Raw genomic sequence first — 57,671 nt, 5'->3', positions numbered from 1 at the left:
CATCTCGTCACGCACCGACCAGCCCAGGTGGGGGCTGAGGGCGTCGTCGACCCGGGTGAGGGCATCCCGGAACACCGGTTCGTCGCGCAGCAGATCCGCGCCCATGCCGGCCCACTGAGAGCCGTTGCCGGCGAACGCGAACACCACCCGGCCATCCGTCACCGCCTGTCCGGTGGCGGTGGCGGCGGGCAGCGGGAGCGCGCCCCCCGCAACGGCCTCCAGCGCGCCGGCTGCGGCACGGGCCTCGTGGGCGAGGACAACGGCCCGGTGCGGGTGCAGGGTGCGACGGCGTGCGGCGGTCCACGCGGCGTCGTAGAAACCCTCCGGGTCCTCCTCCCGCAACCGCTCGGCCATGTCGGCGGCCGCGGCCTCCAACGCCTCGGGGGTACGCGCGGAGACCACCACCGGCAGGGTGCCACGGTGTCGCTCGGGCGGGCCGGGGACAGGAGTCGCCGGTGCGGCGGCGAGGACGACGTGCGCGTTGGAGCCGCCGAAGCCGAAGGAGTTGACGCCGACCACCGGCCGCTCCAGGTCCAGGGGCCTGGCCTCGGTGCAGGGGTCGAGTCCCCAGCCGTCGAAGTCGATGTGGGGGCTCAGCGGTTGGGCGTGCAACGTGGGCGGGATGTGACGGTGGCGCAGGACGAGCAGGGCCTTGAGCAGCCCGGCCATGCCGGAGGCGGCCTCCAGGTGACCGGTGCTGCTCTTGACCGATCCGATCGGCAGCGGACCGGTGGTGCGGCGGCTGCCCAGGGCGCGCCCGATGGCGTCACACTCGATCGGGTCGCCCACCGGGGTCCCGGTGCCGTGGGCCTCCAGGTAGGCCAGGTCGTCGGCCGTCACACCGGCCTGGGTGTAGACCTGCTCCAGCAGTGCCGCCTGCGCGTCGGCGCTGGGCAGTGCCAGTCCGGTGGTGCTGCCGTCACTGTTGACCCCGCTGGCGAGGATCACCCCGTGGATGCGGTCACCGTCCGCCAGCGCGTCGGCCAGGACCTTGAGGGCCACCACGCCGCCTCCCTCCGCGCGCACGTATCCGTCGGCCTCGGCCGAGAAGACCCGGCAGCGCCCGGTCGGCGACAGCATGGAGGCGGCGGAGAAGCCGGCGAAGCCGAAGGGACTGAGCAGCACGCTCACTCCGCCTGCCAGCGCCATGCGGGATCGGCCGGCCCGGAGGGCCTCGCACGCCTGGTGCAGGGCGGTCAGCGCCGAGGAACAGGCGGTGTCCACCGTCATGCTCGGCCCGTGCCAGTCGAGGAGATGGGAGACGCGGTTGGCGGCGTTGGTGGCCGCGAGACCGGCCATCGTGTAGGCGTTGGGAGCGTCCGCGCCGGATGCCTGCAGGTCGGCGTAGTCGTGGCTCGACATGCCGACGAACACCGCCGTGTCGGAACCGGCGGTCGCGGCCTGGTCGATACCGGCGTCGTCCAGAGCCTCGACCGCCATCTCCAGCAGCAATCTGTGCTGCGGGTCCATGCGGGCCGCCTCACGGGGCGAGATCCGCTGGAAGTAGCCGGTGTCGAAACCGGTCACGTCCGTCAGGAATCCGCCTGCGGCCGTGTAGCTCTTGTTTCCTTTGCGCCGCTTCGTGTCGACGAACCGTTCCGGGTCGAAACGGTCGGGCGGCACCGCGCTCACCAGGTCGCGCCCGTCCCGCAGCGCCTCCCACAGGGCGTCCGATCCCGAGATGCCGCCCGGCAGGCGGCACGAGAGGCCGACGATCGCCACGGCGCGCATGTCTGGATCGGCGGGGGCCATGGTCACGGAGTTCTCCCGGTGAACGAGGTGGTGGGGGCAGCAGCACTGCGTGCGATGGCCGCTCGGCGGTGTGTTTCCGTCGCCGAAGCCTCCGCGATCCTAGGGAGTGGGGACACGACCCTTGCGCCCGTTACTGCTTTAGGGGGAACGCGATGGCCGGGTTCGACACGTAACGAGGGGCGCTGCAGGCGGATCACGCCGATGCCGACCCCCGTTTCCTCACCCTCGCGGGTGAATCTGAGGAGCCCCGTCACCGGTCGCCACCTGCCGAGAAGCCACATCGAGAGGCGAGGCGCCGTCAATACGCCACGCACCAATCCCCGGAAGGGTCACGGAGCCCCGTCCGTCCGCCGCTCGCCCGGTAAGGTCGCCGTCGTCCCGATGCTGTTCCGCAGAGCCCGTCACCCGCCCGTTCCGAGGCATCGCATCCGTTTCGCGGTGGCGCTCACGAGTGGCCGGCCGCGGCCGGCTCGATGACGGGCCATCCCGGGACGACCTCGACAACGCTCCCTGAAGGTAGGCCATGAGCAGTTCACCGGTTGCCGCCCCCGTCCGCAGCGATGTGACCGCGTGTAGCTGGTGGCGCCCGTGCTCGGTGCAGCTCGTCGGGGAGGTACCGGCCGGACAGCAGGCATTGCGGGCGTTCCTGGACCGCCTGATCGCTTCGTTCGAGGATCAGGGCCACACCGTCCTGGACCGCTCCCACGGCGACGTCGACCTGATGCTCATGTGCGGGCACGTCCCGGAGGGGCCTCAGCCCCTGCGGGAGAGGATCCCGGAGGACTACCCGCCGTTGAGCGCGATGCTGCGCCAGCGTCACGGCCTTCGCCGCAACCCGCGGCACGTCGTGGCCGTGGTCGAGGTGCCCGAGCGTCTCAGCACCCTGCCCCATGCCGAGGTCGTCGCGGCCGCTCGCACGGCCATGGGGCGGCTGGGGGCGGCCAAGGTCCTGTTCGTGTCGCGCGGTGAGGCTCCCGGTCAGGTCAGGGAGGTGACCTTGTGCACGATGGAGGGCGGCCACCCCACCGAGGTGGACGGCATCGCCGACCGCGTCCGCGACCGGCTGGTCACCGCGGCATGCGCCCAGCAGGTCGCCGAGGACTACGACACCATCCGCGACGCCATCACCGCCGAGGCCTGGCAGGCCAGCACCACACCCGAGCGACTGGCCAGTGCAGGCCGCCGGATGGGCGAGTTGGGGCTGCTGTCCCCGCCGCTGAAGGTGTCCGACTTCGTGTCCGAGCAGCTGGCCGACATGTACGAGATCTACATGGGGGTGCGGGGCTTCAGCGAGGGCATGCTGTTCGCCTTCGACCCCGACCTCGACTGCCTGGTGGTCAGTGCCTCGGGTTCCTGGGACGTCGACAAGCGGGCCCTGACACGCGAGCAGGTCGTGGCCGTCGAACCGAGGCTGGCCGACGGTCGGCGCCTGCGCGTCCTGGCGCCCGGCGGCGTGCTGCCGTTGCAGCCCTCGGTGGAGACGTGGGAGGTCTGCGCCCTGATCGAGGCCTGTCCCACCGTCCGCGTCAGCAAGGACCAATCGGGTACGTGGGTGCTCGACCCGGACGGGGAGCGCGAGGTTCCCCTCATCAGGGCGGGCATCCACGCCCACGTCGGCGTCACCTCCAGCGACGACACGGTGATCGAGACCGTGGAGGCGGACCGCGAGGAGTTCCCTTACGGGTTCGGGTGCGGCACCGACCTGACCGTCGAGATCGCCCGCAACACCGTCCGCCGCTCCCACGCCATCAACGATCCGGACGACCCGCGCGCGTACGTCCGCTGGCCCCTGCTGTACCACGGGGAGATGGCCGTCGAACTGTGGAAGCCCGGCCTGACCTCCCAACCCTTCCAGGGCTTGCTCGACCTGTACGGGACGGCGGTGCGGTTCACTCCCGACGACGTCCCCCAGCCGGTATGACCGGACACCGGCGCTCCCTCCGGCACGGGAGTCCTCCATGCCCACAGCGGTGATCACCGGCGCCACGTCGGGCCTCGGACTCGCCTTCGCCACACACCTGGCCGGCACCGGCCACGATCTGACGCTGGTCGCCCGTACCGAAGAGGACCTGGAGGACACCGCTGCCAGGTTGCGGCGCTCCGACCGCCGGGTCACCACCCTCGCCGCCGATCTGGCCACCGCCGCCGGCTGTCGCCGCCTCACCGACAGCCTGGCCGAAAACGTCCCGGACCTGCTGGTCAACAACGCCGGAATCGCTCTCTCCGCGCCCTTCCCCATCGGCGACCCCGGTGCGGAGGAGACCCTGCTGCAACTGAACATCGGCTGCGTGCTGCGCACGACCCGGACCGTCCTGCCCGCCATGATGCGCCGCGGCTCCGGAGCCGTCGTCAACGTCGCGTCCGTCGCCGCCTACGGACCGACCTGGCTGGGCAGCACCTACCCGGCCAGCAAGTCCTGGGTGCTCGCCTTCACCGAGTCCATCGCCCGCTCCGGACCGGTCAGGAGCAGCGGGGTACGCGTCATGGCCCTGCTACCGGGCTACGTCCGCACGGCATTGCACCAGCGGGCTGGGCTTGGGATCGACCACGTCCCCCGGTGGATGTGGCTCAGCAGCGAGCGGGTGGTCGCCGCCGCACTGCGCGACCTGGCCGGAGGCCGCCTGATCAGCATCCCGAGCCGCCGGTACCGGGCCTGCGCCTGGGGTCTGCGCCACCTGCCGCGGACCCTGACCTCCGCGTTCAGCCTGGACCTCGCACCCGAGCGGCCGCTGCCTCGCCCAGGCGGTACCACCCCCTCCGTGGACGCGGGGGCATGACCCTCCTCCCGTCGACCCGCCCTCACCGCGCGGGACTCCCCTCCCCCGCCTCCACCCCACCGTCCGACCCGCGTATCGGCCGGGGTCTCCTTCGCGGCAACCGGGCGCTGCTCGCTCTGGCCGCCGTGCTGTCCCTCGCCTCGGCCGCCGCCGCCCTGGCCGGGCCGTGGCTGGCCATGGATGTGACGAACGCCCTGACTCGGCGCGAGTCGATCATCGGCCCCACCGTGGGCATGAGTGTCGCCGTCCTGGGCGCTGCCGTGCTCCAGACCCTGTGCGGATGGCTGCTGGCCGGAGTGGGCGAACGCGCCGTGCTGCGGCTGCGCCGCCGGGCCCTGGAACACCTCTTGCGACTACCCCTGCGTACGGTCCGCGAGGAAGGCGTCGGCAGCCTGACCGCCAAGGTCACCTCGGACGCCGCGCTGCTGCGGATACTCGTCGAGACCGGTCTCGTCCACCTACCGGTGGCGGTGATCGCCACCGCGGCCACGCTCACCGCCATGGCCGTCATCGACCCGGTACTCACCTTGGTCGCCGCCGGATCCTTCGGTCTGGCCGGAGCCTGCGTCGCCCTGATGACAGCCCGCATGAAGCACCTCGCGGTTGCCCAGCAGCGCGCCCTCGGGCGACTCGCTCAAGGCCTCACCGCCCACCTCACAGCCCTCGTCACCGTCAAGGCCTGCCGCCATGAGGCCGCGGCCGGACGGAGCCTCGGGCGGGCTGCGGCCGACGTTCGCTCCGCCTGTCTGCCCGCCTCCCGCCTCCAGTGCCTCATCGGTCCGGTCGTCAGCCTGGGCCAACAGGTCGCGGTCCTGGCCGTCGCCCTGGCCGGCGTGCATCGGATCGCGCAGGGGGAACTGTCGCTTCCGGCCTTCAGTGGCTTCTTCCTCTACCTACTGCACCTTTCTTCCCCCGTCGCCGTCGCCGCCGTCGGCGTCGGCCACCTGCAGACCGGTCTGGCCGCCCGAGGCCGCTTCCAGCGCCTCTTCTCCCTCCCGGCGGAGTCCGACCGCCCCGGCCCGCCACCCGCCGCGCGACCACCCCGCCAGGGGGGAGCGGCCGTCGTCTTCGAGCATGTCTCCTTCACCCATCCCGGGCGCGGCCCCGTCCTGGACCGCGTGAGCTTCCACGTCCCCGCCACCGGCCTGACCGCCCTCATCGGCCCCTCGGGGGCAGGGAAGTCCACGGTGCTGACCCTGATCAATCGTCTCGCCGAGCCCGACCGGGGCGAGATCCGTGTCCTGGGGCGGCCCGCGGGTGACTGGCCGCTCAACGAGCTGCGCACGCGCACCACCTATCTGGACCAGCAGTGCACTCTCGTGGAGGGCACCGTCCGCCAGAACCTCCAACTCGGCCTCTCACGACCGGTCGATGACGAGGAGCTCCTGGAAGCCCTGGAGACCGTGGGCCTGCGCGACACCGTCCTGTCCCTTCCCCGGGCCCTCGACACGCCCCTCGGTCGCGCCCTGGACCTCTCCGGAGGCCAACGCCAACGCATCGCCGTGGCCCGCGTACTGCTCACCGACAGCGACATCGTGCTCCTCGACGAGCCGAACTCCCAGCTCGACGGGGTAAGCGAACGCCGCGTCACCCGAGCCATCGAGCACCTCGCCGCCAGTCGCTGCGTCATCGTGGCCGGCCATCGACTGTCCGTCGCGCGCAGCGCCCGTCATGTCATTCTGCTCGACGAGGACGGAACACTGGTCACCGGCGGCCGTGAGCACCTGCTCTCATCAGCAGCCCTCACAGGGCAGTGGTCGCCGGTGACGCCGTGACCGCCTTTGGAATCGAGTCCCTGCGCGTCGGCGCACCTCCGCCCTACCCATAGCGGCAGTTCAGCAGCCATTCGGCCGCCTGCCGCCGGCACCCCGTGCTGCTCTTCCGCGACAGGTAGTCACCACCGTCCACCGGGCTGCCTCGGCACCCTGCGCAGAAGGCACCGACGAGTGCTTCGCCAACACGGCGCGCGGCAACCCGCCGTCGTCTTCCCTCCAGCAGGCTGGTAACCGCTCAGGCGAAGCCCCGTCTTATCGCCGCGATCCTCCAGATCACCGCTCATGCCCGCTGCGCCCGGCATGATCTCGACGACACGGACGACCCCGGCCCTCGGTGGCGTCGCTCAATTGCCGGACCTCTGTCCTGGCGCGGGGCGTCGCTGACAACAGGTCAGGGCTTCCCGCACGGCGGATCCAGCGGACCGCAGATCTGCTGGGACAACCGCTCCGCCGCTGACCCGGGCCGCAGAGGCCACGGGCGCGTGTGTCAGCGGCGGCGGAACGCGGTCCGGTAGGCCGACGGCGTTGTACCCACCTGCCGGGCGAAGTGGTGCCGGAGCGTCTCGACCGATCCGAGTCCGGTCGCCTCGGCCACTCTCCCCAGGGGAAGGTCCGTCGTCTCCAGCAACTCGCGGGCGCGTTGCACCCGCTGGGCCAGCAGCCAGCGCAGCGGCGTCGTGCCCGTCTGGGCGCGGAAGTGCCGTGCCAGACTGCGCCGGCTCATCATCGCGTGCGTGGCGATGTCGGCGAGGGAGAGCGGCTCGGCGATCTTGCCGCGCATCCAGCGCAGGGTCTCGCCGAGGTCGCCCGAGTCGATGCCGGGTGTCGGGTACTCGATGAACTGGGCCTGCCCGCCGCTGCGTTGCGGGGGCATGACGAGGACACGTGCGGCGGCCGCCGCGACGGCCGCTCCGTGGTCGCGGCGCATCAGGTGGAGGCACAGGTCCAGGCCCGCGGCGATGCCCGCCGATGTGAGCACTTGTCCCTCGTCGATGTAGAGGACGGAGGGGTCGACGTCCGTCCCCGGGAACCGCTCGGCGAGCGCGTCGGCGAAGCGCCAGTGCGTCGTCGCCCGTCGTCCTTCGAGCAGGCCGGCGTGCGCGAGGGCGAAGGCTCCTGTGCAGATGGACGCGATCCGGGCTCCTCGAGCCGCCGCCGTACGCAGGATCCGAACCCCCCGCTCGTCCGGCGACCGGTGGGCGGGGATGCCGGGCACGACCACGGTGTCCGCGTCCAACGCGTCGTCCCAGGACCACGAGGAGGTGAGCCGGAACGGTTCCGTCGGCCCGGCGGTCGCCGTCATCTCCCGGTCGACGCAGACCCGGACCTCGTACAGCGGTGTCCCGTCCGTACCGACAGCGAGCGCGAACACCTGGCACGGAATGGCCAGATCCAGGGCCGAGACGCCTTGCAGCGCCAGAACCGCGACGGTGTGCATGCCTCCGGAGCCTACGCCAGGTGGCCGGGCCCGCGGATCGTGCCCCGGTCTTCGTCGGCCTGCGCGTGAGAGCCACCCGAACGTGAGCCGCTCACCTACGCGTCCCGAGTTCGGCTGTGTCGTGACCGACCCCCGGCCGCTGACCACGATGCAGCGACGACACAACGGCTGGACCGACCTCGCCAACCACTTCTACCGGTAGGAGCACATTTCCCGCGTGCGGGACCTCGCTGCACGCCGACAGTCAATGCGGAGGGGCTGCGGGGCGGGCATGGAGCTGCGGGACCGCCGAGCTACGCCCGTGCGCACGCGCCCGAACCCGCGGGCCGAGTCCGGGTCCCGCCTCGTCCACCCCTGTTGCCGGCCAGTCCGTCGGCCGAATCGTCAGCTTGGCCACCGACGGCGTCCGCCACACCGGCCTCGTCCCGGTCCTGGCGGGTTGCGGTGCCTGCCCACTGCTGCCGGGTGATGCATGACGTGGACCACCTCGTGGCCGGGCTGGCGCGGCTGGCACGATCTTGGGCGTCGTAGGCACTTATGCCACTGTCACGGTTCCTCACCAGCCGGAAAACTGAGGGTGCTTTCACCGTCCGGGTTGCTCGGGGCATCCGGACGCCGGGACGCCTGGGCCCCCTGGCGCCACACTCACGTTCCCGCAGGGAGGAATCACTTGTCCCCTCTAAACAGACGTCAGACGCTTCTCACCGGTGCCGCCACGGCGGTCGGCGCGGGCCTGGCAGGAACCGCTTCGCCCGCGATGGCTGCGGGCGAAGCGGCTGCGGCATCCTCAGCTTCGGTGCCGGCCCGCCCGCGCCGCGGTCCGCTGCGGGTCCATACAGTGCTGTACGACGGGGTGGAGGAACAGGACTTCGCCGGCCATATCGAGGTTTTCGGGATCCTCGGCGAGGAGCGCGTCACACAGTCCCTCGTCTGCGTCGACGGGCCCCGCGCGGTGACGACGGCCGCTGGTATGGAGATCGTCTGCCGTGACCCCTGGTCGCCGCGTACAGCGGACCTGATCGTCGTTCCCGGTGCCGGGTACGGTGACGGATCCGGTCTCCAGCGCGAGGTACGGCGGGGTGTACTGCCCCGGGCCCTCGCCGCCGCACGGCGACGAGGGCTGACTCTGAGCGCGGTCTGCAGCGGGACCATGCTCCTGTCCGCCGCCGGCATCACCGCCGGCCGGCCATGCACCACCCACCACATCGCCAAGGCCGACCTCGCGGCGCAGGGCGGCCGAGTGGTCGGCGGCCGGGTGGTCGACGACGGCGACTTGGTCACGTGCGGCGGAGTCACCTCGGGCATCGACCTGGGGTTGTGGTTGGTCGAGCGCTTCTTCGACCCGGAGACAGCCGTGTTCGCCGAGGAAGTGCTCGAGTACGAGCGCCGTGGAACCGTCTGGCGCGCCTGACCTCCCATCACCCCGCCGGAGCAACACGGACCAGAGACACCCGATCACCCGCCCGCCTCACGAACGCTGGAGCGACCAGCCGTGACAACGTACGGAATCCTTCTCTTCGACAGAGCGGAGGAGCTTGACTTCGCCGGCCCCTGGGAAGTGCTGACCACCTCCGCCGCTCTGCGTGAGGGCGCCGACGACGCCGTGCTCATCGCCGAGCGAACGTCGTCGACGGGCAACTGCTCACCAGCCAGGGCGTCTCCGCCGGTATCGACAGCACTCTCTGGCTCATCGGTCACCTGCACGGACGCGACCACGCCCGTGCCGTACGCCGCGCCCTGCAGTACGACCCGGCGCCCCCATACCTGGCGGATGAACCGATCGTCGGTTGACCGAACCCTCGGACCCCCGCCCCTCGGCCGTACCGGTGTCCCTGACGACCGTGGCACTGGACGAACCCGAACCGGTGAGCACAGGACCGCCGGTCGCTGTGCGTCACCCCTCACCTCTCGAGGAAGTACCTGTTGTGAACCGACGCACCCTACTGCGCACCACGACCGCACTCGGCGCCGCGACACTCGCGGCCGGCGCGGCGGACCGCGAAGCGGCGGCATCGATCCGCGCTCCACGTCGTGGAGGACCACTACGCGTACACGTCGTACTGTTCGACGGGGTGGAGGAACTCGACTTCACCGCGCCCTACGAAGTGCTCGCGGCATCCGGGTACTTCACCGCCCGGAAAGTCGACGTCCGCTACGTCACCGTGGACAACACCCGTTCGATCAAGGCCGCCTATGGAACCAGGGTGCGCGTGGAACACAGCTGGGGGCCCGATGCGGCGGACGTCCTCGTGGTGCCCGGAGGCGGCTACGCGCGTCGTGAGGACCCGGGGGTGTGGGCGGAGATCAAGCGCGGCGTCCTCCCCAGGGCACTGGCCGCCGCACCGCGCCGGGGACTCACCATCAGCGCGCTGTGCACCGGGGTGATGCTCCTCTCCGCGGCCGGACTGACCCGGGGACGACCCTGCACCACCCACCACCGGGCACGTGCCGACCTTGAGAAGCAGGGTGGCGTACTCAAGACCGCGCGCGTCGTCGACGACGGTGATCTCGTCACCGCCGGAGGTGTCACCTCGGGACTGGACCTCGCCCTGTGGCTCGCCCGCCGGGAGCTGGGCGCCGACGCGGCGATCGGTCTGGAGCAGATGCTCGAGTACGAAGCACGCGGCACGGTCTGGACAGCGGAGAGGGACCGGGGATGAGAGCCGAAACCGCGTCTCGTGGCGTCTTGGACGCCGGCTCGCGCCACGCTGACAACGTCTTCCTCCGAGGGGGGTGGGGAACGTGTTCACGGTCTACGTGATCGTCACCGCCGTCGTCATTGTGGCCAACCTCGGGAGTGCCGCCGCGGACTTCGGGAGAGCCGGGTTCGTACGCGCCAACTCGGCAAAGGTGGGTGTCCCGGCACCCTGGATCCCGTGGCTGGGCCTGCTCAAGGCGGCTGGAGCGGCCGGGCTCCTGCTCGGCCTTCTGGGTTTCCGGTTCATCGGCTTGGCCGCTGCCGGGGGGCTCGTCCTGTTCTTCGTAGGCGCAGTCATCGTGCATATCAGGGCTCGCGTCTACCACAACATCGGACTCCCCGGCATTCTCCTGGGGTTGGCCATCGCCACTCTCGCCCTGACTGCGGGAACGAGCGGTTAGCCGGTCGTCAGCTTTGTCCCGCCCCTGCAACGGCGGGACACCGCTGCGAACTGCGGGTGAGGGGAGCCAAGAGGAGAGACAACAGAGCAAAAGTCAAGAGTTGTGGGTGAGCTGGTTCAGCTCTCGCTGCGGTGGTTGAGGCCGTTCCTGGCAGTGTTGCGGATCCGTTTGGTGCGGCCGAGTTCGGCCAGGATCTTGATGGCCTCGGTATTCGTCCCGGCGGCAGTCTTGAGCTGGAGCCAGTTGGATGATGCGAGCAGGTCGTCCGGCTGCCAGGACAGCTTGAGCGTGACAGCGCGGAAGAGTGCCCACTCCTGCAGGCGCCGGGTCAGGAAGGGGTGGTCAATCGTGGCCTGGGTCATCGCCTGCGCCCACGCCTCGTAGGCGGGGTCGGAGTAGAGGTCAGCGGCTCGGCGGTCCAGGTGCCGCAGCACGGCGGACCGGGCCATTGTCTGGTCCGGATCAGTGAGCACACGGTTGACCAGGTCGACCTCGTCCGGGACGGCAACGTGCTCCAGCTTGTCGAGGTAGGCCGCGAAGCGGACGTGCTCGTCCGGATTCTGAAGGATGTCGCGGAAGTTCATGCGACCTGCTCCTCGCGCTCGACCAGGGCGCCGTTCTCGAATCGTGCGCCGGCGCGGACCAGGGACACCAGGTGAGCTCCGGTGATCGCGCGCCATCGCGCCTGAGCGGCCTCGACCAGCTTGAACACCATCGCGAGGGCGGCCGCCGGGCTGCCAGCGCCACGGGTGACCTTGGTGCGGAGTTTGACCGTGGAGAAGGTCGACTCGATGGGGTTGGTGGTCCGCAAGTGGATCCAGTGCTCGGCGGGGAAATCGTAGAAGGTGAGCAGCTCGTCCCGGTCCTCGATGATCTTCGCGACGGCCTTCGGAAACTTCGCCTTGTAGGTTTTTGCGAACGCCTCGATTGCCTGCTCGGCGTGGCTGCGGTCCTCGGCGTTGTAGATCTCCTGCATCGCCTTCGTCGCGCCGGGCTGTGCGGACCTGGGCAGGCAGTTGGTAACGTTGCGGGCTTTGTGAACCCAGCACCTTTGCGGCCTGGCGGCCGGGAACACCTCGGCCAGTGCCCGCCACAGGCCCATGGCACCGTCGCCAACGACCAGCTCGGGATCGCGCATGCCGCGACGGCGGCAGTCGCGCAGCAGGTCGGCCCACGACTCGGTCGACTCCCGCAGCCCCTCGGCCAGAGCGATGAGCTCCTTGGTGCCGTCCAGCCGGACCCCGAGGAGGACCAGGACGCACGAGTGAGCCTGGCCGAGCCGGACCTTGGGATGCACCCCATCGGCCCACACGTAAACGAAGTCGCGATCCGACAGGTCCCGGTTCTGGAAGGCTGCGTGGCCCTCGCTCCACTGCCTGGTCAGCCGTGTCACGGTCGCGGCCGACAGGCCAGCGGTGCCGCCGAGGAACTGCTCCAGCGCCGGGACGAAGTCGCCGGAAGACAGGCCGTGCAGGTAGAGCAGCGGCAGCACTTCAGAGATCTTCGGGGACTTGCGGCACCACGGCGGAAGGATCTTCGAGGAGAACCGCTTGCGCTCGCCGGTTTCGTCGTTGATGCGGCGGTCGTTCACCTGCGGGGCCTTGACCTCGACAAGTCCGGCGGCGGTGACCACGGTCCTCACCTTGTGGTGGCCGTTGCGGACCACGAGACGTCGGCCGTACTCGTCCGTCTCGGCCGACAACTCGGCTATGTACTGATTGACCTCCGCTTCCAGCGCGGCGGCCAGCATCCGGCGGGCGCCTTCCCGCACGATCTCGTCGATCAGGGAGCCGGACTGGGTGGAGCCGTCGTCGGTGACTACGCTGAGCACGGGCGTACCTTCCCGACCCGCGCTGCAACGCGGGCCCACTCGGAGACCATCAAAGGATCATTCGGGAAGGTACGCCCTCCGCATGCCCTCCCGGAACCGATCCACAAGTCCTGAGCATTGCTCGAGACAACATGAGTCACAGCCTTGAGCCTTCCGGCCGCCCGCCTTTTCGCCGTCCGCACGCACAGGATTCCCGGCTGAATAGCGCCCGTCGCGCCACGGATGCTGGACAGCTGTCCGTGAAGTGTCGTCGGGCCGACGGGCGTATCGGGGCAGGTCACCGTAAGTGCCGCCGTTCACTCTCCGTATGCCGGCCAAAGCGCCGGATTGCCGCAGCCCCTGACCTACCACTGCGCTGACGTCCCGGGTCCCGGTCCGACATAGGATCGGGACCCATTCCCTTTCGCAACGGACTTTCGTATTCGTTTCGGCGGCATCTGCGTCGGACCGCGCTGACCCCTGTGTCCCACGTAAACGCGGCGGCGGAACGGCGCAGCACTCATGGGCGCTGGCCGACGGCCCCATGGTGCCGGGCGACACGGTAGACCTCATGCATGGCTCCGCCGGCTGCAGCAGAAGCCCGGCGCCTTCTTGCTCCTGGTGATTGATACGCAGCCTGGGTCGTTGGTGCTGCCAGAGCAAGAGGGAGCCTTCCCGCCGCGTCGCCCGACCCGGCCGAGGATATCCCTGTACCGGGCCGGGCCACGCCAGCGGCGACAGGGCGTACATCTCGTGCCGCACCGCACCCATGTTGTGTTCACGCCAGCAGGCATAGCGCTCGTACTGGGGAACTGGATGGCGAACCGGGGGGCCGGCGTATGGTCGGGCACACGACAGGAGTGCAAGTGGTCGGGACAGCCATGTCCAGCGCGAGGTGATTCTGGCGCTATGGTGACGGCATTCTGTGCGGTGGTGGCGGATCTGGGTCGGGCCTGCGAGGGAATTCACAAGACTCTACACTCCAGGGAAAAGCTGGTGGCGCCCTACACCGTCCGACCATCAATTGGCGGAACGCGCACCTCGTGCGGCGCGTCAAGGCCCCTGCGGCGAGCTTTGCGTGACTACCTGACGACGGCAGCACGGCGGTCCTGCCTACTCACCTACGACGCTTCGTTCCATCCCTCGGCATTCATGCCCGCGCCGGCGGACGGAGGTGCATATCGGGGTCGTCCGCTTCGGTCGTTCACACGCATGTACCCGGCAGCCTCAAGGATAGTGGTGCAACGAGATCGGTAACGTCGGTTGACCGCGAGCAGGACGGGCACGAGCGCCATAAGGACAGCCCAGATGACACCGGCGATGAGCCAGGATGTGACACCCTCTCCGAGCTGAAGACCGAGCCCCGCAGCCGCCACAGTAAAGCCGAAACCGGCGAGCGCGATGAGTTGCTTTTCACTGTAACGAGCGGCGAGGTCCAATCCGATACGCGCCCGTAGAAGTGCAACCGTGTCGGCTTGCAGGGGAGGGAGTGCACCACCGCCACCAGCATCCGGGTACCGGCTCCAGGATCGTGCGGCCTGCGCGCGGGCTTGCGGGCTTGGGTCGGGTGTGAGCAGCATGACAAGTCCATTGCCCTGCGGTCCACCACCTTGCCGTACCCCCGCATAGTCGTAGCCGAAATGCCGGGCGAGGCAGGCGAGGCGAGCGAGCTTCCGTATGGAGGCCATGCGGCTCGTTACTTGTACCGGCTCTCCAGTGGCGATCTGCTGCATGATTTTCCGCGTTTTTCGGGACTTCACCCATACCCCCAGACCTAGTAATCCATGGCAGCCGTGGCAGCACGACCACCACGAAGAACATTGACCGCGACTGCGAGGCATGCGACTGCCAACGCCACCTCGGCCGTTCCATCAGCCAGCTCACCTTGCTGGGTTCCGGTATGCCTCGGCATAAGCCCGGCAGCTCTATCCTTCAAGTGCGGCGGTTGGGACACCGCAGGGTCTGAATCCTCCACTATGGGGTGGGCAGCTTGGGCTGCATTTCTTCGGAAACGTTGTCGAATATTCCCCAGTATCCTTCGACCCAGCTGCTGTCGGGTAGACCGGTCTTGGTGTCTACGTGGGTGAATGCTTCCACTCCGACCCAACCCTGGAATTTTCCGGAGTCGTCGATGACCTGCAGCATGGGGCGGGGGTGTGAGTTGTATTTGTAGCAGGGCTGCCCCTGGGCCAAGGACTGGCACCAGTATTCCTCGGTGTTCCGGCGCCCGCCGCCGATCTCTGCGATATAGCGCACGCGGTCCTTATCCGTTCCGGCGCAGCTAGTGTTGGGCTGCAGCCAGCCCATGCAGGGACCGTTGGAACACACCTTCCACGGGTTGGCCGTGTTGCCGAAGGTCCAGGTACCGCCCGCCCCTTCACGCCCTACGATCCCGACGCGGGTGGACGGGTCGGCAGAAGATGCCTTGGCCACAACGAACGCGCCCTTGTGGGGCCGGGCGTTGTAGCGGGGATCGGTGACGAGCTGGTTCATGGTGGCGCGGGTCTCTCGGTCCAGCGAGGCGTTGCTTCCGTAGCCGATGCCGAAGTTGGCGGTGTAGTTGGAGAATTCACCGGGGGCCGGTATCTCGACGTTGTTGCCGTATGCGCCGTAGAAGGTGGGGCTGGTGATCCGTGCTGCGGCGCCGTTGGCGATTCCACTTTCCAGGTTCCAGCGCTCGGTCAGAGAGCTGCCCAATGGAGTGCCAGAGGCGTTCTTGGACCAGGTGATGATTACTCGTCCGTCGTTTGCGTAGGTGTAGGTGCCCTGGAAGCCGCCGGTGGGGGTGCCGGCGAAGCCCTCGACGGTACGAATCGCACAGGTAGGAACGTTACCGCCACAGTCTGCGGTCACCGCGTCCACACGTTTGGGTTCGTCACGCTGTGCCCAGTTCCAGTAGGAGGTGGTCACGGTGCCGTCAGCACCGAAGACGTAGTACCCCAAGCGCACCCAGTTCCGGTAGTTGTTGCTGCTTGCGCTGTCCATGTGCCCGACGGAGACCACCCAGTTCGCCTTGCCTCCCGGCAGCGCCTGCCCAGCTTGGGCGGGTGCCGCAGCGATGAGCTGCGAGGCGAACAGGGCCAGCACGGCAGCGGCTGTGGTCATCGTCAGTCGTCTTACGGCTCGTATCAAGAGGGCTCCTCCGGGGGCAGTACAGCGCCGGATGCGCCGGCGCCGCGCGTGTCGGGCACTGTTCTTTACCCGCTCGGGCCGATCGGGTTCACGGCACCGGATGGTCGGCATGAACCCGATCGGCCCGAGCGGGTAAAGATGGGTGCGCCCATGACATGGCAGACACGGAGGATCACTTGCACGGTCGGCACCTCGAGGACGGCGATGACGCGGACGTCATCGCCGACTCATTGACCCAGCCCGAAGCCTTCGGTGCTCTCTTCCATCGTCACGCTGCCGCCATCCAGCGGTACGCCGCCCGCCGTCTGGGTGAGGAAACAGCCGACGACATCACGGGCGAGACGTTTCTTGCCGCCTTCCGTGCGCGGGGGACGTACGACCTCGCCCGGCGCAACGCACTGCCGTGGCTGTACGGCATAGCCGCCAACCTCATAGGCAAGCATCACCGCGCCGAGGTAAGGGCACTCAAGACTCTGGCTCGCAGCGGGCATGACCCGTTGACACATTCGTGGACGGACCGCTCAGACAGCCGGGTGACCGCTCAGGCCATGCAGGAATCGATCGCCAGGGCCCTGGCGAGCCTGTCGGCGGGGGATCGCCACGTACTGCTGCTCATCGCCTGGGCCGACCTCAGCTACCTCGAAGTCGCGGACGCGCTGTCTATCCCGGTCGGCACGGTGCGCTCCCGCCTCAACCGGGCTCGTAAGAAGGTACGTACCGCTCTCGGCGGTGACGACACAGTCGTCGGGCGGGAGCTCCGGGAGGCACTGAGCCTTGGATGAGTTCGAAGCGGTGCGGAGGTTCCGCAGCGACATCCCTGCACCCGACCGGGCACAGTTGGCCGGCATCGGCCAACGTCTGTTCGACGAGATGTACGAGCGCCCGCATCGGCGCTTCGGATGGAAGGTCACCGCTGTCGCTGCTGCCGTTGCGGTGACCGCCGCGGCCACACTGACCACTCTGCCTGGGAAGACGGACGACCGGACGGTTGCGACACCGGCTCCGGTCGCGGAACGGTGGGTCTACCAGAAGATCCGGTGGGACACCTGGCAATGCGGTAGTGGCGCCAGCACGCAGGGGCCCAGTGAGGTGGTCTCCTTCAATCTCGGCTCACTCACGCAGCCCTGTCGGGCTGCGGCAGCGGAGCAAGTGGAGCAGGAGAGGTGGGTCCGCTATGACGGAGGTGCATTCGCAACGGCTGACGACAGCACGACGGATCCGGACGACGTCGATCTGTGGAACGGCCACTATCAGAGCGCGTGGCAGATACTCCCGCCGCAACCTTCGGATGCTCTGGTCGCTACGCTCCCTGACGACCCCGGCATGGCGTTGCGGACCATCCGTGAACACTCCCCACCCGGCCGCCACGCCGAAGCTCGGCAGGTGACGCGACAGCAGCGGGACTTCGCCGAGGTCGTGGAAATTTTGGCCAGCTCCTCACATGTTCCCGCGACGAAGGCCAAGGTTATCTACGAGGTCCTCCATACATTGGCAGGCTCTGCGCAACTGCCCCTGGTCATGGACGGGGAGGGACGGCCGGCTATCGCCATCGAGGCCAGAGGGGCATACCGGGACTACACGAATGAGCGAAACGCGATGCAGGTACTGCTCGACCCGGAGACGTACGCCTACCGCGGAGTGCGGTACGTGGCAGGCATCGACTACCGAGTGGGGGGGCAGGCCTCATCAGGCCCGTGGGTCAAGAAGGGCACTGTCGTCGCCACTGCCACCAGGGTGGTTACGAAGGTCGTCGGCAGCCCTGGCCAGCGCACGTGACCGGCTGCCCATCTCGAGCCGGCCAGGTAACCGGCGCTACATCCTCGCCAGAAGGGCGTTCGCGGCCTCGGCCGCCGCCTGGAGGGCCTGGCCGGGACTCTTCCTTCCCGTGAGTGCGGCCCGGATCTCCGGCGCCAGCAACTGCATGACCCGGCGTGCCGCAGGGTGAGGCTCCCCCGGGAAGGCGCTTGCCAGGGCCGCTTGGTAGTCACGTGCGTAAGGGGAATCGCTGGGCACAGCGACGTCCACACGGGGGGAGAAGAACCCGCTTGCACGTCCGAGCGACTTGATCTGGCGGGCTTTCACCATGAAGGAAAGGAACTGCTTCGCCCCCTCCTTGTTGCCGACCGCATTGACAGCCAATGCGCCAGGCATACCGAAGGCCACTTCCCTGACCGGGCCCTTGAGCGGAGCGCCGATGAGAACGTTCTCCGGACCCCAGAGCCGGGCAGCGAGGTCGGCGTTGCGCAAACCAACGGCGAAACCCATGGCGGACTCCTGCCTACCCAAGGCCTGGCCAGCCAACCAGTTGGAGTTCTGCAAGGACGAAGACGGAATGGCGCCCGCTTTGTACAGATCGACGAGGAAGGTCAGCGCTTTCACCCCTTCCGGCCCGTCAAAGGCGACCTGTCGACCGTCCTCGGTGAATACGCGTCCACCGGCCTGCCACAACAAGGGATAGAAATTGAGGTTGAGAGAGGCATCGTCGTGAGCGGAGTAGTCGAGGAGTGTGAAGCCCGCCGCCTTGGCTTTCGCAGCCGCGGTTCGTATTTCATCCCAAGTGCCGGGCGGCCTCGTCACGCCGGCCGCCTTCAGTAGGCGCATGTTGTAGATGGTCGTGGCGACGGTCTGGTAGATCGGCGCTGCATAGAGGCGCCCTTCGCGGCTCACAGCTCCCACGGCAGCCGGAAAGAGCCTGTTCACGTCGTCACCCAGCGCGCTTTCCACCGGGCTAATCCAACCCTTGTCCGCGAGCAGCGGGATCTGGTCAGGGGCCAGAAGCGCGACATCGGGCCCCCTTCCCTGCTCGAAAGCGGCAACGAGGCGCTCGTCCCGCCCTTCCCACGGCTGGTGGTCGATGACCAGGTCAACACCCAACTCGACGTCTTCGAAATCACGTTCGACGTCGGCCCAGTAACGCTTGTTCGCCTGTTCATCAGCGATGACCGGATACATCCACACCGTCACTTGCGCGCGGCGTTCATTCACAACTCGATCGCCGCCCGGCAATGAGCAGAGCAATATTAGGACCAGCGACATGACCACGCGGTTGGAGCCCGATTGTGACACGGCCCATCACCGTCCCCCTGCTACGCAAACATGGCACCGGTCATGCGCCATGAGCACCGTTCATTGCTGCCATGTGTCTCGCAGCCTACGCCACGTCGTGCCAGCGGCACGGGACGCCCCATTGCCTTGGCGCAGCACTGGAAGTCCGAACTGCAGCGGACCGGCTATAGCTGCATGGCAGTCCTCCGGCGCGGGCCCGCAGCACCGCGAAGCGGCACCCGGGCAGCAGTGAGCGGTCATCTCGCCCGGGACGGGCCGTCCGGCGGCTGGCCGGCAGCAAGGCGGCGAGCGTCCGCCCACGGAGGGGCAGGGCCCGCCGGGGCGCGGTTGGCGATCCTACGCCCGCCTCGTAAGTTCGCCCAGGGTCCCTCCTAAGGGTCGTGAGCTCGGTACGCAAGCCACGCGCCGGGGCTGACCGTCCGACCTTTCCCCGGCATCCCAGGACTTGCTGTGGACCGGCACGTGCACGACCTGCCTTCGCCAGGAGTGACGGCGAGGTGTGTGGAGTGCCATAGATCGGTCATGAACCCGTTGACGGTGGGCGGGTAAAGAGGGGTGTACGCCAGGGCAGTGCCTGGTGCGGAGCGATTGGTTGAATCGATGCGGAAGTTCCTGAAGGGTGCGGCCACACTCGGGGCTGCAGCAGCGCTGATGACGGGATTCTCCTCCTCTGCCTATGCCGCAGACACAAGTTTCGAGGTGTCCTACGGCAACAGCGTTGCGACAGGAAAATTGACTTGGCTGAACCGGTCCGTCAGCTTCAGCGGAAACAATCACGTAGCCAGCGGCTGCCGAGTGGTTCACTTCACCGCCTGGGCGCCTGACGGCTCAATGCGGGCGGGTTCGTCGAGCAAGCTGTGCGTGGGCATGGAGGCCGACGGGACGCGCCCCTTCGCTGGAAACCTGGACTTCTCCACAGTAGTGGGCGGTCCGGCAAAGGTCCTCGTCAGCTACTCGGTTTCTGAGGACGGCGGTTTCGGCTGGATCACCAAGGACTCGGTCACCTGCTATCGGAACACCGGTTGCAACTGATCCGTTTTCGTAGGACGGGCCACCCGGGAGCATGCCGGCCCGGGGCCCGCTTCCCTCGACACACCGATGCTGGTGCCCGCCGCGCGAGGGGCATTGGGAGTGCGGGCACCAGCTCGTGGGGCGGCCCGAGAAGGTGCCGCCCTGTCATCCCGGACCTGGAAAGGTCGCGGTACCTGCCGCTACTCCCGGTCGCCGACGGGCGAGCCCTGAGAGCCGGGGCTAGCCGGCCGACGCACCGCTCCACCACCAGGCTCGACCCTGTTGACACCCGGAAAGCCGCCCGGCGTGATATCTGTTCGCGTCCTCCACATAACACCCGCTCGGCCTGCCGCTGGTGAGGAAAAGGGTGCGCCCGGCAACGGTCACCCCGACGCGGCCCGCCCAACGACACTGGGGTTCATAATAGTTGTTCTACCTCTGACCAGCCCTGGCGGCGATGTCGGTCACATGCTGTCGGTCGATGAGAACCGTCACAGGGCAATCGACACGAGCGAGCGCAACCGTTCCCGTTGCCCGCTCTGTCCCCGCGCTGTGGTGAGTTGTCGAGGGGCGCCGTCAGAGACGTGGATCAGCCGATGTCACGTCGGAGCCAAGAGTGCATACGATCACCGACCCGGCGTGGTGGCGCACCGCCTTCCCGGGTGTTGGGCGCGGAGCCCCGAGGGTTTCGGTACGCGACGCCGACCTGTCCACGACCGGCCGTATCCCGCTGTTGTCCTATGTTCCGGAGAAGGGGACCCATGAAGACTCGCCATGCCCTCGCGACGGCCGTCACCTGTGCCGTCGCCACACCCGCCCTGTTGCTCTCCGCCGGCCCCGCGTTCGCGGACACGGGCTCATCCGTCGCCCTGTCGCGAGCTGTCACCGCGCCGTCCGTCGCGGAGCTGGAGAAGGCCGTCGCCGAGGCCAAGAAGGCATACGACGCCGCCGTCGCTGCCGAAGCCGAGTTCCAGAAGGTCCTCGACGCCAAGCTCAACGACACCACTCACCCGCTCGCCGTCGCCGCCTCCCAGGCGAAGGCGGAGGCCGAGAGGGCCGCCGCGGCGAAGACAGCCGCCGACAAGGCCGTCACCGACGCCGAGGCCGCCGTCAAGGCGGTCGTCGACGACCCGACCTCCACGGACGACCAGAGGGTCGCCGCCTTCAAGGCACTCGGTGACGCGCGGAAGGCCGCCGAAGCAGCCGCCGAGGCGAAGTCCGCCGCCGACGCCAGGAGCACCGCCGCGAACACCGCGCTCTCCGACTACCGAGTGCAGCTGTTCCGGCAGCTCTCCGTCCTCCAGAAGGCCACCAAGGACGCGCTCACCACCCTCCAGGCTGCCGAGAAGGCCCTGAAGGACGCCAAGGAAGCCGGCAGTGGCGGCACCGGCAGTACGCCCAAGCCTTCGCCCGGCACCCCTGGCACCGGCGGTAGTGCCACGCCGACGCCGCCCGGCACCGCCACCCCCGGCACCAGCAAGCCGCCCACTTCCGACAGCGCCCCGCAGGGCGGTGCGAGCTCCGCCTCGCCCGCCGCGGTCGGCGCCTCGACCGGCGACGCAGACGGCTCCCTCGCCAACACCGGTTCCACCTCAGCGCTGCCGAAGTACGCCCTCACGGGCGCGGCCGCCGTGGCCCTGGGCGCCGGGGCGGTGTTCGTCGTACGCCGCCGTCAGACCGCAGGGCGTACCACCGCCTGACCCTCACGCGGTCCCGATGGATGAGCCCCGGCCAGGATGGTTCTCGGGCGGGGGCTCTTCCGCATGCGGTCTTTCGCCGGTCTCTGTATTGCCGCCTGGCTCCGGCGCGGCCAGACTGTAAGCACGCGCGCCGCTTCGTCCGCATCCGCGCGGGCTGCGGATGGGAGCGTCTCGGTGAGAAAGCGGAGCAGCGTACCGTCGGTTCCCCCTGGAGGCCGGACCGGTCATCTTCCCAGGCGTGGTTGTCGTGTCGGTGCTGGCTGATGTCCTGTCGTGGTGAAGCGGGAGTCATAGCTGGGCATGGCGGCAGGGTCATAGAGGCGAGCCAGGAACGCCAGGTGCCCCCATACCGGCTGACCGGCCCGCGGCGGCGGGAGCTGGTGACTTGAACCGCGGCCGCGTCACAGTTTCACGCGCAGCTCCCACAGCCTCCACAGCAGAACGTGTGTGTCACCGATCCGGTGCGCCTTCCGGGCGGGCGGCGTGCCGGCCGAGTGGGCGGCTCAGCGGGTGGCGGGGGTTCGTGGCGCGGGTGATGGCCGTTTCGACGGCGGCGATCCGGTCGGCGAGCAGGCCGAGTGCGGCCACCGCCCGGCCGGGAGCGTCGTCCCCGGAGCCGCCGAGGGACCGCGTGCGGATGTACGCGGCGGTGATCTGCGCCCAGCGCGCTGCCTGTGCCTGGCTGAGCGTGCCGCGCAACGCGGCCAGCTTGAGCAGGTTGGCTTCGGCTCCGTTGGTGAGGGCCTGTGCCTCGCCCGTGTAGTGGTCGTCGATCACGGCGGCGAGTTCGTCGTCGGTCATGACCGACGAGACGCGGGCGGCGATCTTGTTCATGTTGCGGTAGGAGCCCTGGAGCTGGAAGGGCGGTTCGGTTCGGGTGGCGTCGGTCTGGGCGGCGGAGGCGATGTACGCCGCGTTGACGGCGAGAACCGTCTCGCGGGCGGTGAGCAGGTGACGCAGTACCGCGAGGATGCGGTCGAGCTCGGCGGGGGCGTAGGGGTGGGTGAGCCGGTCGCGTCCGGCGGTCGGGTCGTCGGCGGCGAGCCGGACCAGCAGTTCCAGGTCGGCGCGGTCCCGCGCGGCCAGGGGCGCGAGATCCGGGTGCGAGGTGAGGGCGTTCTCGATGAAGCTGAGTGCGAAAGCGTCCTCCTTGCCGGTCAGGACGTCGCCGAGGTTCCAGACGTCGGCGCGGTTGGCGAGCATGTCGGGGATGCGGAAGCGCTGCCCGGTTTCGGTGTGGGGATTGCCGGCCATGCAGACGGCGAATCGCTTGCCGCGCAGGTCGTGGCCGTTCAGAGTGCGAGTGGCGTCGCAAAGGGGGATGAACTTCTGGAGCAGCTCGGGTGAGGTGTGCTGGATGTCGTCCAGGTACAGCAGGACGTTGTTCCCCGCCGCCAGGGCAAAGTTGATCTTCTCGATCTCCTGGCGGGCGGTGGCGTTCGGGGCTTCCGCCGGGTCGAGGGAGGTGACGTTGTGGCCGAGGGCCGGGCCGTCGACCTTCACCAGGAGCAGGCCGAGGCGGTCGGCGACGTACTCCATGAGGGTCGTCTTGCCGTAGCCGGGCGGTGAGACGAGCAGCAGCAGGCCGCTGTTGTCGGTCCGCTTGCCCTCTCCGGCCGCGCCGAGCTGCTTGGCGAGGTTGTCGCCGACGAGCGGCAGGTACACCTCGTCGACGAGCCGGCCCCGTACGAAGGAGGACATGACGCGCGGCCGGTACGTGTCGAGCCGCAGGCGGCGTCGCTCGTCGGCGACCAGAGTTGCCCTGCGCTGCTGGTAGGCGCGGAAGGCGGGCACCACTCGGCGGGCGAAGTCGCCGGTCCTGGCCAGGAACTCGTCGAGCCGCAGGGTCAGGGTGCCGTTGTCGATTCTCGGGTGCGCGCCGAGCAGGCCCTCGACCGTGGCCGTCAGGGAGCCGTCGGATTCGAGGCGCGCCAGCCGGGGACACACCTCCACCGCGACGGCCTCGGCGAGGTCGCCGGCTTCCACGTCCTCGCCGCCGGCGGTGGCGTACGAGACGAGCCAGCCCTCCACCAGCCGCCGCGCAGCAGTGGTGTCCCCGGCGGCCAGCCGGTCCTGTACGTCCTGCGCGTACGGTGGCGAGCCCACCGCCCGGTGGAACTTCTCCAGCAGCGTGCGGGCAACGGGGCTCACCACGAACGACTCGCCGGCCGCCAGCTCTTCGACGAGGTACTCGGCGGCGAAGCCGGTCAGGGCGCCCGCGCCCGCGAGTTCGCCGCGCAGCTCGTCGAGCGCCGGCGCGGTACCGAACATGTCCCGTGCCCGGACGAGGGAGGCCGCCTCGCGCGTCCACGCCTGCCGCGCCTCGGGCGTCGTGCCGTGGGCCCAGAACAGCTGGGCGGCGGCGCGGTCGGCGGCCGGGTACCGCAGCAGCCCGGCCCGCCCGTGCAGGTCCAGCAGTGCGGAGAGGATCAGGGCCGTGTCGTGGTCGTGGACGCCGCGCTCGTAGCCCTCGTCGTAGGCGGCTTCGGCGGCCCGCCGGGTGAGGGCGGGAAGGCCCGCGCCGGCGAGGGCGTCCGCGCCGTGCTCGGCCAGGAGCTTCGCGGCGAGGTGCTCCGCCCGGTAGACGTCCGCGTTCTCGGAGGGCAGGAGCTGGTCCCAGCAGGCGCGGGTGTCCGCGAACTCCGGCTCGGTGACCGGGCGGCGGTAGTCGGTGCCGGTCAGTGCGAACGCCATACCTCCGTCGCCGTGCGGTACGAGCGTGAGCTCGGGTGGCTGGGTGTTGACGGCGAAGCGGTGCGCGCCGAGCCGGATGGTGTCGCCGCCGTCCGCGTACAGCTCGGTACGGTCCCGCAGCGCCCGCCCGGTCTCCTGGCGGGCGGCCTTCAGCCGTCCCTCCAGCTCTTCTGCCCGTACCTGATCGCCGAGGTGGCGCAGCTCGTCGGCGGTGCGGCGGACCTTGGCCGCCCTCGGGTCCGAGGTGAAGTAGGTGTTGACCGCGTCGAGGTCGTCCAGCGCGGCCGCCCGGCGGGCGATCGTCTCCAGGACACGGCCGGCGGACTCGGCGAGACGCTCGGCGCGCCGGGCCCGGGCGTCCCGCAGGGTCTGCTTGCGGCCGGAGAAGGCGTCGTGGACCTCGGTGCGCTTGCCGGCGATGTCGGCGAGGAAGCCGTCGTGATCGGCGAACCGCGACTCCAGGGCGTCCAACTGGAGCAGGAGGCCGGCCAGTCGCGTCTCGCATGCCTCTGGCGTGCCCGCCGCAGCCAGTGCGCCGGTGACCGACTGGGCGAGCAGGGCGAACTCGGCCGCGAATGCCGCCCGCCCCTCCTGGTCGACGAGCTCACGGCGACGGGCCGCGAGGACCGCCCGGGCGCGGTTCAACCCGCCCAGCACCTCGGCGATCCGCTCCAGGATGGCGGTGCGCACCGTGGCGTCGCCGATGTCGAGGCCGGTGACGACCTCGGTGAGGGTCTGGAGGCCGGAGACCTGCTCGTCCAGCCGCTCCGTGACCGTAGCGGCCTCCGCGGCCGTGCTGATCGCCCCTGCCTCGGCGGTGAGGCGCTCCACCAGCGCGTGGTGGCCGCTGAAGGCGTCGTCGCGCCGGAGGAAGGCCACCGCCCGCTGCGCGGTCGAGACGATGTGGCCCTCGGTGTCCTCGGTGAGCGCGTCGATGGCCTCCGTGTCCGCGTACCGCATCTCCTTGAGGGTCACCAGCCGACCCTGCGCCCGGCGCAGTTCGGTGATGCGGTCGATCCACTCCTCGGCGGTGGCGGGCGCCTCGCCGCGCACGCGCCGGACCAGGCGCTGAACGCGCTCGGCCGCCTCCGCGAGCGCCTCGGCCGCCTGGCGGGTGAGGGACCGCACGGCCGCGAACTCCTCCAGCACCTGCTCGGAGGTGGCCCGCACCTCTTCCAGAGGAGCGCGCAGGTCACCGGCGTCCGCGTCGCCCAGCCAGTGGAAGCGGTCGGCGGTCCGGGTGCAGGCGGCGACGAGCGTCTGGTACATCTCGCTGCCAGGGTGGGTCTCGGTGGCCTGGCGGGCGATCGCGAGGCAGTCGGAGATGCCGCGTACGAGGTCGGCGTTCCCGATGCGGGCGAGGGGCCCGTCGTCCGCCGGCGCGGTGTGGGTGTCGGAGACGTACGGCGTCCGCCACACCTGAACCGGGTGCACGCGCGCCGGCTCGCCGGACTCCGGGCGCAGCAGGACGAGGGTGCCGTCGTCGAAGAGGGAGTAGCCGTGGCAGATCAGTGGTGCGGCGGCCTCGTTGCGGATGAGGTTGTAGGAGAGGAGGAGGGTGCGGCCCTCGGCCCGGGCGTGGTAGGCGAACAGCACGTCCTCGCCGTTCGGCGACCGCACCGCACGCTCGAACTCCAGGCCCGAGGTGTCCACCGCGTCGAAGCTCTTCACCGCTCCGGTGGCGAGGCAGTAGCCACCGGGGAAGACGATGCCCTGGTCGTCCGGGAGGCGACGGCAGGACTGCCCGATGCCGTCCAGCCGGACGACGGTCCTGGTGAGCGTGTTGAGGACCAGGTGACGCCGGTTCTCCTCCTTGTAGGGCCACACACGCAGCAGGAGCAGCGTGCCGACGACCGCGTACGCCACCTCGGCGTCGGCGAGGGACTGCAGCGGCTCGTCGACCGGCTCGCTGTGGAGGATGTCCGCACCGCTCGCCACGGTGAGTGTGCCGCCCACTGTCGAGACGAAGACCGTGCCGTCGGCGATCGAGATGTGCGGATGCCGGCCGAGGACGTGGTCGTCCCGGGTCGTCTCCGTCCAGGAGAAGTCGTACGGGTCGGGGAAGACGTGGTCGCGCTCGCCACGGGCGTCCAGGAACCGCACCTCGCCCGACGGGGACACGGACCAGCGAAGGACACGGATGTCCTCGGCCTGCTCCCCCGTCCGGAACACCGCCAGCAGCTTCTCCTCCACGTGGCGCAGCTGGAGCAGGCGCGCACCCTGGAAGTAACGGTGCAGAGCCTCGTGTTCGCGTACGAAGTCGGGGTCGTCGAGCAGCCCGGGCACCGCGTCGTCCGGCAGCCGGTTCAGGTCGCGGTCGTAGAGGGCGAATACGTCGGCGGGCGGGGCCTCGTAGCCCACGAGCAGCGCGTCGCCGACGGCGACGACGTCGCGGGGTACGACATCGCGGTCCGTGAGGATCCGTTCGGTACGGAGCAGGGTGAGGCCGGTGGAGCCGAAAGCCGTCATGCGGGCGGTGTTGAGGGCCTCGGCGCGCCGGGCCAGTTCTCCGGCCCGAGCACCGAGGCGGGCGCGCAGCACCTCGTACGTACCGGCGTCCATCCCCGTCGTGTCCATGCTCTCCCGCTCCCTCGTGTACGTGATGGTCTTCCTCCGGAGCTGCCGCCCCCCGCGCGGCAGCTCCGGAAGCTGTGGGGCCGGGCGGTCAGCCGGTGGCCGCACCGTTCAGCCCGGCGCCGTGCAGCCCGGCGAGTTCGGCCACCGGCATGTCGGCGAGGCCCAGTTGCCGTGCTTTGCCGATGAGCTCGTCCAGCTGCCCGGACCCGGCCGGCATGAGCTTCATCAGCAGGGCGGACACGGTCAGGTTCTGCACGTCGGCGGTGGAGACCGACCCCAGGACCTTCGTCAGGTCCTCGGTGAAGGAGGCCGAGCCGTCCAGCCACGGACCGGCCAGCGCCTGGGCGGTCCGTGAGCTGTCCATGAACCCGTCGACGCTCCTGCCGAGGGAAATGGCACCGACGATCCGGTCGAAGAAGGCCGACTCGCCCCCGACGATGTTGATGTCGGCGTTCTCCAGCCCGGTGGCGAGCACCGCGGCCTGCGCCTCGGCGACCTGCCGCTGCACGTCCAGCCCGGCCAGCCGGATGTCCTTCTCGGCCTCCAGCCACAGCCGGTACTCCTCGTGCGTACGGGAGGCGTCGTCCAGGGCGGCCATCGCGGCGGCCTTCTCGGTGAGCCCTGCCGCCTCGGCCTTGAGCTTCTCGCCGATGGCCGTGGCCTCGGCCAGTGCCTTCTCGCGGGTGCCGGCCGCCTCGGCGCGCAGCCGGGCCTCGGTGGCGTCGGCCTCCGCGCGGCCGGCCTTCTCGATGGCGTCGGCCTCCTTCTCCCGCACCTGGACGGCCGCCAGGCCCTCAGCCGCCACCTCGGCCTGGATGCCCTCGGCGAGGCGGACCTTCGCCCGAGCGTCCATGTCGGCGGCCTTGTGGCGGGCCTCGGCGAGCGTCAGCTCCTCCGCCGCCCGGTGGACGGCGGCCTGCTCGGCGGCTTCGGCGGCCTTGATGTCCTTGACCAACTGCTCCTGTGCCTCCGCCTCGGCGGCGATGATCACCGCTTGCCGCTTGCGCTCGGCCTCCTCGACCGCGCGGAGCTTCTTGATGGACTCCTCCTGCTCGGCGACCGTACGGTCCACCGCGACCCGCTCACGGATGACCTCGGCGATCTCGCGGCGCTCGGCCTCGACCTCCTTCTCGGCGGAGATGCGGGTCAGTTCGGTCTCCCGGTCGCGGGCGATGACTTCGAGCAGCCGGTCCTTCTCGATCCGCTCGTTCTCGATGGCGATGACCCGCTCGCGGTTCTTCTGCGCGACGGCCACCTCGCGGGCCTGGTTCTCCCGCTGGATGCCCAGTTGCTCCTCGGTCTTCAGGAACGCGCTCTGGGCGCGCAGCCGCTCCTCCTCGACCACCCGGGCGGTCTCGGCCTCCTCCCGGGCCCGTACCGTGTCGATCTCCCGCTTCTGCTTGATCTCCGCGTCGGCCTGGCGGCGCTCCAGCTCCAGGATCGCCTCGCGGGCGTCGACGTTCTGCCGGGTGATCTCCTTCTCCTCCGTGCGCCGGAACTCGTTGGTGCGCACGTGCTCGACGGCCGTCAGCTCGGTGATCTTCCGGATGCCCTGGGCGTCGAGGATGTTGGAGGCGTCCAGCTGCGCGAGGGGCGTCTGCTCCAGGTAGTCGATCGCCGCGTCCTCCAGGCTGTAGCCGTTCAGGTCGGTGCCGATGACCTGGATGATCCGGTCCCGGAACTCGTCGCGCTTGGTGTAGAGATCGGTGAAGTCGAGTTGCTTGCCGACCGTCTTCAGCGCCTCGGAGAACTTGGCGTTGAACAGCTCCTGCAGGGTCGCCTGGTCGCTGGCGCGCGCCGTGCCGATGGCCTGGGCGACCTTGATGACGTCCTCGACGGTCTTGTTGACCCGGACGAAGAACGAGATCCGGATGTCGGCGCGGATGTTGTCCCGGCAGATCAGACCGTCCCGGCCGGTGCGGGAGATGTCGATGGTCTTCACCGAGATGTCCATGACCTCCGCCCTGTGCAGGACGGGCAGGACGACCTGCCCGGTGAAGGTCACGTCGACCTTCCGCATCTTCGACACGATCAGCGCCTTGCCCTGTTCCACCTTGCGGAACAGCCGGCTGATCACGAACAGCATGGCGACGGCGATGAGCAGGACAACGGCCGCGAGCACGCCGATGCCCCAAGAGATGGCATCCATGAGGAATCCCTGGATCGAAGGGTGTGAGCTGTAGCGGTAGGGGGCGGCGGTCAGCCGCGGGGGTCCAGCGCCTTGTCGAAGGGCGCGACCCAGAAGAACGCGCCGGCGTCGTCGTACGCGTACAGCAGCCCCGTGCTGCCGAGCGCCAGCGGGCTGTCATCGTTCTGACGGACCTGCACGACGGCGGTGGAGCCGTCCCGCGCCGCGACCTCCGCCTGGCCGAAGTCCACGTCGACCCGCCCGGTGCGGATGGTGCAGATCGACCCGACGAAGTCGTGCAGGGACGGCCCGGGTTCATCGGGGAAGAGCTTGGCCAGCGGGCGGACGAACGCACGGGTCAAGCACCAGGAGCCGATCACGAAGGCGATCAGCAGGACGGCGTCGAGCAGATGGACCAGGGCGTCGGACCAGCCCGTACGGGCCAGCACCACCGACCCGGAGACGCTGAGGAACCAGCACAGGACCACCAGCGACGAAGCCGACACCGAGACGGGCACTCCGCCGAGACTCAGTGCGTCGGTGTCCATGTCCGCGTCGAAGCTGTCGTGGCCGGCGACGCCGAGCAGTACCAGCAGCCAGAAACCCATGACCACCACGAGAGCGGCGGTGAAGAGCACGGCGGGGAAGGTGGCGACGGCATGCAGGAACTCGGCCATGACTCTTCCCCCTCGATCCGGTGCTGTGACGTGTTGCCTTCCTGGCTCCGGCATCGATTCCCGACGCCCGGCCCCGGCGGGCTCATCGTGGCAGCGTGGCGCAGGTGGTCGCATTGCCGTCCACCGGCAATCTTTTCGCCCCCATGATGCCGGTGGCCGTCCCGCCGCCGACGCATGGCAGTCTTGACGTTCACGCGTCAGGAAGGCGTCATCGGCGCGTCAGGAACGGGGAGCGGTCATGGCGGAGCGGGGCACCACCGAGAAGTATGTGGAGGGGTACGCCCGGATCCTCACCGATGCCTGTGCCACGGGCAGGCGGTTGAGCCGCGACGAGTTGGAAGCGCTGCGCGCCCAGGGTGAGCGGGCGGCGGAGGCCGGCGTCGGACTCCGTTTGCTGGTGCGGGCCCACCTGTCTGCCGCTCAGGACGTGAGGACACGACTGCGCGGGACTGCCGCTGACCATCTGCTCGCGGCGGTGGAGCAAGCCGTGGACGCCTTCGCCGAAGGCCACGAGCGGGCACAGCAGCTCGCCATCCGCCGGCAGGAGGCCGCCCGGCGGGAGTTCATCGACGACCTGTTGCACGGCCGCAGTGACGTCGGCCGTCTCGCCGGACGGGCCGAGCGTTTCGGATTGTTGCTGTCCCATGCGCACGCGGTCGCCGTGGCGCAGGGCCCGGAGCCGTACGACGACGGCTATTCAGTCACGCGTGGCATCGAGTCGTCTCTCGCGGCCCGCTTCGGCGACCGCCGGATCCTGCTGACCACGAAGAACGGGAAGCTCATCTGCATCGCGCCGGGCGACCAGACCGACCTCCTGGCCTTCTTCGCCAAGCAGGCGTACGCCGCGACCGACGGCGGCCGCGTCGCCATCGGCCGGGCCCACCCCGGGGTCGGCGGAGTCGTCCACTCCTACGAAGAAGCGCTCAACGCCCTGGACCTGGCCGAGCGGATGAACCTCGACGAGCCCGTGCTGCACGCCGCCGACCTGCTCGTCTATCCGGTCCTCACCCGCGACCGGCAGGCCATGGCCGACCTCGTACGCACCGTGCTCGGCCCGTTGCAGCAGGCGCGCGGTGGGGCACGCCCGCTCCTCGACACCCTCACCGCGTATTTCGACACCGGCTGCGTGTCCGCCGAGGCCGCCCGGCGCCTCTCCCTGAGTGTGCGGGCCATGACGTACCGGCTGGAGCGCATACACAAGCTGACCGGCGCCGACCCCGGCGACCCCGTCCACCGCTACACACTCCAGACCGCCGTCATCGGCGCCCGCCTGCTGGACTGGCCCGACCAAGAGCTCTGACCACCATCCGTTCACGCACCGAAGGCCGCGGCCGGCACTGGGCGCAGCCGAGACCGTGCGGCTGATCGGCGGCGCCACGGCGCCGGTGCCGAAGCGAGCGGCGTCGGTCACGCCGCTGCCGGACCGACTCCCGCTCAGGCCATCCTGCCGGCAACGTTCCCGGTGCTCACCCGGGCGGCACGGCAGCGGTCATCACGCCCGTACAGCAGCCGCTACCGCGTCCGGCCGCTCGTCCATGAACTCCACTCGGGGTCCGGGAAGCTCCAGACCGGTGACGAAACCGGGCACCGCAAACTCGCCCTTCCTCGAGCGACCTGGTGTTACCCGGCGGTCGACCTGCCCGCACAAGGGAGCCTGGCGCTCCATCAGCACCAGCGCCGCAGGCACCATGTCAGCGTGAAGGTCACCCGTAACGCCCCCACAACCGCAGCTCATTCCGCTACGCCACCGGCTTCGGAATCACGACGCACTGCAGATGCTGCGTCGCGGGCCAGCCCGCGCCGGACACGACGGCTGCCAGTCGCCGCCGCACTCACCTGTTGCGGGAGGCCCGCCACATGACGCTCCGGCGCAAGAAGGTCTCAAGCTGTTCGGTGAAGCCCGGTGCCGCGGCGACGAAGTGACCGGCGCCCGGGTGTACGCTGCGCTCGCCGCTGAGCGCAGCCGCGAGAGCGTCGCAGATCCGCTCGAGCGCGGCCGCGTGGCCTCCGGACGCGACGAGCACGGGGACGCCGGCGTCACGGATCGCGTCGAGCCGTGGGCGTGACTCGCTGGGCAGTCGGCCACCGTGCGCCCGCCGAACGCCGGAGGCCACCTCCTCGGGGAGCGGGCCGTCGCCGACGGGCGCACCCGCGAGACGGAGGAACTCGCGCAGCTCGCTCGGGTCCGTGTCCATTCCGTGGGTGAGGACCGCGTCGCCGATGCGCTCGAGCCGCGCCACCTCGGGATCGTGAGGGACGAGGTGGGTGAGCGGCGGCTCGATCAGGGTGAGCGAGCGTACGCTGCCCGGCGCGGCAGCGGCCGCGATCAACGTCCCGAGGACGCCGTACGAGTGCGCGACAACGTGCGGACGGCCGACGAGCAGTGGCGCGAGGTCCAGGGCGTCGACCTCGAAGTCCTGGCCCTCCCGTGGTGGTGGACTCGGCGGATAACCACGCCGATGAACATATGCAAGCGTCCACCGATCGGCCAGCGAAGACAGCGCACCCCACGTCGTCCGCGGCCCGGCACCGCCATGCACAAGCAGGATCTCCGGCCCAGCACCGTCGCGCACCACCACGGCCTTGCCCACGAGGCGAGCATACCCACACCCGTGGAACACGGCACCAGGCCGTGTCCGCAGGTCAGGGCAGCCGGAGTCGAAGGCAGGCGAGGGTGTCCAGGGCTTGGTAGTGGCGGGGCGCGTTTGACGTAGCGGGTGGCCAGGGCTTTGTTGTGCTTGGGGTTGTTGAAGCAGCGCTCGACGACGTCGCGGCGCCGGTAGGCGGACCGGTCCAGTCGGCAGCGGCTCTCGCCGTTCGGTCTGCCGAAGCCGCCCTCACCTGACCACGCCTTGGACCGCGGGCCGCCCCTGACCGGCACCGCCAGCGACATGAGGCGCATGATTCCGCCGCACGGCCACCGGGGTCGCATCGCCTCTACGAAAGGGCACCCGACTCCGTCCATCAGCACAGGTCAACGGATTCTTCCTCGCGGCTTGAGCGCCACCAGCGGAAGTTCGGGCGCGGGCAGCCGGCCCCCGTCGTAGCCCCTGATGAGCGACATGGTCGACCAGGCGCTCGTCTCGCCCAGGTACCTCGCCGGCCCCGGAGACCTGGCATGGGTCACCGTCCCCCTGCACGAAGCCGTCGGCTGGAGCCACGGACACGAGCCGCTGCTGCCAAGGGTTGTCCTCTCCAGCCCGGACCAGAAGACGCTCCTGCGGCTCGAACCGAATCCGAGCGATCAGTGGTGGCGGATCACCCACAACGGCGGCACTCCCTCCAACAGTTGGTACGCGTCCTTCGGCGGCCGGACGCCGGTCGAGCTGATCGCCGCGGTCACCGACACCCTCACCGACCCCGCGCACAACGAGCGGGCCGCCGCCGATCCCCTCCGGCCGCTGCGTCGGCAGGGATGGGAGACGGCACCGTCCGGCGAGTTCCGCTCCCCCGACGGCATCGTCAAGGGCGAGCGGATCACCTTCTCCGGCTCGAACAGCTGGTTCATCACCGCCGCTTTCGACGAGGACTACGTGCTGTGGCAGGCGCGCTTCGACAGCCGCACCCCCGCCGGCATCGTGACGGCCTTCACACAGGCGCTCGCCGATCGCGAACCGCTGCGGCGCACCCACGAGCAGACCCGCGGCCTCAGCCGGCAGGGCATCAACCTCCACTGGCACCAGGCCACGGCTGCGAGCGTTGCCTCCGCGCTCCCCGCCCGCGTCGAACGCCTCGCCGCCCGCCGTACCGGCACTCCTCCGCCCCCGTCGCAACCGCCGCGGACAGCGCCCCGCCGTACCCGCTGACCCTCACACCGCCCGCCGACCCCGGCGTCCACAAGGAACCCGCCCTTGCCCAGCTCCCCCTCCACCAGCTCCGACGGCCACGACATAGCCCTCAAGATCGGCGGCGGCGCCCTCGCGATCGGCTTCCCCCTCGCCTCCTTCGCCTGGCTGTCCGGGAACCTCGCCGCCTGGGCGACCGGGACCGGCCCGTGGGTGCCCTACCGGCCGGCCGACGCTCTCCTCCACCCCGGGCAGCTGTGGCCCAATGCTGGAGAAACGACCCTGCTCGTCGCCACTCGCATTGTGCCCGTCCTGCTGACGCTCCTGATCGCCGCCGGCGCCGCAGGTATCTGGGCCCGGCACAAGAACCGGGCCAGTGGCCGGAAGAAGAAGGTCAAGGGCATGGCGAGCGCCCGCGACATCGAGCCGCTGCTCGTGAAGGCGATCGAGGCCAAGGCCCGCTCGCTGCGCCCGAGCCTGAAGTACGCCAAGCACATCGAGCCTCGCGACACCGGCATCCTCCTCGGCAACCTCCAGGGCACGAAGCACGAGGTCCGCATGGGCTTCGAGGACGTCGCCGTCGCCATCATGGCGCCACGTTCCGGCAAGACCACCTCGCTCGCGATCCCCTCCATCCTCACCGCGCCGGGACCGGTGCTGCTGACCTCCAACAAGGCCTCGGGCGACGCGTACACCGCGTGCTACGACGCCCGCAGCCGAGTCGGACGGGTGTGGTCGATGGACCCGCAGCAGATCGCCCACGCCGAGCGGACCATGTGGTGGAACCCGCTCACCGACGCGCGCACCCTCGACGGCGCGGGCCGGCTGGCCGGGCACTTCCTCGCCGCCTCCGTCGATGCGAACCAGCAGGGTGACTTCTGGGCCAAGGCCGGCAGCAACATCCTCAGCCAGCTGTTCCTGGCAGCAGCGCTCGACGAGCGGCCGATCACCGACGTCATGCGGTGGCTCGCCTTCCCGTCCGACCGGCGCCCGCTCGACATCCTGCGCGATCACGGATTCGCCTCCGTCGCTTCCCAGTTGAAGGGCACCGTCGAGGGACCGCCCGAAACGAGGGACGGCATCTACGAGACCGCTCGCCAGTACGCCTCCGCCCTGCTCAACTCGGAGATCGCCGCCTGGGTCACCCCGCAGAAGGACGTGCCCGAGTTCCGGCCGACCGACTTCGTGACCTCCTGCGACTCCCTGTTCCTGCTGTCGAAGGACGGCGGAGGCGGCGCCTCGGCCCTGATCGCCGCGTGCGCGGACTCCGTGATGCGGGCCGCGACCGCCGAGGCCGAGCGCGCGGGCGGTCGGCTCGACCCGCCGATGCTCGCGATCCTCGACGAGGCCGCCAACGTGTGCAAGATCAGCGACCTGCCGGACCTGTACTCCCACTTGGGCTCGCGCGGGATCATCCCGATCACCATCCTGCAGTCCTACCGCCAGGGGCACAAGGTGTGGGGGGACGCGGGCATGGACGCGATGTGGTCCGCGGCCACTGTGAAGGTCATCGGCTCGGGCATCGACGACCCCGACTTCGCCGACAAGCTCTCACGGATGATCGGGGACCATGACGTCGAGACCACCTCCACCTCCGTCTCCGACTCCGGCAAGTCGACCTCGATCAGCATGCGGCAGGAACGGATCCTGCCGGCCGACGCGATCCGCGCCCCCCCAAGGGCTCCGCGCTGTGCCTGGCCACCGGTATGCGCGTCGCGATGCTCGACCTGCGCCCCTGGTACGCCGAGCCCGGCGCCGACGAGCTCGCCGCCGCGTCCTCCCGCGCGTCGAAGGCCATAACCGCCCGAGCACTCGCCAAGACCAGCCCCCAACAGGCCGACTACGACTCTGCCGCGTGACCGCCCGTGTGCCGACGCAGGACGTCCGGCACTTCCGGCCAGGACGGCATGTCGCGATCGAGTTCGCCGTAGCCGCCGGCGCGCCCGCGCCAGAAAGGAACACCTCCCATCACAGCCTCATCCGCTTCGGATACCGCGCCGTTCGCTGAAAGGCACTCCCACGTCGACTCCTGGAACACGGTCCCGAGGTCCGGCATCTGGGAGCGAGGACGGCGCCGATGACGTCCGGATCCGCCTCCGGCGCCGCGGTGTCGGCCGAGCTTCTTCCGGCCCGCGTCCTCACCCTGGCCGAGCAGACCACGCGGTTCCGTGACCGACTGGCCACGTTGCAGTTCAATGATCCGCTCGCCCCTGACGAGGCCCTCGCCCACGCCGAGGCCGCCGCCCAGCTCGCCTTCGCCACCAAGGCCGCCGCCAGGGAGGTCGCCGAGGTCCGTGTCTACGTAAGCCCCGGCATCCGGGACGCAGTCAGCCGCCTCCAGCTCCTCGCCCGGCAGGCCCAGTTGGCGGACGAGCACCTGACGTGGGTCCACGTCTACCTCGGCGATCTCCCGCCCGAGGAGCGAGCGCAGCGGCCCCATCCGCCCGGCCCGGTCCTTGACACCCTCCTCGAAGCCGGACGGCACCTTCGGGAGGCGGACACGCTGACCGTGCTCGGTGCACCCGACGCTCTGCGCACCGCCGCAGACCTCGCCGCCGCGCTGCGTGCCCAGAAGTTCAGCAGCCGAGCCCATCCCATGTCGCCCGCGCAGTACGCCGCCCTGCACGCCGTCGCCTCCGGATACGTCACCGTCGACACCCTCGGCTCTGAGGAATGGGCCTCGAACCGGCTCGACCGCCTCTCGATGGCCACCGTCCGCTCCCTGGAGTCGCGCGACTGGGTCCACCGCGAGGCGTACCGCCCTCTGCCCGGGTCACGGTCCGTCCGCCTCCACCTCACCGACGCCGGACGTGTCGCTCTCGCCTCCCGGCTCGGCCGCACGCCGGTCGTGACACGCCCGTCCGCTGCCGCGGCACAGCCTGCCCGCACCCGTATCCGCTGACCCAAGGACCCCTTCGTGCACCCCTTCCACCTGTTCGCCGTCGCAGTCGCCCACCGACTCCCCGGCACCTGGACCACCATCCGCCACCGGTACCCGCGCCCCGCGGACCAGTCCGTCGACCTGTGCCGGATCTGGACTCCTTCCGAAGACCGCCCGTCCCCCGCCGGCCGCGAACGCGCCGCGACCCTCCGCCGCGCTGACGGCCTGGAGCTCTACCTCGCCGAACACCGCCAGCGCCGCGCCCTCATCTGCCCCGTCGTCCCCCTCGACCTGCACGAGGACATCACCGACCGCATCCCCGCCCCGCCATCGGTCGCCGCTCCGCTCGATCCGGCCCGCGCCGCCTGGCGGATCACCGACCGGGTCCTGCCCCACTACACCGCCGCCGTGGCCGATGCCCGGGCAGCGGCCCGCGCCCTGACCTTCCAGCGCGCACACCGCTCTCTACCGCGCCGGGCCCCTGCACCCCACGCCCGCACCCGTTGACGCCCCCCCCCGCCGAGAAGTCCCGGAGAACTCGCAGATGCCCGAACAGCGACCCATCGCACCCCACTTCACGGTCTGCGTGCAGATGCTGACGCTAGCGGCCCGGTACGCGCAGTGCTTCGACGCGCTCGACGACCGCACCCTCAGCGCGCCGGCGGCGGACGAACGGATCGGCCGGCAGCTCGTCACCGTGACGTCGCTCGCCCAAGACGCGGCTGCCGTAGGCACGGCACACCGGGAACTGCCGATGTCTCTCATCGATCACAACGACGCCACGGTCGGCTCCAGGATGGCCCAGCTCACGGTCGTAACGACCGCGGCGGCCGACTCGCTCGCACGCGCGGTCGAAGGCGCCGACGCCACCTCGGCCAGCTCTGTCGAGACGAGGTTGACCAGCGTGCAGGCGGCCCGTGACCTGCTCGCCACCGCCGCTACCGACCTCGTCAGCTGCGCCGAGCGCGTCGCCGCAGAAATGCACCGCTACCGCAGCTCCTACTCGATACCGGAGGTCGGTGCCCACGTCAGCCTCACGACGGAGCGGCTCCAGGTCCTCCGGCTCGTCACTGCGGGCGCGGTCTCGGTCGACGAGGACGGCCACACGTGGGTGGGCATGAACAAGGACGCCGTGCGAGCGAGCGTGCTCCGCTACCTCGACCAGCAGAGCCTGATCACGGCGGAGCCGTCCGCCTCCTGGGCCGACGAGATACGCGTCGCGTCCACCTCGATGGGCCGGCTCGTCCTGGCGGCCACCCTGAGTCGGCCGGAGCGCCGTGAGGACGAGCACCAGCCGACGCCCACGACGGCACCCGCCGTGTCCTCCACACCGGCACGGGGAGCACGGTGACGGTCTTCGCCCCGTTCGTGTCCTTCCCAGAGCAGCTCCTCGCCTTGGGGACCGAACACGTCCTCCAGCATGACTGCTGACCTCCAGTGTCATGAGCCTCTGACGTCGGTGGCGACGCCCCCACGCGATGGCCTCCCGCAGTGTCGCCCCCGACTGCTTCGCCTCCCCGGCCTCTCCGCTTCACCTGCGGCCCAGAAAAGCCCCACCACCCGCCCAAGGAATTCTCATCTCCACGCACACTTCCCCTCAGTTTCGCGCACTCTCCCTCGGCGCTGGAGTTCAGTCCAGCGCACTTCTCGCCCTCTCCGCGGAAGGATTCCTCCCCAAAGTCGACTACGCAATATTCGCCGACACAGGCTGGGGGCCCAAATCCGTCTATCGCCATCTCGACCGTCTTGAACAGGAAATTGCAGCACCGGCCGGCATACCCGTCCTGCGGGTTTCGTCCGGGCACATCCGCAATGACGCCCTGAACCCCGATCACCGCTTCGCATCCATGCCGCTTTACATCCTGAACAAGGACGGGCGACCTGGGATGACAAGACGCCAGTGCACCGGGGAGTACAAGGTCAAGCCGATCAAGAAGGCGATCCGGAAGCTCCTCGGATATCCGTACCCGGCCCGCGCGCCGAAGGGAATTTTCGTCGAGCAGTGGATCGGCATATCCACCGACGAATTCCACCGCGCCAAGGATGCCGATGTCCAGTACATGCGGAACGTTCATCCCCTGATCGAGATGAACTGGTCGCGCTCCGAATGTGTCGACTATCTGACGTCCCTCGGTCTCGCAGACACCCCGAAGTCCAGCTGCCTCGGGTGCCCTTTCCACGGGAATGCCCAGTGGCGGCACATACGTGACACCTCCCCTGCGGAATGGGAGGACGTGGTGGAATTCGATGCGGCCATCCGCAAGGGGAACGCGCGGGCCAACGCCACGGGGAACGTGCTGCTCGGCGAAGCTTTCCTCCACCGCTCGCGCGTCCCCCTCGGCCAGGCCCCGATCGACCACGTCACCGCCGCCGAGCGCGCCGCGCTCGGCGAGGACGCTGCAGCCGAGCTGGAGGACGGCGTCATCAACGGCTGCTCTCCGTGGGCCTGCCGCAGTGAAGTCGAGGCGGTGCAGGACACGTTCGGGCTGACGGCGTGATCACGAGCCGCGATCTCGTGGTCGACCTGTTCGCGGGCCCGGGCGGCTGGAGTGTCCCCCTGCACCGCTTCGGCATCCGGGACGTGGGACTGGAGTGGGACGAATGGGCCTGCAAGACGAGGACGGCGGCCGGGCTGCTGACCATCCGCACGGACGTCGCGATGTATCCGTGCCGGGTCTTCGCCGGCCGCACGCGCGGGTTCATCGCCTCGCCGCCCTGCCAGGCGTGGAGCAGGGCCGGCAAGAGGCTCGGTCTGGTCGACCAGCCGCTCGTCCACCAGGCGGTCGCCGACCTCGCCGCCGGCCTCGACACCCGGGAGAAGCTGTTGGCCGCCTGCCGTGACGAGCGTTCCCTGCTGGCGGCCGAGCCGATGCGCTACCTCCACGCCCTGAACTCCGTGGGTGAGCCGGAGTGGGTGGCGATGGAGGAGGTCCCCGACGTCCTGCCGCTGTGGCGCCAGTACGCGGCGATCCTGCGCGGCTGGCGGTTCTCCGTGTGGACGGGCATCCTGAACGCGGCCGACTACGGCGTCCCGCAGACCCGCCGTCGGGCGATCCTGCTCGCCTCCCGCGTCCGCACGGCCGCGCCTCCGGCGCCGACGCATGCCCGCGTTGCCGAGCCTGAGTCGCTGTTCGGGCCAGGCCGCGCGAGGTGGGTGTCGATGGCCGAGGCTCTCGGCTGGGGCGCGACCGACCGGCCCGTGCCGACGGTCTGCGCCGGCGGCGGCCCCGGAGGCGGGCCCGAACCCTTCCCGTCCGGCGCCCGCAAGACGCTGACCGACGCCCGCGAGCGCGGAACCTGGGCGGTTGCGCCCGTAGTCGAGGGCCTTGTCCTCAAGCCCCAGACCCGTGGGACGGGCTGGAGCGCCCGGCACGGCACGCGCGGCGACAGCCCGGTCTCCGGGCCCGCCCAGACGTTCACCAGCAAGGCGACCCACTGGACCTGGGCCCTGCGCAGCAACAACCAGACCAACGCCACCGTCCGGGAGGTCACCGAGCCCGCGGGCACACTGTTCTTCGGGCACCGCGCGAACGAGTGCACCTGGGTCGCCCGGCCGGCCACCGCCGCGCAGGACCCGGAGAGTCCGCCGCCGGATCCGATCCGGATCACCGCCTCCGAGGCCGGCATCCTGCAGACCTTCCCCGCCAACTACCCGTGGGCCGGGAACAAGGGCCAGCAGTTCTCCCAGATCGGCAACGCCGTCCCCCCGCGTCTCGCCGCACACCTCCTCGCCCCGCACCTTGACCGCACCCTCTGCGCCGACGACTTCACCCTGGCTGCCTGATGCCCCACGCTCCCGACCTCGCCGACGAGGAACCGCCGTACGAGCCGGACGAACGCGAACCGGTGTACTACGCCGAGCAGGCGCTGCTCGGCGCCCTGCTCCTGCGGCCCGAAGACCTCTCCCAGGCCGACGGGCTGGAAGGCGACGCCTTCTCCCACCCTGCGCACGGAGCGCTCTTCGCCGCCATGCGGACCGTACGGGCGCCGGGGCTTTCAAGCCCGCCGGATGGCCTGGACTGGCTGCGGGCCGTCCTGGAGGAAGCCCGCCAGGAGGCGCCGGTCCTGACCGCCGCCCACCTCCATCTGCTGATCTCCGCCTGCCCCCGCCCTGAGCACGCCGGCGCGTACGCGGCGATGGTGCGCTCCGGGCATGCCCGGCGCTCCATCCGGTGCCATGCCGAGGCTCTGGCCCAGGCCGCCCAGGACGTCACCGTGCCCGACCGGCCGGTGCACGTCCTCGCCGCGGCCGACGCGCTCGCCCGCCACCTCGACACCCTCGCCCGTACCGTTCCATCCCACCCCGGCTCGCTGCCCCGCACACCTGTGCCGCCCCCGCCCGTGTCACCGCAGGACGACGAAGCCGGGGACCAGGAACGGATGCTGCTGGCCAGCGCCGTGTCCGCTCCGGCGTCCGTAGGCCAGATGCGCTGGCTCGTGCCGGAGGACTTCACCGACCCGTTGTGCGCGGGGCTGTGGCAGTGCGTCTCCGCGCTCGCCCACCGCGGGGAGCCGCTCGATCCGGTCACCGTCATGTGGGAGGCACAGCACCGCGGGCTTCTTGCGGCCGGCGTCACCGCGGCCGACCTGGTCGTCCTGCTGTCGACAGCCGCCCTTCCCCCGGAGCACTGGGGCGTCCAGATCGTCGAACGCGCCCTGCTCGCCCGTGCCCGGCACACGGCCGGCCGGATCACCGCCTACACCGAGGACCCGGCGAACACCGTCCACCAGCTGATCACGGGCGGACGCCGGGCCTTGGCCGACCTCACCGCGGTCCGCCGCCGCTGGAACCAGGCCACCCGACCGCTCGCCGAACCGGACGCACCCGTCACCTCACGCGCCGGCCCGCCCAGCCGAGCCCCCACCGTCTCGCACCCGCCCGCGCGCCCCGCCGCCGTACGGGCCGCCGCCAGCCGAACCCCGTAACCGAAGGACTCCTGATGCCGTACGCACCCGCCGACGCCCACATCCGCTTCGCCCTCCACCCCGATCACCATCCCGCCGTCATCGCCACCACGTCCGGGCCGACGAGCGACGCCGCCCGCTCCCACCTGCACGACGTCGGCTTCCGCACCATCGGCCCGGCCACGATGGTCCTGGCCCGTATCGACCGCGAGGAGCCCTACTACACCGCCAAGGCCGCCGAACAGCTCCGGCAGTACGGCTTCACCACCCAGATCGACGCCGCCCTCCAGGAGGAGATCGACACCGAGTGGACCTGGGCGAACTACCCCACGCCCTGGTGCACCCGCGACGAGATCCGCGAGGTCGGCGCCGAGGCCCAGCGCATCCACGACGACATCGCCGAAGGCCGGCTGATCATCCACCTGCACGCCGACGACGGCCAGAACACCGTGGCCGTCGGCTCCTACGCCACCGGCGTGCGCCGGCACGTGCACCTCCACGGCGAGAACCACCTCCGGCAGATCACCACCTCGTACGACACCGAAGCGGAGGCCGTCGCCGAGTTCCACCAGCTCTACTCCGTCGCCGTCCGCCCCGGCCCCGCCCCGCTCACCGACCTCGAACAGGCCGTCCGCCAGCTCCTTGCGGGCAAGCCCCCGGCCACCACCGAGCAGACCTCCGCACCCGCGGCCGAACCGCCGGTCGCAGCGCCCGGCGAGCACGAGGCGTTCCTCGCAGCCCTGTTCGACGAGGAGCGCCAGTGGGAGAAGTACCGCCCCTTCGACGAGACGACCATCACCTCCCACGAATCCCTCACCGTACGGGCCGAGTTCGACCACGAAGCCCGGCACCGCAGCGATGTCGCCTGGACCATCGTCGAGTACGACAGTCCGGTGGGCGAACGCCTCTGGCACGCCACACTCACCGTCGGCACCCCCGTGCCCCTCATCCGCGCGATACTCCAATACCTCGACGCCCCGACCCTCACGACCGCCGACGGACCGGACGACGTCCTCCACGACGCTGCCTGGCACCCGGCGAGCCACCCCGCCCGCACCACGTGGTCGGCACCGGGCCGGAGCATCGTCTTCGAATCCACCCCGCACGCCGTAGCGGACCGATGGACGCTGTACGGCGGAGAAGACCTCGACGGGGCGGTATGGACCATCCGCCTCTCCGCCGGCGTTCCCCACACTCTCCTGGCTCAGCTCGCCAGCAGCGCCGCAGACCTCCTCCCCGCGCCCCCGCCACCGGCCCGGAGGACGCTCCCGACGCCCGCTCCCCGGTTCCCCGCAGCCGTGCCGGCCCAGCGGGCTCGCAGTCGGTGACCGGCCCAACGCGGCCGTCGTTTGCATGCCTCCGCTCCCGTCTCCCCTCTCACCAGGGGACGGCTTCACTCCGCGGGGTGAACCGCCGAGCCCCAGGTAATTCTCCACGCCGGACAGCGCCCGGGAATCGTCGGTGCACTTCGGTGCGAGGAACCGGCGGTAGACGATCACCGGTGCCAGGACCGCGCCATCGCCGAGCGTCTCGTACAGTTCCTCGACGCGCTGGCGAACCCATTGCTCCATGGGGGTGCTGTCGAACCAGGACGGCATGCTCATTCCCTGCTCTCCGACGGTATCCACCGTGTGCTCCACCGTGTCGCTGATCGCCTCGGCTCCCGGCGCCGCGAGGAGCGTCTTGCGGAAGGGAGAGGGCGCCGACGCGCCGTTCCCTTGGTCGTTGGCCTGCTTCGGGCAGCCACCTCGCTCCGTCGGCACCCCGCGCGATCGTGGAGTACGACGGCCTGGCCTGGGTGCTGGTCACGGTCGTGGCAAATTTGGCCGAATCGCAGGCGCTGCTCTATCCGCCTCCGGAGGCTGCTCGGCCGCCGGAGTGGGACCGGCCGGCCCTCGGCGAGGGTCGGGGCCGGCACCAGCGCACGCCCTCGAAGCCCGGCGACACCGGGCCTGATCCTCCCCGCTCTCACACGAGGGGACCCGGCGCCGGGGCTGGGGCCGCTCCGCGTTACGGTCGAAGGGGGCCGGCGCCGTTCCGGCGCCCGGGCCATCGTGCCGAAGCCGCTCGCACCGAGGAGACCGTCCGTTGGACACCGACGCCCTGCCCACCGACGGGGATACCTTCTGGCGGGAGCGCAGGACCTGCTTCCTGACCACCCTTCGGCCCGACGGCTCCCCGCACACCACTCCTGTCGGCGTCACGTACGACCCCGGGACACGGATCGCGCGCGTCATCACCGACGGTGGCAACAAGAAGGTCCGCAACATCCGCGCCGCCCTGGCCGCCGGTACCGAAGCCCGCGTCGCCGTCAGCCAGGCCGAAGGCCGGCGCTGGTCCACCCTCGAAGGCACCGCCGTCATCAAGGACGACCCCACCTCCGTCGCCGACGCCGAGCGCCGGTACACCGAGCGGTACAAGACCCCGCGGGTCAACCCCAACCGGGTCGTCATCGAGATCACCGTCACCCGCGCCCTCGGCCCCACCAAACCCTCGGGGTGGTAGGGATTCATCGGCAGCGCCGAGCACAGCAGTGCCGCGCAGTTGCGGCCCGTCGCCTGCCCGCGGCGGGCGACGTACGCCCCAACCTCTGATTTTCATCAAGTGCCACCTGGGAGAAGAGGGCCCACGCGAACATAAGCCCATGCCACTCATGGGAGAATTTGCGGCCGTCATCCGCACTCGTTGGCGCAGGGCATACGTCCCCCTCGGTTTCGTCGCCAACACATGGGGAAACGCGCTCTACGGCACACCACGGAGAACGGAGGGGCTCGCCCTATTCTTCGGCGGATTGATCCTGGCGCTTTACGGGATGCACTTCTGGCGTGGCGCCACCCAGGACTGGAGACAATGGCAGAGAGTACGCGCACGAGTCGCCCGCCGCTGGGATCAAACCTTCACCTCCAGATGGAACGAGCCCGCCTGGCAGGATCGGTGGCGAAATCTGAAGCTCACGGTCTGGGGCGTCGTAACGCTATTCGTCGCCCTGCACGCCTGGCGACTCCTTAATCGCGTCGCCGCAGACCCCCGTGGGCTGGGCAATGATGCGCTCTTGCCGGGTCTCGTTCTCCAGGCCGCTTGGATCACGCTTCCCTTGTGGCACCAGTGGGCCGATCCAGCGAAGCCGACCGATGCCCAATTGCTCGATCGAATGAGTGCACGCATCTGGCGCGCTGCGATCAGCCGCACCGTAGGAAATGCGGCGGGAATCTACTTCGCCGGGATCGTCATCTATATGGTTGTCCTCAACAGTCGCCCGTCTCTCCTCGTTCCAGTCGCCGTCACACTGGGAGCCGCGATGATTGGAGCCGGCCACAGAACGTGGGCGCGATTACGAAAGGTTTCTACTCAGCTCTACAAGAATATCCGAGAGCTTGAACGCGACCTACAGCAAATCGGTCTCGTAAACGATGAGGGAAATCCCAACGCGCGGGACGCGGCCCGAAGGTCCTGGGACGCCGTAGAAATCGACTTGCGGACCAATGTAGACACGGGATATGCATTCCTCGGAGTTCCGTTCCTCCCTTCCGAGGCCACGGTTGCACTGCGAGAGAAAGTGGAGATGGCGATCGAGGGCGACCCAGTGGCACTGAAGGCTGCGAGTGATGACCTTTCGAAGGTTCGCGATGCCTGCGAAGGACGCCTCGACTCAGCGGCGTGACGCTTACCAAGCACAAAGCCGCCTCCAGGCCGGACGCAATATAGGCGAGGATCCCCGGTTTCCGAAACCGGGGATCCTGCGGAGGATGGACGACACCACCGCCACTCCCCCGCCCCCTCGTCGAAAGGCACCTCCGACCGAGACATCCACGCCCCGCCGACCGCTACGCCACCGCGTACGACAGCCGGAACAGCTCCAGGGCCCGCTCTACGTCCTTCTCCGAGCGCAGCTCGACCTCCAGGTCGCCCGTGCCGTGATGGCCCAGCCCCGCCACGTCCCGGGTGAAGCCCGGCACGAGCTCGACCGTGGCCGGCGCGACCTTGAGGTACACCAGCAGCTTGTCCTGCCTCGGCGTGACGCAGGCGAAGTTCCGCAGCCGCTGGTACGCGTCGTACTGCTTGCGTTCGACCTTCGTCACGCCCTCGCCCAGCCCCAGCAGCGTCTCGTCGACGAAGGCCGCCAGCTCCGTCAGGGCGTCGGTCCGTCGGCGGGCCAACTCCCCTTGCCCGCCCCGGATGCGCTTTCTGCGGGACAGGCTGCCCTGAGGAGCAACCGAGGCGACGGTCTCCAGCGCGATGTGGTGCTCGCCGAGCATGGTGTAGCGCACGAGGTCGATGGACCGCCGGTGCTCGCGCACCGCGTGGAGGTCGTAGCGCGTGAAGCCGCCGGCCACGCAGATCAGCCGGGGCGCGCTCCACAGAACTCCGGCGGCAGCCGCCGCCCCGAGCCGGTCACGGACCAGGGCCTCGAACTCCTCCCGGTGGTCCATCAGCCAGGCCACGTAGAACAGGCCCTGCGACAGCACACCCGGGTCGGTCGCCCGCTTGTACTCGACGATCACCGGCGAGCCGTTCTCGTCCAGCCCGAGCGAGTCGATGCGCCCTCCGTGAACGGGACCGGTGCTGTACTCGGTCGCCAGGAAGCGGACGCCGAGCATGGGCTCCATTGCGCTCTCGACGAGCACCTGCACATCAGTCTCGGCCTCGGCCAGACGTGGCGGGACCTCGGTCACGCCGTTCGTCGTGTGGAACAACTTCAGCGCCAGACTCCCTCACTCTTTTGATGGCATGGCAGAGTGTGAACGCCCATAATCCTGGGGTTATTTCCAGGGGGCTACTCCTCGTGCTGCCCGCACAGCGAGACACCCACAGCTGAGCGGTTGCGTACAACAGGTGTGTCACGTCTCCATCAGAACCTGGCTTCTCGAACGCGCGCGCTGGAGGAAGAGTGGCGACCCCCAGGCACTCCGAAGAGGGGTATGACGGGTCTGGCCCTCAGCGGTTTCCCGCCCATGCTGGTGAGCTCGCGTGAGGAACGCCGACCGGACGGCCCGCGTGCGACCAACCGCATCGCCCGGCAGCAGCTCGTACCTAGCGGACGCGCTCAGAACGACTGCGGCGAGAGTGGTCCCGATCTCTGGGGTGCCCGACGGCCCGTGCGATTCGAGCCGGGGGCGGCTGTGTCTGTGGCGCAGACAGCAGGCTCCCGGTCGAAACGTACGACTCCGGGCCCGACGCTGACGCGGACCCGGAGTGGGTGATGGCAGTCCGCCGAATTCACTCTGCCGTCGGGCGCCGAGAGGGACTCGGCGCCCGGGCTGGCTGTACCTGCCTTGCGTGGTCAGTTGATGGTGACCGTCCTCTGCGCAGTCATGGCGCGGGAGTTACGGGCGGTGGCAAGGGTGTAGAGGCCCGGAACGAGGGTCCAGGCGCCGCTGCTCCACACGGTCAGATCGTCGGTGGGGACGGTGAAGGTAATGCGCTGGCTAGCTCCGGGATTAAGGGTGACCTTGCGGAAGGCGACGAGGCGGCGCTGCTCGGCCGCCGCCGCGGCCGGGAGGGTGGCGTAGATCTGGACGACGTCAGTGCCCTGACGATTGCCGTTGTTAGTGACGGTGACAGAGACGGTCACCGACTTGGTGGTGGCGTCGTACGCGGCTTCGAGCGAGCCGTGGGCGAAGGTGGTGTAGGACAGCCCATGGCCGAAGGGGAACAGGGGCTGCTGCCCCTTGGCATCGTAGAAGCGGTAGCCGATGGCGGTGCCCTCGGCGTAGGAGACGGTGGCGTTCGTGCCCGGGTAGGTCGCGGGGGTGGTGCCGGGGCCCTGGGCAGGTCCGACGGGGAAGGTGACGGGCAGTCGGCCGGAGGGGTCGCTGTCACCGAAGAGGACGGCGGCGAGCGCGGTGCCCATGCCGCGACCTCCGTACCAGGCCTGGATGACGGCCTCGACATCGTTCAGCCAGGGCATCGCGACCGGGCCGTCGGTGTTCAGGACGACGATGGTGCGCGGGTTGACGGCCGCGACTGCGGTGATGAGCTGGTTCTGGTCCCCGGGGAGGGTGAGCTGCTCGTGGTCCATGGCCTCGCCTGCCATGCGGTTGACGAAGACGACGGCGGCATCGGCGGTGCGGGCGGCCTGGACCGCGGCCGGGATGAGGGAGGCGGGCTGCCATCCGAGGGTGAGTCCGCAGGCGGGCCGGCCTGCGGGGTCCGGGTCGGCGCCGGAGTTGCTGTAGGTGATCTCGATAGTGGCGGTCTGGCCGGCGGTGAGCTCGATGGTGCCCTGGATGGGGTAGTCGTGCGTGCCGAGGAAGAAGCGGCGGGTGCCTCGGGAGCCGGAGACGACCGTGACGCCGTTGATTTTCAGGGTGGCGGTGCCGGCCAGGAGGAGGGAGAAGCGGTGCAGGCCCGTGTGGGTCGGCGTCAGGGTGCCCGACCAGGTCGCGGACCAGACCGCGGGGAGGCTCTCGACGGGGGCGCTGGTGAAGTCGATGACACTGTCGGTGCGCGTGACGGCCGGGGTGCCGGTGGGCTGCGCGGAGGCGTAGTAGCGGCCGGTGAGGCCGACGGTCCCGCCGGTGGTGCGCAGGACGGAGGCGGGGACGGCCGGCAGAGGAATGTCACCGGTGGTGCCCTGGGCGTGGGTGACGGTGCCGCCCGCGCGGCTCTTCACGGCCTGGAGAGGGGTGGTCCAGGTGCCGGGGTCGACATAGGTGGAACCGGCGACGCCGGTGAGGGCATCAGAGCCGGCGGGGCCGATGACGGCGAGGGACTTGAGGGTGGCGGGCAGGGGCAGAGCCGAGGAGCGGTTGGCGAGCAGGACGGTGGAGGCGAGAGCGGCTTCGTGGGCGAGGCTCTTGTGCTCGGCGGTGCTGACATCCGGGGCCGGGGCGGGGACGGGGTTGTCGACGAGACCGTTGGCGAACATGGTGACGAGGATGCGGCGGGCCGCGTCGTCGAGCCGGGCGGCCGGGACGGCGCCGTTGGTGAGTGCGCCGGGTGTCAACTTGACTCCGCCGGGTCCGAGCCCGGCGAGGTCCATGCCGGCCTTGGCGGCAGCGACCTGGTCGTCGCCCGCCCAGAAGTCGGGCACGGTGTATCCCTGGAGGCCGAGGCGGTTCTTGACGTCGTCGAAGAGGGCCGGGTTCTGGGTGGCGAACGTGCCGTTGATCTTGGGGTAGGCCATCATCACCGAGGCGGTGGGGGCGGCGGCGATCACGCGGCGGAACGGTGCCTGGTAGATCTCGCGCAGGGCGCGCTCGGAGACCAGGGTGTCGGTGAAGAAGCGGTTCGCCTCCTGGGTATAGGCGGCGAAGTGCTTGACGGTGGCTGTCACCTGACGGCTCTGCATACCGGTGGTGAGGGCGGCTCCGAGGCGACCGGCGAGCAGGGGATCCTCACCGACGCTTTCGGCCTGGCGGCCGAAGTGCCATGTGCGGGTGAGATCGATGGTGGGGCCGAGGAGGTTGTTGTAGCCCTTGGCGCGGCCCTCGGTCCCGATGGCTACGCCGATGCGGCGGGCCAGGTCCTCGTCAAACGTCGCGGCCTGGGCGAGCGGGACGGGGAAGGCGGTGACGTTCTGTTCGCCGCGCAGTCCGGCGGAGGCGTCGACCATGGTCAGGGCCGGGATACCGAGGTGCGTGAGGGCGGCGAAGTCGCAGCGGACGAGCGCCTCCTTCTCGGCCGCCGTCATCCGCGCGAGGACGGCGTCGGCGCGGTCGAAGGCGCGGGGGTCGGTGGCGGCGATCGCCTGCATGGAAGTGATAGGCGTCATGGTGGCGGCGGCTGCTGTGGCGATGGCGGCGGACAGGAAGGTACGTCGGTTCACGGCGACTCTCCGGACGGTGGGGGCGGCGGGTGGGATCCGCCGGTTCGAATGCTGCATGGCCGGCCACAGGGGAATGAGCCGGTTCGATCAGCGTCTCCCTTGAGGATTTCCCGCGTCCCGCGAGCGCCTCCAGGGAATTTCCAGGCGCTTTTATTTCAGCGCCTCACGCGAACCAAAAAGCTATGACCATGAATGCCACCGGTCAACCCGTCAGGATCAGCAAATTCAGCAGACCAGCCCTGAGCTGCACACATGACACTCCTTTCGCAGCGAAACCGGCTCACTCGGCCAGCCGATAACGACGGTCCACGAGGGCGCCATACAGATATTCGATGACTGCCATTCGTCACGTGGATGAAGCAAGCGACTTTCCCCCGGCATGCACGTACCCGGCATGGTTGGGAAGCCATGCCGGGTACTGTTTTTCACTTCCGGTATCGCGAAGCATGTTCAGGCGATTTCGGTGGAGAGCAGGATGTGTGTGCCAGAAGTGAGACTGCTGGGGTCGCGGCCGGGCAGCTCGACGACTCCGGTGCAGTTCGGAGGCACGGTGATCTCGGCCTTCATACCGTCCGCGGTGGCTTCCCAGAACAGAGAGGCGGTGCCGTGGGGCGTGTGGTGGCGGGTGCGTGCCCAGGTGATACCACCTCCCGGTCGGGGCCGGAAGGTGAGGGCCCGGGCGCCGGGCGCGGTGACTTCGATGCCGCCGACGACTCGGTGGAGCCAGTCCGCGACGGCACCGAGGGCGTAGTGGTTGAACGAGGTCATGCCGCCGGGATTGAGGGTGCCGTCAGGACGGAGGCTGTCCCAGCGTTCCCAGATCGTGGTGGCGCCCATGGAGACGGTGGACAGCCAGGAGGGGCAGTCGGTCTGCATCAGCAGGCGGTAGGCGGTGTCGAGGTGGCCGGTGTCGGTCAGCGCGTCGCAGATGAGGGGGGTGCCGACGAAGCCGGTGGCGATACGGGCGTCGTCCTGGTCCACCAGTTCGGCGAGGCGGTCGCCGGCGGCCTGGCGCCGGCCGGAGTCCAGGAGGTTGAAGGCGATAGCCAGCGCGTACGCGGTGGGGCTGTGGCTGGTCATGCGGCCGTCGGCGTGGACGTAGCGGCCCTGGAAGGCCGTGGTGATCTCGTCGGCAAGCGTGTCGTATCGGGTGGCATCGCCGGCGTGGCCCAATTCGCGGGCGGCGCGGGCGAGGTGCCGGGCGGAGTGGGCGAAGTAGGCAGTGGCGACGAGGTAGCGGTCGGTGCGGCCCGCGGCGGGGTCGTCCGGCGGGGCGGCAGGGTCGAGCCAGTCGCCGAGCTGGAAGCCGGTGTCCCAGAGCCGGTCGGGGCCGGCGAGCTTCTCGACGAGGTCGACCCATGCTTTGCCCATGGGGTAGTGGCGTCGCAGGAGTTCGAGGTCTCCGAAGCGCTGGTAAAGGACCCAGGGGGTGAGAGTGGCGACGTCGCCCCAGGCGGCTCCGGGCTGGATGGGGGTCCACATCGGTTCGCCGGGGATGACGGGAACGTACCAAGGGATCGTGCCGTCCGGGAGCTGTTCGAGTCCGACGTCGGCGAGCCAGGAGTCGAGCATGCCGGCGCAGTCGTAGAGGAAGCTCGCGGTGGGGGCGAAGACCTGGATGTCGCCGGTCCAGCCGAGCCGTTCGTCGCGCTGGGGGCAATCCGTGGGTATGTCGACGAAGTTTCCGCGCATGCTCCACAGGACGTTCTCGTGCAGGCGGTTGACCATCGGGTCACTGCACTCGAACCAGCCGGTGCGGCGCATGTCCGTGTGATGGACGCGTGCGGTCACGTCCCCGCGGGTGAGTTCGCCGGGCCAGCCGGTGATCTCCGCGTACCGGAAGCCGTGGAGGGTGAAGCGGGGTTCCCATGTGTACGGCCCGGTGCCGGGCAGGACAAGCGTGTCGGTGGAATGCGCTTCGCGCAGGGGGCGGGTGGCGAGTTCTCCGTCCTGGAGGACTTCCGCGTGCCGGAGAGTGACGGTGGTCCCGGGCGCCCCGTCTGCGGTGATGCGCAGGCGTCCCACGAGGTTCTGTCCGAAGTCGAGCAGATGGCGGCCGTCCGCGGTGCGGGTGATCGAGACCGGGAGGATCTCCTGGGTGCAGCGGACCGGCGGGCCTTCGGGCGCGACGAGGGTCCTGGGGTCTCTGATGCCGGTGCGTACGGGCGTCCAACCATCCGGCGACGCGGCCGGGGTGGCCCAGTGCGGGTCGTCGAGGCGGGCGTCGAAGGTCTCGCCCTCGTACAGACCGCTGGCCAGGATGGGGCCGACGGCGGCGTGCCAGGTGTGATCGGTGGCGATGACGGTCGTGGTGCCGTCGGTGTAGATGATCTCCAATTGGGCGATGAGGGACTGGTCGGTGCCGTAGATGTTGCGGGTGCCGCCGTCGAAGCCGTACTTCCCCCGGTACCAGCCGTCTCCCAGCCAGGCGCCGATGGTGTTGGCACCGGGCGTGAGGAGAGCGGTGACGTCGTAGGTGCGGTAGCGGAGCCGGTGGGGGTAGACGGTCCAGCCGGGGGCGAGGGTCTCATCGCCGACGCGGGTGCCGTTGATCTCCGCTTCGTACAGGCCGTGCGCGGTGATGTAGAGCCGGGCACGCTCGATCGGCTTGTCGGGGGCTCTGAAGTGCTTGCGCACCCGGGCCGGACGGCGTTCCGCCGCGGGGTCCTCGTCCCAGCCGGCGCCGACGGGCACCGCGGACCAGTCCCCCGGCGCGAGAAGGCCGGCCTCGACGGAGCTGGGCCGGCTCCACGCGGACGGTTCGCCGTCGGCCGTCGACCACGTGCGGACGCGGACGACGGCACGTTCGCGGGAGGCGAGTGGTTGGCCGGGCCAGGTGACGAGGAGGTGGTCGGGTCCGGTGACACGGCCGGTTCGGTGGGTCTCGCCGCGGCGTTCGACTTCGATTTCGTAGGCGTGCTGGTCGCCTGCTTCGGCTGCGGGTGTCCACGAGAGCCGGGGGGTGCCGGTTCCGATGCCGAGACCGTCCGGCAGGTGCTCGAAGCGCACCGGAGAGGGCTGGAGAGGGTGCAAGGAAGGGGCCTTTCGTGTGCTCGGGCAGGGGGGGCGTGGGCTGGTCAGCCCTTGACCGCTCCCGAGGTGAGGCCCTTCATGACCTTCTGGTTGAGGAAGAGGTAGATCACGAGAGTGCCGAAGACGTTGATGCAGATGGCCGCGAACAGCGGCCCGTACTGGGTGGCGCCGAAGTCGCCGGTGAAGTTCAGCAGGCCGACCTGGATGGTGCGCAGATCCTGGCTGTTGGTGAAGGTCAGCGCGATGAGGAGGTCGTTCCAGATGAAGAAGAACTGCACCAGGCCGACGGTGAGCAGCGCGTTGCGGACCACAGGGAGACTGATGGTCCAGAAGGCACGCAGGATGCCGGCGCCGTCGAGGGTGGCCGCCTCGAAGAGCTCGCGCGGGACGGTCTTGTAGTAGGTGGCCATCATGAAGACGGTCAGGGGCAGTCCAGTGCCGGTGTAGGTGAGTACGAGCGGCCACAGGGTGCCCGAGAGACCGGTCTGGAAGTAGATGGTGAACAGCGGCAACAGGATCATCTGCGGGGGGATCATCATGCCCGCGAGGAAGACCAGGAGGGTGAGGCTGCGCCCCTTCCAGACCATGATCTGCAGGGCGAAGCCCGCTGCGGTGCCCAGCAGGAGGATGAGGGCGAGGGCGGGGACGACGGCCAGGAGGCTGTTCTTGACGTAGAGGCCGATGTTCCCGGTGGTCCAGGCCTCGGCGTAGTTGCCCCACTCCCAGGCGGTGGGCAGGCTCCAGGTCGAGTTGTTGAGGTAGTCGCTGTTGGACTTCAGCGAGGTCAGGAACATCCAGATCAGCGGGTAGATCTCGATGACCAGGAGAACGGCGACGGCGAGCCGGATCCACAGGCGGCCGCCAGTTTTGCGAGCGGCACGGAGCGGCTGCTTGGTCCGCTTCTGGCCGGTGTCGGCGGTCTTCGGCAGGGTGTCGATGGCCATGGCGTTCAGCCCTCCGTGTTGTCGCGCCGCGAGACGCGGTAGACCGCCAGGCTCACCAGGAGACAGACGACGGTGAGGAGCAGCGCGATGGTGCTGCCGTAGCCGTACTCGCTGTAGGTGAACGACGACTGGAACATGTACAGGGTCAGCGGGGTGGTGCCGTTGCCTGGCCCGCCGTTGGTGAGGGCGACGACGGAGTCGAAGACCTTGAGGGTGCCGTTGATGCTGAAGATCAGGGAGGACATGAGGACGGGCAGGGACAGCGGCAGAACGATGTGGCGGATGAGGCGGAGGCCGGAGGCACCATCCAGGCGGGCCGATTCGAGGACTTCGTCGGGGATGTCGACGAGCCCGGCGAACAGAAGCACGGCGTAGAAGCCCATGGAGCGCCAGATGTCCATGACGATCAGGACCCAGAAGGCGCTGCTGGCGCTGCCGAAGAAGTCGATGGACTCCAGGCCGACGGCGTTCAACAGCGAGTTGACCGGGCCGGGCTGTGGAGCGACCTGGAAAAGTTTCTGGAAGAGCAGGCCGACGGCGACGGTGGGCAGGACGACCGGGAAGAAGACCAGGGTGCGGACGAGCGCGGAGGCCTTCCTGAGGAAGAAGACGTAAAGCAGGGCCAGGAGGTAGCCGGCGACGACCTGCCCGGCGGTGACGATGACCGCGTACTTCAGGGTGAACCACAGGGCGTCATGGACGGCCGGATCGGAGAAGAGCCGGGTGAAGTTGTCCAGACCGTTGCCGGTGAAGCCCTCGATGGAGTTGCCCTTGGTGAAGGAGTACCCGAGCGACCACACCATCGGGACGAGCATGATCAGTGTGTAGACGAGGAGTGCGGGACCGAGCAGGATCAGGATCGCCCTGCGGTCACCGAGTACGCGGTGCATGAGTGGTGTCCACTTCGATTCTGGTGAAGGGCTGGACCGGCAGTGACGGGCGGCGCGCCGTGGGCCGGCGGGCCGCCCGTCTCGCGGGGGTTACTGGCTGCCGAGTGCAGCCTGGACGGTCTCCATGAACTGCTTGGGGCTGACGCTGCCGTTGACGAGACCGGCGGCGGTGGTGTTGCTGATCGTGGTCGCCTTGGTGCTGAAGAGGGCCTCGAACCACAGGACGTTCTGCTTGGAGGAGCTGATGGTCTTGCGGACGGTGGTGGCGAGCTCGTTGGCGTCCTTGACCGGGGTGTTGACCTTGAACCCGGAGATGGTGCCGTGGTCCTTCAGGGCGGTGCTGCCGTAGTTCTTGGCAATGCAGCTGACCCAGGCGCCGGCCTTCTTGTCGAAGTTCTTCGACCCGAGGGTGACGGCCAGGCCGATGTTGGAGGGGTACTGGTCGATGGAGCCCTTACCGCCCTTGACCGCGGGGAAGGGCATGAAGCCGACGTTCTCGGCGCCGACCTTGTTCTGCTTGGGGTCGGCGATGTTGGCGAGGGCCCAGCTGCCCATGTAGAACATGGCGGACTTGCCGGTGAGGAACTGGTTCATCGCGGTGTCGTAGTCGATGGAGCCGACGCCCTTGCCGAAGTAGCCCTTCTTGCCAAGGGCTGCGATCTCCTCCGCCGCCTTCACGTACTCCGGGTCGGTCAGCTTGGCGCTGCCCATGTCGACCTTGTCGAGGGCGTCGGGACCAAGGCTGCGGTAGAGGTATCCGCTGATGAGGCGGGTGAGCGGCCAACCCTGTGCACCGGACGCGGAGAAAGGCTGGATGCCCTTGGCGTTGAGCTTCTCCGCGGCGGCCAGCAGCTCGTCCCAGGTGCCCGGGACAGCGATGCCGTTCTCTTGGAAGAGCTTCTTGTTGTAGAAGATTCCTTCGATGTTGTACTCGTAGGGCAGTGCCATCAGTTTGTCGCCGTACAGTGCCTTGATCGTGGAGACGGCAGCGGGCTCGAGCTGCTCGTACACGCCGAGACGCTGAAGCTCGAGTGTCAGATCGGCGACCTTGCCCGAATCGTCCAGCTTCTTCGTGAGTGCCGGCGCGTTCCCTGCCGCGAACTGCGTTGGCAGCGCATCCTGCCCGGCGAGCAGCTGCAGCTTCTGGTCCAGCTGCGCCTGGGGGACGGTCTCGACCTTCAGCGGCAGGGCGTCGTTCTCAGCCTTGCAGGAGCCCTGGGAGAGCGTGGTCAGCGCCGTCCGGGTGGTCGTGTTCTCGGTGACGCTGAGGTACGTGAAGTCCTTGGGCGCCGCGGAGGTGCCACCGCCGCTGCCGCCGCAGGCGGTGGCGAGAACAGCCAGGGACATGACGCCGGCCGAGACGAAGGTCAGGCGGCGGGCGCGGATCGTGCGGTGGGGCACTGGAGACTCCCAGGGATCGTGAGAGAAGAAGGGGGCGCTCAGCGGGCGCGAGGGGCGGCGGGAAGATCAGCCGCGCAAAGACGGAGTCGTGTAGAACGTTCTCCATCGGAACTGGCAACACCATGACGCCATCCCTCTGGCGCCGTCAAGACACAGACGCGTAACATCAGCTTCGCCTCGCCCGATGAGTGCAGCCACACACGACTCACGGCGTAGAACGTTCCACTCTGAGTAAGGAGATTGGGATTCCCATGGCTCCGGACAGCTCGCCCAGGAGCACCAAACGGGTGACCATCACCGATGTGGCCCGACATGCCGGCGTGTCCACCGCCGCCGTGTCCAAGGTCATGCGCAACGCCTACGGCGTGAGCCCGGCCATGCAGGAACGCGTCCGAACGGCCATGGCGGAGCTGGGGTACCGGCCCCACGCCGCCGCCCGCGGCATGCGGGGGCGCACCTACACGATCGGGGTCCTGCTCGACAACGTCCGCAACCCGTTCTTCGCCGACATCCTCGACGGCATCCGGGAGCAGCTGGAGAACAGCGAGTACACCGTGCTGATCGGTGCGGCCGGCTTCGGCGCGGAGGACCAGGCACGCACCGTCCGGGCGATGGTGGACCGCCGGATGGACGGTCTGATCCTCATCGCCCCAGGGACGCCGCGCTCCGAGGTACTCGCCACGGCCGCGGTGACGCCCACCGTGGTCATCGGCCACCACGACGCCTCCGACGCGCACGACTCCGTCGTCGACGCAGACGATCTCGGCGCAGGGTTGGTGGTTGACCACCTCGTCGCGCTCGGGCACCAGGACATCGCCCTGGTCTCGGCGGCAGGCAACAAGGCCAGCCGCTGGCAGCGCCCCCCGGAGATCGTCCTCGCCGACGGCTACCTCAAGGCGATGGAACGTCACGGCCTCGCCCACCGTGCGCGCGTTCACCACGCCGCGTACTCCGACGCCGGTGGCCACGCGGCGGGCGTCGCCCTGCTGTCCGGAACCGACCGGCCCACGGCGATCCTCACCGGTGCCGACGTCGCGGCTCTGGGCGTCTACCGGGCGGCCGCCGACCTGGGCCTGTCCATCCCCGGCGACGTCTCGCTCGTCGGCTACAACAACACCGCGATCGCCTCGCTCGCCCCGGTCCAGCTCAGCAGCGTTGACCAGGCCGGACACGCCATGGGCGCGACCGCGGCGAGGATGCTGATAGAACGTGTCGAAGGACGGCGCGACCGGGCCATGCAGACCATGATGACCCCACGACTGGTCGTCCGGCGCAGCACCGCGGCGCCCGGCGTACGGTAGACACGCGTCGCCGGGATGGGCCTCTCGCGGCGTGTCGGGATCAAGGACGTCGCCCGGACAGCAGGGGTGTCCATCGGCACGGTCTCCAACGTCCTCAACCGTCCTGAGCTCGTCTCCGGGCCTACGCGTGAAGTGGTCGCGTCCGTCATCGAATCGCTCGGGTACGTCCGACTCGCCGGTGCCCGGCAATTGCGTGGCAACGCCTCTTCGCAACTGCTGGCTCTGTACGGCGCGGACCTGACGGATCCTCGCGATGCGGCTCTTGCCGCAGGGGTGGAGCGCGCGGCCGAGGAGGCAGGCCTGGGTGTGCTGATGTGCGGTGGAGACCACGAGCCAGGAAGCATGCACCGCAATCTCGCGCTGCTTGCTTCCCACCAAGTACGCGGCGTCGTTATCGCGTTTCGCGCCGACACGGAGCGAGCGGTGGCCGCCTGCGCGGAACGCGGAATGACCTGCGTCGTCGCCGGTCAGGACCTGACAGCGGTCGGCGCGTGTTCCGTCACCGTCGACGACCACGCCGGCGGCAGAGCCGCAGCGGCGCATCTGCTCGCCCAGGGCCACCGGTCCGTCGTCGTAGCGGGACCCGGTCCGATGATGCGCCGCAGGCGTCGAGGGGCGATGGAGGCCTTGCAGGAATCCAACGACAGGGCCGTCTACCTCGGGGAATTGGCGACGGAGGACACCAGCCTGGGTGCTGGCCGGGATGCTGGGCAGCGACTCCTCGGGGTGACGCCCCGGCCGACCGCAGTCCTCTGCTTCCATGACCTGCTGGCCCTCGGCCTCATGCAGACCCTGCACGAGGCCGGCGTACGCGTTCCACAGGATGTCGCGGTGGTGGGTTATGAAGATCTTGCCTTTGCCGCGACCGCGGTGGTGCCGTTGACCTCGGTGCGCTGGCCCGCGCAGCCCCTGGGCATGCGTGCGGGCCGTCTGCTCATGGAGCACACGGCCCAGGCGGCGCATGAACACGTTCACGAGGTGCTGACACCCGAACTCGTCGTGCGCCGGTCCACCTTGGACGTACTTGTGTAGCCGCTAGTGTCCTGCGCCGGGAATTCGATTAAGATATGAGGCCAGGCGTTCGAGGATCTCGTCGGCGCTCTTCGTCCATGTGAAGGGGCGGGGGT

General features: G+C 69.6%; 40 protein-coding genes and 4 pseudogenes (1 of these 44 running past the window's edge). 26 read left to right on the top strand and 18 right to left on the bottom strand.

Going from position 1 to position 57,671, the window contains the following annotated elements; translation table 11 throughout:
* A protein-coding gene (locus AC07DW_RS22750) for an SDR family NAD(P)-dependent oxidoreductase (protein ID WP_478859536.1) crosses the window boundary here: on the bottom strand, positions 1 to 1,752 show its start. Its footprint begins 5,700 nt before the window's first position; 1,752 of the gene's 7,452 nt are visible here — the first part of the coding sequence; its start codon is at positions 1,750 to 1,752; its stop codon lies off the left edge, out of view.
* A gap of 595 nt (positions 1,753 to 2,347) precedes the next feature.
* Here AC07DW_RS22750 and AC07DW_RS22745 point away from each other — a divergent pair.
* The 3 genes from AC07DW_RS22745 to AC07DW_RS22735 are packed head-to-tail and all read left to right on the top strand — an operon-like array spanning position 2,348 to position 6,304.
* Positions 2,348 to 3,673: a hypothetical protein gene (locus AC07DW_RS22745; protein WP_478859504.1), complete on the top strand. Its 1,326-nt coding sequence runs from the start codon at positions 2,348 to 2,350 to the stop codon at positions 3,671 to 3,673.
* 37 nt (positions 3,674 to 3,710) lie between these two features.
* Positions 3,711 to 4,529 carry an SDR family NAD(P)-dependent oxidoreductase gene (locus tag AC07DW_RS22740; protein ID WP_478859503.1) on the top strand — a complete coding sequence of 273 codons (819 nt, stop codon included), beginning with the start codon at positions 3,711 to 3,713 and terminating at the stop codon, positions 4,527 to 4,529.
* On the top strand, positions 4,526 to 6,304 hold the full coding sequence (locus AC07DW_RS22735; protein WP_478859502.1) for an ABC transporter ATP-binding protein: 1,779 nt from the start codon (positions 4,526 to 4,528) through the stop codon (positions 6,302 to 6,304). The genes AC07DW_RS22740 and AC07DW_RS22735 overlap by 4 nt, the downstream gene beginning before the upstream one ends.
* Before the next feature lie 487 nt (positions 6,305 to 6,791).
* On the opposite strand, the gene AC07DW_RS22730 is transcribed toward AC07DW_RS22735, so the two are convergent.
* Positions 6,792 to 7,742: a GlxA family transcriptional regulator gene (locus AC07DW_RS22730; protein ID WP_478859501.1), complete on the bottom strand. Its 951-nt coding sequence runs from the start codon at positions 7,740 to 7,742 to the stop codon at positions 6,792 to 6,794.
* 757 nt (positions 7,743 to 8,499) lie between these two features.
* Here AC07DW_RS22730 and AC07DW_RS22725 point away from each other — a divergent pair.
* The 4 genes and pseudogenes from AC07DW_RS22725 to AC07DW_RS22710 all read left to right on the top strand — a co-directional run bounded on the left by AC07DW_RS22725 (position 8,500) and on the right by AC07DW_RS22710 (position 10,841).
* The gene (locus AC07DW_RS22725; protein ID WP_478859500.1) at positions 8,500 to 9,153 is read left to right on the top strand and encodes a DJ-1/PfpI family protein; all 654 of its coding nucleotides are present in this window, start codon (positions 8,500 to 8,502) and stop codon (positions 9,151 to 9,153) included.
* 81 nt (positions 9,154 to 9,234) lie between these two features.
* Positions 9,235 to 9,533 (top strand): annotated as a pseudogene (locus AC07DW_RS22720) (hypothetical protein).
* A 134-nt stretch (positions 9,534 to 9,667) separates the two neighbouring features.
* A complete protein-coding gene (locus tag AC07DW_RS22715; RefSeq protein WP_478859499.1) occupies positions 9,668 to 10,402 on the top strand; it encodes a DJ-1/PfpI family protein in 735 nt (244 codons plus the stop codon).
* 82 nt (positions 10,403 to 10,484) lie between these two features.
* A complete protein-coding gene (locus AC07DW_RS22710; RefSeq protein WP_478859498.1) occupies positions 10,485 to 10,841 on the top strand; it encodes a DoxX family protein in 357 nt (118 codons plus the stop codon).
* Between the two features lie 116 nt (positions 10,842 to 10,957).
* Here the strand turns inward: AC07DW_RS22710 and AC07DW_RS22705 are convergent, their stop codons facing one another.
* From AC07DW_RS22705 to AC07DW_RS22690, 4 genes are all read right to left on the bottom strand, one after another.
* The gene (locus tag AC07DW_RS22705; RefSeq protein ID WP_478859497.1) at positions 10,958 to 11,425 is read right to left on the bottom strand and encodes a hypothetical protein; all 468 of its coding nucleotides are present in this window, start codon (positions 11,423 to 11,425) and stop codon (positions 10,958 to 10,960) included.
* Positions 11,422 to 12,672, bottom strand: coding sequence for an IS256 family transposase (locus AC07DW_RS22700; RefSeq protein ID WP_478859496.1), 1,251 nt, complete (start codon positions 12,670 to 12,672; stop codon positions 11,422 to 11,424). The genes AC07DW_RS22705 and AC07DW_RS22700 overlap by 4 nt, the downstream gene beginning before the upstream one ends.
* Before the next feature lie 1,100 nt (positions 12,673 to 13,772).
* A complete protein-coding gene (locus AC07DW_RS22695; RefSeq protein ID WP_478859495.1) occupies positions 13,773 to 14,384 on the bottom strand; it encodes a hypothetical protein in 612 nt (203 codons plus the stop codon).
* A 241-nt stretch (positions 14,385 to 14,625) separates the two neighbouring features.
* The gene (locus AC07DW_RS22690; protein WP_478859494.1) at positions 14,626 to 15,756 is read right to left on the bottom strand and encodes a hypothetical protein; all 1,131 of its coding nucleotides are present in this window, start codon (positions 15,754 to 15,756) and stop codon (positions 14,626 to 14,628) included.
* A 182-nt stretch (positions 15,757 to 15,938) separates the two neighbouring features.
* Here AC07DW_RS22690 and AC07DW_RS22685 point away from each other — a divergent pair, with 182 nt between their 5' ends.
* Entirely contained in the window at positions 15,939 to 16,565 is a 627-nt protein-coding gene (locus AC07DW_RS22685; protein ID WP_478859493.1) for an RNA polymerase sigma factor, read from the top strand.
* A complete protein-coding gene (locus tag AC07DW_RS22680; protein ID WP_478859492.1) occupies positions 16,558 to 17,559 on the top strand; it encodes a hypothetical protein in 1,002 nt (333 codons plus the stop codon). The genes AC07DW_RS22685 and AC07DW_RS22680 overlap by 8 nt, the downstream gene beginning before the upstream one ends.
* A gap of 36 nt (positions 17,560 to 17,595) precedes the next feature.
* Here the strand turns inward: AC07DW_RS22680 and AC07DW_RS22675 are convergent, their stop codons facing one another.
* Positions 17,596 to 18,819, bottom strand: coding sequence for an extracellular solute-binding protein (locus AC07DW_RS22675; protein ID WP_478859535.1), 1,224 nt, complete (start codon positions 18,817 to 18,819; stop codon positions 17,596 to 17,598).
* Positions 18,820 to 19,449: 630 nt separating this feature from the next.
* Between AC07DW_RS22675 and AC07DW_RS22670 the strand changes: the two genes are divergently transcribed.
* Both AC07DW_RS22670 and AC07DW_RS22665 read left to right on the top strand, forming a co-directional pair.
* Positions 19,450 to 19,881, top strand: coding sequence for a hypothetical protein (locus AC07DW_RS22670; protein ID WP_478859491.1), 432 nt, complete (start codon positions 19,450 to 19,452; stop codon positions 19,879 to 19,881).
* A 740-nt stretch (positions 19,882 to 20,621) separates the two neighbouring features.
* On the top strand, positions 20,622 to 21,560 hold the full coding sequence (locus tag AC07DW_RS22665) for a hypothetical protein (protein ID WP_478859490.1): 939 nt from the start codon (positions 20,622 to 20,624) through the stop codon (positions 21,558 to 21,560).
* A gap of 450 nt (positions 21,561 to 22,010) precedes the next feature.
* On the opposite strand, the gene AC07DW_RS22660 is transcribed toward AC07DW_RS22665, so the two are convergent.
* The 3 genes from AC07DW_RS22660 to AC07DW_RS22650 all read right to left on the bottom strand — a co-directional run bounded on the left by AC07DW_RS22660 (position 22,011) and on the right by AC07DW_RS22650 (position 29,636).
* Positions 22,011 to 26,831 carry a DNA repair ATPase gene (locus tag AC07DW_RS22660; protein WP_478859489.1) on the bottom strand — a complete coding sequence of 1,607 codons (4,821 nt, stop codon included), beginning with the start codon at positions 26,829 to 26,831 and terminating at the stop codon, positions 22,011 to 22,013.
* Between the two features lie 88 nt (positions 26,832 to 26,919).
* A complete protein-coding gene (locus tag AC07DW_RS22655; protein WP_478859488.1) occupies positions 26,920 to 28,980 on the bottom strand; it encodes a flotillin family protein in 2,061 nt (686 codons plus the stop codon).
* 50 nt (positions 28,981 to 29,030) lie between these two features.
* The gene (locus AC07DW_RS22650; RefSeq protein WP_478859487.1) at positions 29,031 to 29,636 is read right to left on the bottom strand and encodes a hypothetical protein; all 606 of its coding nucleotides are present in this window, start codon (positions 29,634 to 29,636) and stop codon (positions 29,031 to 29,033) included.
* A gap of 238 nt (positions 29,637 to 29,874) precedes the next feature.
* Between AC07DW_RS22650 and AC07DW_RS22645 the strand changes: the two genes are divergently transcribed.
* Positions 29,875 to 30,936 carry a PucR family transcriptional regulator gene (locus tag AC07DW_RS22645; protein ID WP_478859486.1) on the top strand — a complete coding sequence of 354 codons (1,062 nt, stop codon included), beginning with the start codon at positions 29,875 to 29,877 and terminating at the stop codon, positions 30,934 to 30,936.
* A gap of 532 nt (positions 30,937 to 31,468) precedes the next feature.
* Here AC07DW_RS22645 and AC07DW_RS22640 read toward each other — a convergent pair.
* Positions 31,469 to 32,227: an alpha/beta fold hydrolase gene (locus tag AC07DW_RS22640; protein WP_478859485.1), complete on the bottom strand. Its 759-nt coding sequence runs from the start codon at positions 32,225 to 32,227 to the stop codon at positions 31,469 to 31,471.
* A gap of 52 nt (positions 32,228 to 32,279) precedes the next feature.
* A pseudogene (locus tag AC07DW_RS22635) lies at positions 32,280 to 32,451 on the bottom strand (IS5/IS1182 family transposase); the annotation flags it as partial.
* 238 nt (positions 32,452 to 32,689) lie between these two features.
* On the opposite strand from AC07DW_RS22635, the gene AC07DW_RS22630 reads away from it, so the two are divergent.
* The 12 genes and pseudogenes from AC07DW_RS22630 to AC07DW_RS22575 all read left to right on the top strand — a co-directional run bounded on the left by AC07DW_RS22630 (position 32,690) and on the right by AC07DW_RS22575 (position 44,868).
* Positions 32,690 to 33,442, top strand: a complete 753-nt coding sequence (locus AC07DW_RS22630) for an SPDY domain-containing protein (protein WP_478859484.1) — start codon at positions 32,690 to 32,692, stop codon at positions 33,440 to 33,442.
* Positions 33,443 to 33,487: 45 nt separating this feature from the next.
* Positions 33,488 to 35,280 (top strand): annotated as a pseudogene (locus AC07DW_RS22625) (type IV secretory system conjugative DNA transfer family protein).
* A 218-nt stretch (positions 35,281 to 35,498) separates the two neighbouring features.
* A complete protein-coding gene (locus tag AC07DW_RS22620; protein WP_478859483.1) occupies positions 35,499 to 36,323 on the top strand; it encodes a hypothetical protein in 825 nt (274 codons plus the stop codon).
* Between the two features lie 15 nt (positions 36,324 to 36,338).
* The gene (locus tag AC07DW_RS22615) at positions 36,339 to 36,809 is read left to right on the top strand and encodes a hypothetical protein (RefSeq protein ID WP_478859482.1); all 471 of its coding nucleotides are present in this window, start codon (positions 36,339 to 36,341) and stop codon (positions 36,807 to 36,809) included.
* A gap of 37 nt (positions 36,810 to 36,846) precedes the next feature.
* A complete protein-coding gene (locus tag AC07DW_RS22610; RefSeq protein ID WP_478859481.1) occupies positions 36,847 to 37,653 on the top strand; it encodes a hypothetical protein in 807 nt (268 codons plus the stop codon).
* A gap of 127 nt (positions 37,654 to 37,780) precedes the next feature.
* On the top strand, positions 37,781 to 38,800 hold the full coding sequence (locus AC07DW_RS22605) for a hypothetical protein (protein WP_478859480.1): 1,020 nt from the start codon (positions 37,781 to 37,783) through the stop codon (positions 38,798 to 38,800).
* A complete protein-coding gene (locus tag AC07DW_RS22600; RefSeq protein ID WP_478859479.1) occupies positions 38,797 to 40,086 on the top strand; it encodes a DNA cytosine methyltransferase in 1,290 nt (429 codons plus the stop codon). The genes AC07DW_RS22605 and AC07DW_RS22600 overlap by 4 nt, the downstream gene beginning before the upstream one ends.
* On the top strand, positions 40,086 to 41,228 hold the full coding sequence (locus AC07DW_RS22595) for a DnaB-like helicase N-terminal domain-containing protein (protein WP_478859478.1): 1,143 nt from the start codon (positions 40,086 to 40,088) through the stop codon (positions 41,226 to 41,228). The genes AC07DW_RS22600 and AC07DW_RS22595 overlap by 1 nt, the downstream gene beginning before the upstream one ends.
* 14 nt (positions 41,229 to 41,242) lie before the next feature.
* Positions 41,243 to 42,535 carry a DUF317 domain-containing protein gene (locus AC07DW_RS22590; RefSeq protein ID WP_478859477.1) on the top strand — a complete coding sequence of 431 codons (1,293 nt, stop codon included), beginning with the start codon at positions 41,243 to 41,245 and terminating at the stop codon, positions 42,533 to 42,535.
* A gap of 398 nt (positions 42,536 to 42,933) precedes the next feature.
* Positions 42,934 to 43,362: pseudogene (locus tag AC07DW_RS22585) on the top strand (DUF6087 family protein); the annotation flags it as partial.
* Positions 43,296 to 43,712, top strand: coding sequence for a TIGR03618 family F420-dependent PPOX class oxidoreductase (locus AC07DW_RS22580; RefSeq protein ID WP_478859476.1), 417 nt, complete (start codon positions 43,296 to 43,298; stop codon positions 43,710 to 43,712). The pseudogene AC07DW_RS22585 and the gene AC07DW_RS22580, both read left to right, overlap by 67 nt.
* A gap of 139 nt (positions 43,713 to 43,851) precedes the next feature.
* Positions 43,852 to 44,868 (top strand): hypothetical protein, encoded by a 1,017-nt coding sequence (locus tag AC07DW_RS22575; RefSeq protein ID WP_478859475.1) that lies wholly within the window; start codon positions 43,852 to 43,854, stop codon positions 44,866 to 44,868.
* A 163-nt stretch (positions 44,869 to 45,031) separates the two neighbouring features.
* Here AC07DW_RS22575 and AC07DW_RS22570 read toward each other — a convergent pair whose 3' ends face one another.
* The 6 genes from AC07DW_RS22570 to AC07DW_RS22545 all read right to left on the bottom strand — a co-directional run bounded on the left by AC07DW_RS22570 (position 45,032) and on the right by AC07DW_RS22545 (position 55,243).
* On the bottom strand, positions 45,032 to 45,880 hold the full coding sequence (locus tag AC07DW_RS22570) for a DUF5655 domain-containing protein (RefSeq protein WP_478859474.1): 849 nt from the start codon (positions 45,878 to 45,880) through the stop codon (positions 45,032 to 45,034).
* Between the two features lie 608 nt (positions 45,881 to 46,488).
* Positions 46,489 to 48,975: a glycoside hydrolase family 3 protein gene (locus AC07DW_RS22565; RefSeq protein ID WP_478859473.1), complete on the bottom strand. Its 2,487-nt coding sequence runs from the start codon at positions 48,973 to 48,975 to the stop codon at positions 46,489 to 46,491.
* A gap of 450 nt (positions 48,976 to 49,425) precedes the next feature.
* Positions 49,426 to 51,984, bottom strand: a complete 2,559-nt coding sequence (locus tag AC07DW_RS22560) for a family 78 glycoside hydrolase catalytic domain (RefSeq protein WP_478859472.1) — start codon at positions 51,982 to 51,984, stop codon at positions 49,426 to 49,428.
* 68 nt (positions 51,985 to 52,052) lie between these two features.
* Positions 52,053 to 52,952 carry a carbohydrate ABC transporter permease gene (locus tag AC07DW_RS22555; RefSeq protein WP_478859471.1) on the bottom strand — a complete coding sequence of 300 codons (900 nt, stop codon included), beginning with the start codon at positions 52,950 to 52,952 and terminating at the stop codon, positions 52,053 to 52,055.
* A gap of 5 nt (positions 52,953 to 52,957) precedes the next feature.
* Positions 52,958 to 53,842 (bottom strand): carbohydrate ABC transporter permease, encoded by an 885-nt coding sequence (locus AC07DW_RS22550; protein WP_478859470.1) that lies wholly within the window; start codon positions 53,840 to 53,842, stop codon positions 52,958 to 52,960.
* A 90-nt stretch (positions 53,843 to 53,932) separates the two neighbouring features.
* Positions 53,933 to 55,243 carry an ABC transporter substrate-binding protein gene (locus tag AC07DW_RS22545; RefSeq protein WP_478859469.1) on the bottom strand — a complete coding sequence of 437 codons (1,311 nt, stop codon included), beginning with the start codon at positions 55,241 to 55,243 and terminating at the stop codon, positions 53,933 to 53,935.
* 251 nt (positions 55,244 to 55,494) lie between these two features.
* On the opposite strand from AC07DW_RS22545, the gene AC07DW_RS22540 reads away from it, so the two are divergent.
* On the top strand, positions 55,495 to 56,544 hold the full coding sequence (locus AC07DW_RS22540) for a LacI family DNA-binding transcriptional regulator (RefSeq protein ID WP_478859468.1): 1,050 nt from the start codon (positions 55,495 to 55,497) through the stop codon (positions 56,542 to 56,544).
* 15 nt (positions 56,545 to 56,559) lie between these two features.
* On the top strand, positions 56,560 to 57,576 hold the full coding sequence (locus tag AC07DW_RS22535) for a LacI family DNA-binding transcriptional regulator (protein WP_478859467.1): 1,017 nt from the start codon (positions 56,560 to 56,562) through the stop codon (positions 57,574 to 57,576).
* The last annotated feature ends 95 nt before the right edge of the window (positions 57,577 to 57,671 follow it).

It is taken from the genome of Streptomyces sp. NPDC045701, assembly GCF_056432045.1.
The sequence above is the reverse complement of the archived record's forward strand: the minus strand, read 5'-3'. Positions and strand labels throughout refer to the sequence as shown.

Bases quoted from the DNA above. Each gene is read 5' to 3' on its own strand.
- AC07DW_RS22590 (WP_478859477.1), top strand. From the start codon at position 41,243: ATGCCGTACGCACCCGCCGACGCCCACATCCGCTTCGCCCTCCACCCC.
- AC07DW_RS22595 (WP_478859478.1), top strand. From the start codon at position 40,086: ATGCCCCACGCTCCCGACCTCGCCGACGAGGAACCGCCGTACGAGCCG.
- AC07DW_RS22690 (WP_478859494.1), bottom strand. From the start codon at position 15,756: ATGACCACAGCCGCTGCCGTGCTGGCCCTGTTCGCCTCGCAGCTCATC.
- AC07DW_RS22670 (WP_478859491.1), top strand. From the start codon at position 19,450: ATGCGGAAGTTCCTGAAGGGTGCGGCCACACTCGGGGCTGCAGCAGCG.
- AC07DW_RS22630 (WP_478859484.1), top strand. From the start codon at position 32,690: ATGAGCGACATGGTCGACCAGGCGCTCGTCTCGCCCAGGTACCTCGCC.
- AC07DW_RS22650 (WP_478859487.1), bottom strand. From the start codon at position 29,636: ATGGCCGAGTTCCTGCATGCCGTCGCCACCTTCCCCGCCGTGCTCTTC.
- AC07DW_RS22540 (WP_478859468.1), top strand. From the start codon at position 55,495: ATGGCTCCGGACAGCTCGCCCAGGAGCACCAAACGGGTGACCATCACC.
- AC07DW_RS22575 (WP_478859475.1), top strand. From the start codon at position 43,852: ATGCCACTCATGGGAGAATTTGCGGCCGTCATCCGCACTCGTTGGCGC.
- AC07DW_RS22675 (WP_478859535.1), bottom strand. From the start codon at position 18,819: ATGTCGCTGGTCCTAATATTGCTCTGCTCATTGCCGGGCGGCGATCGA.
- AC07DW_RS22685 (WP_478859493.1), top strand. From the start codon at position 15,939: ATGGCAGACACGGAGGATCACTTGCACGGTCGGCACCTCGAGGACGGC.
- AC07DW_RS22705 (WP_478859497.1), bottom strand. From the start codon at position 11,425: ATGAACTTCCGCGACATCCTTCAGAATCCGGACGAGCACGTCCGCTTC.
- AC07DW_RS22665 (WP_478859490.1), top strand. From the start codon at position 20,622: ATGAAGACTCGCCATGCCCTCGCGACGGCCGTCACCTGTGCCGTCGCC.
- AC07DW_RS22550 (WP_478859470.1), bottom strand. From the start codon at position 53,842: ATGCACCGCGTACTCGGTGACCGCAGGGCGATCCTGATCCTGCTCGGT.
- AC07DW_RS22725 (WP_478859500.1), top strand. From the start codon at position 8,500: ATGGCTGCGGGCGAAGCGGCTGCGGCATCCTCAGCTTCGGTGCCGGCC.
- AC07DW_RS22695 (WP_478859495.1), bottom strand. From the start codon at position 14,384: ATGCAGCAGATCGCCACTGGAGAGCCGGTACAAGTAACGAGCCGCATG.
- AC07DW_RS22660 (WP_478859489.1), bottom strand. From the start codon at position 26,831: ATGGACACGACGGGGATGGACGCCGGTACGTACGAGGTGCTGCGCGCC.
- AC07DW_RS22610 (WP_478859481.1), top strand. From the start codon at position 36,847: ATGCCCGAACAGCGACCCATCGCACCCCACTTCACGGTCTGCGTGCAG.
- AC07DW_RS22730 (WP_478859501.1), bottom strand. From the start codon at position 7,742: ATGCACACCGTCGCGGTTCTGGCGCTGCAAGGCGTCTCGGCCCTGGAT.
- AC07DW_RS22655 (WP_478859488.1), bottom strand. From the start codon at position 28,980: ATGGATGCCATCTCTTGGGGCATCGGCGTGCTCGCGGCCGTTGTCCTG.
- AC07DW_RS22645 (WP_478859486.1), top strand. From the start codon at position 29,875: ATGGCGGAGCGGGGCACCACCGAGAAGTATGTGGAGGGGTACGCCCGG.
- AC07DW_RS22555 (WP_478859471.1), bottom strand. From the start codon at position 52,952: ATGGCCATCGACACCCTGCCGAAGACCGCCGACACCGGCCAGAAGCGG.
- AC07DW_RS22740 (WP_478859503.1), top strand. From the start codon at position 3,711: ATGCCCACAGCGGTGATCACCGGCGCCACGTCGGGCCTCGGACTCGCC.
- AC07DW_RS22735 (WP_478859502.1), top strand. From the start codon at position 4,526: ATGACCCTCCTCCCGTCGACCCGCCCTCACCGCGCGGGACTCCCCTCC.
- AC07DW_RS22605 (WP_478859480.1), top strand. From the start codon at position 37,781: ATGGCCTCCCGCAGTGTCGCCCCCGACTGCTTCGCCTCCCCGGCCTCT.
- AC07DW_RS22535 (WP_478859467.1), top strand. From the start codon at position 56,560: ATGGGCCTCTCGCGGCGTGTCGGGATCAAGGACGTCGCCCGGACAGCA.
- AC07DW_RS22620 (WP_478859483.1), top strand. From the start codon at position 35,499: ATGACGTCCGGATCCGCCTCCGGCGCCGCGGTGTCGGCCGAGCTTCTT.